Origin of the sequence: Ruegeria lacuscaerulensis, assembly GCF_013031245.1 — a bacterium.
In the GTDB taxonomy this organism is placed as follows: Bacteria; Pseudomonadota; Alphaproteobacteria; order Rhodobacterales; family Rhodobacteraceae; genus Ruegeria; species Ruegeria lacuscaerulensis_C.
Window position 1 is genome coordinate 1 of sequence record NZ_WPZL01000022.1, and the last position, 56,329, is coordinate 56,329.

The 56,329-nt window shown below is 54.9% G+C and carries 59 protein-coding genes and 2 pseudogenes (1 of these 61 cut by a window edge); 34 read left to right on the plus strand and 27 right to left on the minus strand.

Annotated elements, in window-relative coordinates:
• Window positions 1-177 precede the first annotated feature (177 nt).
• Together GOX66_RS19085 and GOX66_RS19090 are read left to right on the plus strand one after the other, a co-directional pair.
• A complete protein-coding gene (locus GOX66_RS19085; protein ID WP_170764622.1) occupies window positions 178-549 on the plus strand; it encodes a hypothetical protein in 372 nt (123 codons plus the stop codon).
• A 1-nt stretch (window position 550) separates the two neighbouring features.
• On the plus strand, window positions 551-1,657 hold the full coding sequence (locus tag GOX66_RS19090; RefSeq protein ID WP_170764624.1) for an alpha/beta fold hydrolase: 1,107 nt from the start codon (window positions 551-553) through the stop codon (window positions 1,655-1,657).
• 133 nt (window positions 1,658-1,790) lie between these two features.
• On the opposite strand, the gene GOX66_RS19095 is transcribed toward GOX66_RS19090, so the two are convergent.
• The 7 genes from GOX66_RS19095 to GOX66_RS19125 all read right to left on the minus strand — a co-directional run bounded on the left by GOX66_RS19095 (window position 1,791) and on the right by GOX66_RS19125 (window position 8,779).
• A complete protein-coding gene (locus GOX66_RS19095; RefSeq protein ID WP_170764626.1) occupies window positions 1,791-2,042 on the minus strand; it encodes an aldehyde dehydrogenase in 252 nt (83 codons plus the stop codon).
• 15 nt (window positions 2,043-2,057) lie between these two features.
• Window positions 2,058-3,260 carry a mandelate racemase/muconate lactonizing enzyme family protein gene (locus GOX66_RS19100; RefSeq protein ID WP_170764628.1) on the minus strand — a complete coding sequence of 401 codons (1,203 nt, stop codon included), beginning with the start codon at window positions 3,258-3,260 and terminating at the stop codon, window positions 2,058-2,060.
• 15 nt (window positions 3,261-3,275) lie between these two features.
• The gene (locus GOX66_RS19105; RefSeq protein WP_170764629.1) at window positions 3,276-4,766 is read right to left on the minus strand and encodes an aldehyde dehydrogenase; all 1,491 of its coding nucleotides are present in this window, start codon (window positions 4,764-4,766) and stop codon (window positions 3,276-3,278) included.
• A 33-nt stretch (window positions 4,767-4,799) separates the two neighbouring features.
• Complete coding sequence (locus GOX66_RS19110) at window positions 4,800-6,113, minus strand: TRAP transporter large permease (RefSeq protein WP_170764632.1); 1,314 nt, start codon at window positions 6,111-6,113, stop codon at window positions 4,800-4,802.
• Window positions 6,113-6,697 carry a TRAP transporter small permease subunit gene (locus GOX66_RS19115; RefSeq protein ID WP_170764634.1) on the minus strand — a complete coding sequence of 195 codons (585 nt, stop codon included), beginning with the start codon at window positions 6,695-6,697 and terminating at the stop codon, window positions 6,113-6,115. Before GOX66_RS19115 ends, GOX66_RS19110 begins: the two co-directional genes overlap by 1 nt.
• A 76-nt stretch (window positions 6,698-6,773) precedes the next feature.
• Window positions 6,774-7,790: a TRAP transporter substrate-binding protein DctP gene (gene dctP, locus GOX66_RS19120; RefSeq protein WP_170764636.1), complete on the minus strand. Its 1,017-nt coding sequence runs from the start codon at window positions 7,788-7,790 to the stop codon at window positions 6,774-6,776.
• Between the two features lie 35 nt (window positions 7,791-7,825).
• The gene (locus GOX66_RS19125) at window positions 7,826-8,779 is read right to left on the minus strand and encodes a dihydrodipicolinate synthase family protein (RefSeq protein WP_214652688.1); all 954 of its coding nucleotides are present in this window, start codon (window positions 8,777-8,779) and stop codon (window positions 7,826-7,828) included.
• 219 nt (window positions 8,780-8,998) lie between these two features.
• Here GOX66_RS19125 and GOX66_RS19130 point away from each other — a divergent pair, with 219 nt between their 5' ends.
• Window positions 8,999-10,024 carry a GlxA family transcriptional regulator gene (locus tag GOX66_RS19130; RefSeq protein WP_170764638.1) on the plus strand — a complete coding sequence of 342 codons (1,026 nt, stop codon included), beginning with the start codon at window positions 8,999-9,001 and terminating at the stop codon, window positions 10,022-10,024.
• Between the two features lie 197 nt (window positions 10,025-10,221).
• Here the strand turns inward: GOX66_RS19130 and GOX66_RS19135 are convergent, their stop codons facing one another.
• Together GOX66_RS19135 and GOX66_RS19140 are read right to left on the minus strand one after the other, a co-directional pair.
• Window positions 10,222-11,382: a mandelate racemase/muconate lactonizing enzyme family protein gene (locus GOX66_RS19135; RefSeq protein ID WP_170764680.1), complete on the minus strand. Its 1,161-nt coding sequence runs from the start codon at window positions 11,380-11,382 to the stop codon at window positions 10,222-10,224.
• On the minus strand, window positions 11,379-12,107 hold the full coding sequence (locus GOX66_RS19140; RefSeq protein ID WP_170764639.1) for a GntR family transcriptional regulator: 729 nt from the start codon (window positions 12,105-12,107) through the stop codon (window positions 11,379-11,381). Before GOX66_RS19140 ends, GOX66_RS19135 begins: the two co-directional genes overlap by 4 nt.
• Before the next feature lie 139 nt (window positions 12,108-12,246).
• On the opposite strand from GOX66_RS19140, the gene GOX66_RS26210 reads away from it, so the two are divergent.
• From GOX66_RS26210 to GOX66_RS19185, 9 genes are all read left to right on the plus strand, one after another.
• Window positions 12,247-13,842, plus strand: coding sequence for a GMC family oxidoreductase N-terminal domain-containing protein (locus tag GOX66_RS26210; protein WP_170764641.1), 1,596 nt, complete (start codon window positions 12,247-12,249; stop codon window positions 13,840-13,842).
• 29 nt (window positions 13,843-13,871) lie between these two features.
• Window positions 13,872-14,927, plus strand: a complete 1,056-nt coding sequence (locus GOX66_RS19150) for a TRAP transporter substrate-binding protein (protein WP_170764643.1) — start codon at window positions 13,872-13,874, stop codon at window positions 14,925-14,927.
• A 59-nt stretch (window positions 14,928-14,986) separates the two neighbouring features.
• On the plus strand, window positions 14,987-15,460 hold the full coding sequence (locus tag GOX66_RS19155) for a TRAP transporter small permease (protein ID WP_170764645.1): 474 nt from the start codon (window positions 14,987-14,989) through the stop codon (window positions 15,458-15,460).
• Entirely contained in the window at window positions 15,453-16,748 is a 1,296-nt protein-coding gene (locus GOX66_RS19160) for a TRAP transporter large permease (RefSeq protein WP_170432618.1), read from the plus strand. Before GOX66_RS19155 ends, GOX66_RS19160 begins: the two co-directional genes overlap by 8 nt.
• 4 nt (window positions 16,749-16,752) lie before the next feature.
• Entirely contained in the window at window positions 16,753-18,138 is a 1,386-nt protein-coding gene (locus GOX66_RS19165; protein ID WP_170764647.1) for an aldehyde dehydrogenase family protein, read from the plus strand.
• Window positions 18,135-18,407 (plus strand): UxaA family hydrolase, encoded by a 273-nt coding sequence (locus tag GOX66_RS19170; protein ID WP_170764648.1) that lies wholly within the window; start codon window positions 18,135-18,137, stop codon window positions 18,405-18,407. The genes GOX66_RS19165 and GOX66_RS19170 overlap by 4 nt, the downstream gene beginning before the upstream one ends.
• Entirely contained in the window at window positions 18,388-19,560 is a 1,173-nt protein-coding gene (locus GOX66_RS19175; RefSeq protein ID WP_170764649.1) for a UxaA family hydrolase, read from the plus strand. The genes GOX66_RS19170 and GOX66_RS19175 overlap by 20 nt, the downstream gene beginning before the upstream one ends.
• 175 nt (window positions 19,561-19,735) lie before the next feature.
• The gene (locus tag GOX66_RS26340) at window positions 19,736-19,861 is read left to right on the plus strand and encodes an ATP-binding cassette domain-containing protein (RefSeq protein WP_170764650.1); all 126 of its coding nucleotides are present in this window, start codon (window positions 19,736-19,738) and stop codon (window positions 19,859-19,861) included.
• A gap of 264 nt (window positions 19,862-20,125) precedes the next feature.
• On the plus strand, window positions 20,126-20,803 hold the full coding sequence (locus GOX66_RS19185; RefSeq protein WP_170764651.1) for a DUF2270 domain-containing protein: 678 nt from the start codon (window positions 20,126-20,128) through the stop codon (window positions 20,801-20,803).
• Between the two features lie 90 nt (window positions 20,804-20,893).
• Here the strand turns inward: GOX66_RS19185 and GOX66_RS19190 are convergent, their stop codons facing one another.
• The 7 genes and pseudogenes from GOX66_RS19190 to GOX66_RS19220 form a co-directional block, all read right to left on the minus strand.
• Entirely contained in the window at window positions 20,894-21,604 is a 711-nt protein-coding gene (locus GOX66_RS19190; protein ID WP_170764652.1) for an IS6 family transposase, read from the minus strand.
• Between the two features lie 48 nt (window positions 21,605-21,652).
• Window positions 21,653-22,140 (minus strand): annotated as a pseudogene (locus tag GOX66_RS19195) (transposase); the annotation flags it as partial.
• Window positions 22,141-22,299: 159 nt separating this feature from the next.
• Window positions 22,300-23,580: an MFS transporter gene (locus GOX66_RS19200; protein ID WP_170764653.1), complete on the minus strand. Its 1,281-nt coding sequence runs from the start codon at window positions 23,578-23,580 to the stop codon at window positions 22,300-22,302.
• A 7-nt stretch (window positions 23,581-23,587) separates the two neighbouring features.
• Complete coding sequence (locus tag GOX66_RS19205) at window positions 23,588-23,974, minus strand: ectoine synthase (RefSeq protein WP_170428352.1); 387 nt, start codon at window positions 23,972-23,974, stop codon at window positions 23,588-23,590.
• Window positions 23,964-24,323: pseudogene (locus tag GOX66_RS26345) on the minus strand (DDE-type integrase/transposase/recombinase); the annotation flags it as partial. The pseudogene GOX66_RS26345 and the gene GOX66_RS19205, both read right to left, overlap by 11 nt.
• A 68-nt stretch (window positions 24,324-24,391) precedes the next feature.
• Window positions 24,392-24,619 carry a hypothetical protein gene (locus GOX66_RS19215; protein WP_170764655.1) on the minus strand — a complete coding sequence of 76 codons (228 nt, stop codon included), beginning with the start codon at window positions 24,617-24,619 and terminating at the stop codon, window positions 24,392-24,394.
• A gap of 32 nt (window positions 24,620-24,651) precedes the next feature.
• Window positions 24,652-26,010 carry an ISKra4 family transposase gene (locus GOX66_RS19220; protein WP_170764657.1) on the minus strand — a complete coding sequence of 453 codons (1,359 nt, stop codon included), beginning with the start codon at window positions 26,008-26,010 and terminating at the stop codon, window positions 24,652-24,654.
• A gap of 88 nt (window positions 26,011-26,098) precedes the next feature.
• Between GOX66_RS19220 and GOX66_RS19225 the strand changes: the two genes are divergently transcribed.
• From GOX66_RS19225 to GOX66_RS19260, 8 genes are all read left to right on the plus strand, one after another.
• The gene (locus tag GOX66_RS19225) at window positions 26,099-26,770 is read left to right on the plus strand and encodes an NAD(P)-dependent oxidoreductase (RefSeq protein ID WP_170764659.1); all 672 of its coding nucleotides are present in this window, start codon (window positions 26,099-26,101) and stop codon (window positions 26,768-26,770) included.
• The gene (locus tag GOX66_RS19230) at window positions 26,760-27,494 is read left to right on the plus strand and encodes a cytochrome b561 domain-containing protein (RefSeq protein WP_170764661.1); all 735 of its coding nucleotides are present in this window, start codon (window positions 26,760-26,762) and stop codon (window positions 27,492-27,494) included. Before GOX66_RS19225 ends, GOX66_RS19230 begins: the two co-directional genes overlap by 11 nt.
• Window positions 27,491-27,802, plus strand: a complete 312-nt coding sequence (locus tag GOX66_RS19235; protein WP_336509505.1) for a tyrosine-type recombinase/integrase — start codon at window positions 27,491-27,493, stop codon at window positions 27,800-27,802. The genes GOX66_RS19230 and GOX66_RS19235 overlap by 4 nt, the downstream gene beginning before the upstream one ends.
• A gap of 535 nt (window positions 27,803-28,337) precedes the next feature.
• On the plus strand, window positions 28,338-29,642 hold the full coding sequence (locus tag GOX66_RS19240) for an ABC transporter substrate-binding protein (protein ID WP_170432436.1): 1,305 nt from the start codon (window positions 28,338-28,340) through the stop codon (window positions 29,640-29,642).
• A 78-nt stretch (window positions 29,643-29,720) separates the two neighbouring features.
• A complete protein-coding gene (locus GOX66_RS19245) occupies window positions 29,721-30,626 on the plus strand; it encodes an ABC transporter permease subunit (protein WP_170432433.1) in 906 nt (301 codons plus the stop codon).
• On the plus strand, window positions 30,623-31,444 hold the full coding sequence (locus GOX66_RS19250; protein ID WP_170764662.1) for a carbohydrate ABC transporter permease: 822 nt from the start codon (window positions 30,623-30,625) through the stop codon (window positions 31,442-31,444). The genes GOX66_RS19245 and GOX66_RS19250 overlap by 4 nt, the downstream gene beginning before the upstream one ends.
• A gap of 4 nt (window positions 31,445-31,448) precedes the next feature.
• Complete coding sequence (locus tag GOX66_RS19255; protein WP_170432429.1) at window positions 31,449-32,504, plus strand: ABC transporter ATP-binding protein; 1,056 nt, start codon at window positions 31,449-31,451, stop codon at window positions 32,502-32,504.
• Complete coding sequence (locus GOX66_RS19260) at window positions 32,501-32,665, plus strand: hypothetical protein (protein ID WP_170432428.1); 165 nt, start codon at window positions 32,501-32,503, stop codon at window positions 32,663-32,665. Before GOX66_RS19255 ends, GOX66_RS19260 begins: the two co-directional genes overlap by 4 nt.
• A gap of 168 nt (window positions 32,666-32,833) precedes the next feature.
• On the opposite strand, the gene GOX66_RS19265 is transcribed toward GOX66_RS19260, so the two are convergent.
• Complete coding sequence (locus GOX66_RS19265) at window positions 32,834-33,625, minus strand: helix-turn-helix transcriptional regulator (protein WP_170432426.1); 792 nt, start codon at window positions 33,623-33,625, stop codon at window positions 32,834-32,836.
• Window positions 33,626-33,916: 291 nt separating this feature from the next.
• On the opposite strand from GOX66_RS19265, the gene GOX66_RS19270 reads away from it, so the two are divergent.
• The 3 genes from GOX66_RS19270 (at window position 33,917) to GOX66_RS19280 (ending at window position 37,475) form a co-directional block, all read left to right on the plus strand.
• Entirely contained in the window at window positions 33,917-34,699 is a 783-nt protein-coding gene (locus GOX66_RS19270; RefSeq protein WP_237212684.1) for an SDR family NAD(P)-dependent oxidoreductase, read from the plus strand.
• Between the two features lie 93 nt (window positions 34,700-34,792).
• Window positions 34,793-37,057 carry a propanediol/glycerol family dehydratase large subunit gene (locus tag GOX66_RS19275; RefSeq protein ID WP_170432423.1) on the plus strand — a complete coding sequence of 755 codons (2,265 nt, stop codon included), beginning with the start codon at window positions 34,793-34,795 and terminating at the stop codon, window positions 37,055-37,057.
• A 4-nt stretch (window positions 37,058-37,061) separates the two neighbouring features.
• Complete coding sequence (locus GOX66_RS19280; protein WP_170432421.1) at window positions 37,062-37,475, plus strand: diol dehydratase small subunit; 414 nt, start codon at window positions 37,062-37,064, stop codon at window positions 37,473-37,475.
• Between the two features lie 286 nt (window positions 37,476-37,761).
• Here GOX66_RS19280 and GOX66_RS19285 read toward each other — a convergent pair whose 3' ends face one another.
• The 8 genes from GOX66_RS19285 to GOX66_RS19320 form a co-directional block, all read right to left on the minus strand.
• Window positions 37,762-38,484 (minus strand): NAD(P)-binding domain-containing protein, encoded by a 723-nt coding sequence (locus GOX66_RS19285; RefSeq protein ID WP_170432419.1) that lies wholly within the window; start codon window positions 38,482-38,484, stop codon window positions 37,762-37,764.
• Between the two features lie 123 nt (window positions 38,485-38,607).
• Complete coding sequence (locus tag GOX66_RS19290; protein WP_170764663.1) at window positions 38,608-39,663, minus strand: threonine aldolase family protein; 1,056 nt, start codon at window positions 39,661-39,663, stop codon at window positions 38,608-38,610.
• Window position 39,664: 1 nt separating this feature from the next.
• The gene (locus GOX66_RS19295; protein ID WP_170432415.1) at window positions 39,665-40,273 is read right to left on the minus strand and encodes an aminomethyltransferase family protein; all 609 of its coding nucleotides are present in this window, start codon (window positions 40,271-40,273) and stop codon (window positions 39,665-39,667) included.
• Between the two features lie 2 nt (window positions 40,274-40,275).
• Window positions 40,276-43,143, minus strand: coding sequence for an FAD-dependent oxidoreductase (locus GOX66_RS19300; RefSeq protein ID WP_170432414.1), 2,868 nt, complete (start codon window positions 43,141-43,143; stop codon window positions 40,276-40,278).
• Complete coding sequence (locus GOX66_RS19305) at window positions 43,140-43,409, minus strand: sarcosine oxidase subunit delta (protein ID WP_237212687.1); 270 nt, start codon at window positions 43,407-43,409, stop codon at window positions 43,140-43,142. The genes GOX66_RS19300 and GOX66_RS19305 overlap by 4 nt, the downstream gene beginning before the upstream one ends.
• A gap of 21 nt (window positions 43,410-43,430) precedes the next feature.
• Entirely contained in the window at window positions 43,431-44,669 is a 1,239-nt protein-coding gene (locus GOX66_RS19310; protein WP_170764664.1) for an FAD-dependent oxidoreductase, read from the minus strand.
• A 105-nt stretch (window positions 44,670-44,774) separates the two neighbouring features.
• Entirely contained in the window at window positions 44,775-45,581 is an 807-nt protein-coding gene (locus GOX66_RS19315) for a phytanoyl-CoA dioxygenase family protein (protein ID WP_170764665.1), read from the minus strand.
• A gap of 23 nt (window positions 45,582-45,604) precedes the next feature.
• Window positions 45,605-46,762: a M24 family metallopeptidase gene (locus tag GOX66_RS19320; protein ID WP_170432403.1), complete on the minus strand. Its 1,158-nt coding sequence runs from the start codon at window positions 46,760-46,762 to the stop codon at window positions 45,605-45,607.
• A 198-nt stretch (window positions 46,763-46,960) separates the two neighbouring features.
• Here GOX66_RS19320 and GOX66_RS19325 point away from each other — a divergent pair, with 198 nt between their 5' ends.
• From GOX66_RS19325 to GOX66_RS19370, 10 genes are all read left to right on the plus strand, one after another.
• Window positions 46,961-47,806, plus strand: coding sequence for a transporter substrate-binding domain-containing protein (locus GOX66_RS19325; RefSeq protein WP_170432400.1), 846 nt, complete (start codon window positions 46,961-46,963; stop codon window positions 47,804-47,806).
• Between the two features lie 65 nt (window positions 47,807-47,871).
• Window positions 47,872-48,537 (plus strand): ectoine/hydroxyectoine ABC transporter permease subunit EhuC, encoded by a 666-nt coding sequence (gene ehuC / locus GOX66_RS19330; RefSeq protein ID WP_170432397.1) that lies wholly within the window; start codon window positions 47,872-47,874, stop codon window positions 48,535-48,537.
• 3 nt (window positions 48,538-48,540) lie between these two features.
• Window positions 48,541-49,209, plus strand: coding sequence for an ectoine/hydroxyectoine ABC transporter permease subunit EhuD (gene ehuD / locus GOX66_RS19335; RefSeq protein WP_170432395.1), 669 nt, complete (start codon window positions 48,541-48,543; stop codon window positions 49,207-49,209).
• Window positions 49,209-50,024, plus strand: a complete 816-nt coding sequence (gene ehuA, locus GOX66_RS19340) for an ectoine/hydroxyectoine ABC transporter ATP-binding protein EhuA (RefSeq protein WP_272871531.1) — start codon at window positions 49,209-49,211, stop codon at window positions 50,022-50,024. Before ehuD ends, ehuA begins: the two co-directional genes overlap by 1 nt.
• Before the next feature lie 60 nt (window positions 50,025-50,084).
• Window positions 50,085-50,888, plus strand: coding sequence for an aspartate dehydrogenase (locus GOX66_RS19345; RefSeq protein WP_170432392.1), 804 nt, complete (start codon window positions 50,085-50,087; stop codon window positions 50,886-50,888).
• 4 nt (window positions 50,889-50,892) lie between these two features.
• Complete coding sequence (locus GOX66_RS19350; RefSeq protein WP_336509504.1) at window positions 50,893-51,858, plus strand: threonine ammonia-lyase; 966 nt, start codon at window positions 50,893-50,895, stop codon at window positions 51,856-51,858.
• Window positions 51,859-51,893: 35 nt separating this feature from the next.
• Window positions 51,894-52,556 carry a GntR family transcriptional regulator gene (locus tag GOX66_RS19355; protein ID WP_170432389.1) on the plus strand — a complete coding sequence of 221 codons (663 nt, stop codon included), beginning with the start codon at window positions 51,894-51,896 and terminating at the stop codon, window positions 52,554-52,556.
• A 158-nt stretch (window positions 52,557-52,714) separates the two neighbouring features.
• A complete protein-coding gene (locus GOX66_RS19360; RefSeq protein ID WP_170432386.1) occupies window positions 52,715-53,488 on the plus strand; it encodes a type 1 glutamine amidotransferase in 774 nt (257 codons plus the stop codon).
• A 182-nt stretch (window positions 53,489-53,670) separates the two neighbouring features.
• Window positions 53,671-54,351 (plus strand): IS6 family transposase, encoded by a 681-nt coding sequence (locus GOX66_RS19365; protein WP_170432380.1) that lies wholly within the window; start codon window positions 53,671-53,673, stop codon window positions 54,349-54,351.
• Between the two features lie 106 nt (window positions 54,352-54,457).
• A complete protein-coding gene (locus GOX66_RS19370; protein WP_170764666.1) occupies window positions 54,458-55,231 on the plus strand; it encodes an SDR family NAD(P)-dependent oxidoreductase in 774 nt (257 codons plus the stop codon).
• A gap of 102 nt (window positions 55,232-55,333) precedes the next feature.
• Here the strand turns inward: GOX66_RS19370 and GOX66_RS26350 are convergent, their stop codons facing one another.
• Together GOX66_RS26350 and GOX66_RS19380 are read right to left on the minus strand one after the other, a co-directional pair.
• Window positions 55,334-55,741, minus strand: a complete 408-nt coding sequence (locus GOX66_RS26350) for a GFA family protein (RefSeq protein ID WP_170764668.1) — start codon at window positions 55,739-55,741, stop codon at window positions 55,334-55,336.
• Window positions 55,695-55,943, minus strand: a complete 249-nt coding sequence (locus GOX66_RS19380) for a hypothetical protein (RefSeq protein WP_170432354.1) — start codon at window positions 55,941-55,943, stop codon at window positions 55,695-55,697. The genes GOX66_RS26350 and GOX66_RS19380 overlap by 47 nt, the downstream gene beginning before the upstream one ends.
• A 316-nt stretch (window positions 55,944-56,259) precedes the next feature.
• On the opposite strand from GOX66_RS19380, the gene GOX66_RS19385 reads away from it, so the two are divergent.
• On the plus strand, window positions 56,260-56,329 hold the 5' end (the start) of the coding sequence (locus GOX66_RS19385; RefSeq protein ID WP_214652691.1) for a sugar ABC transporter substrate-binding protein. Its footprint extends 1,007 nt past the window's final position; the window shows 70 of its 1,077 coding nt (coding positions 1-70); its start codon is at window positions 56,260-56,262; its stop codon lies off the right edge, out of view.

Consider the following 56,329-nt stretch of genomic DNA (forward strand, 5'->3'; position numbering starts at 1 on the left):
GATATTGCGCGCCTTTGAAGGAAATCATGAACTGACTTTCGACTGATTTTACCGAAAGTCATTCACCCGCAGCATCTGACCTCGTCAACAGCCAAAAGTTTGCAACAGATCCATTGTGTTTTGACCTTACGAAGGTGGTCGACCATAAAACGAGAAAATCCTTTGGAGGCCACAAGAATGGCATATATTTATTGCAGCAAGATCGTCCCAGACACGCAGGAAGATGTGAACCTCGCTTTCCGTGAAAACGGCATTCCCGCAGAGCTCTTCGTGGGCGATGGTGGTATCCACTATGTCGCGCCGGTTCTGAGCTGGGCGAAATGGTCGGTGTTCCCCCAATCGGATAAAGCAGATCAACCAATTGCAGACGGTTGGGATAATGCCATTCAGGGCGGAACTGCCTTCATGGCAAAAAATAGATGGCTTAAGGAAGACGTTGTTCCTGCACGATGGCAGAGATTTGACGCAACAATGCGATGCAGCAAGATGGAAGCCTGTCAAAGAGAGCAAGACATTCCGAAGCTGTCTGCACTCTTGGCGAGGTCGTAGAATGAAACGCCTCTGGAAAGTCACCAAGTACACACTCCTGACGATTGCAGCGCTCATTCTGTTAGTCTTAGGGGGCGCATGGCTCGCAAGCCCCGGCGAAACACCCGCATTTGTCAGCGAGACAGGCGATGCGCTTCCGCGATCCATCGCCGAGATTCGACGTGTGGAAATTGGCGAACTGGAACAGTTCGTCGTTATTCGTGGCCGCGACCGCGCCAACCCAGCTTTGTTGGTTCTGCATGGTGGGCCAGGTACATCAGAAACCGCAATGTTTCGGCACTTCAATGCGGAGCTGGAAGATCATTTCACGGTGATCCATTGGGACCAGCGTGGGGCAGGAAACTCGTATTCTAACACCCTAGCACCTGAATTGATGACAATTGATCGCATGGTTTCAGATACCCATGAATTGACCCAATACATCAAAGCAGAGTTGGCACAGGACAAGATATATCTGCTCGGTCATTCTTGGGGTTCATTTCTGGGTGCGATCACAACATCACGCTACCCTGAAGACTACATCGCCTATATCGGTACCGGTCAAATATCCAATCAGTTTGAAAGCGAAAACCTCGCCTATAGCTTCGTCTTGAACGCGGCACGACAGGCGGGTGACGAAGACGCGATCACTGCTCTTGAAGAGCTAGGACCACTTGAGTTAACCGGGAACTCCAGCAGCGAGATCATGGAATGGGTCTACGCGCAGCGACCTCACATAGCTCAATACGAACAAGTCGAAAACGCCATGAGCCCAATGGTGATGATGTTTCAACCATTGTTTGTTGCGGATGAGTTCACACTTAGTGAGAAATTTGGCTTCTTTTCCGGAACATTCTTCTCACTCGAAAACTTGTTTCCGCAGGTGTTGGCATCCGACTTGAACGAGGAAGCTCAGCGCTTCGATATTCCTGTCTTCTTCTTGCAAGGAGCGGGTGATCTGACGACTTCCGAACCCTTGGCGCGGGCATACTTTGATCGGATCGAGGCACCAGAAAAACAGTACGTCCTGTTTGAGAAGTCAGGCCACAACCCACCTTTTGAAGAGCCTGAGCTGTTCAATCAAACCATGATCGAGACGATACTGAGATCAGATGGAAGGTCGAATTAGGCAGTCTTGATACCAACAATGCGACCGTGTTGCACGAATCCTGGATGAGGCGAATTTGCCCACACCCCATCATTTCAGAAGACGCGTTCATACTCCGCTCGACCGAGTGACCTGCTCCCTGAGGCTCCCTCATTCATAACGAGAGTCTGCGGGTCTGTGCCAATCGGTCGATTTCTTCTGCAATGCGGCGCAGAAAGGTTGCACGGGTTGCGCTGGCTGACTGGCCAAAGGACCAGAACGCATCCTCTGCCGCCTCGCAGGCCGCGTTTACCAGTTCTACATTGCCCATTGCGAATGTGTCGGTATCTCCCGAAACCGGTTCATTGGTGAAAGTCTTGTCTCCGGCGATCCAAGCTCCAGAGATCAGGTGTTTTCCCTTCAACATCTCGTCACTCCAACTTCAGTCTCGAGCCCAATAGCTGTCGGGTGGCGGACCGAAATCGATCAGGGCACAGGAATAGACAGCCGTTTCGTCAAAGGAATAGCGCGCCTCCATCTCAGGAGTCAGGGTCAGGCCAAGACCCGGCGCGGTCGGCCGGACCAGGTTGCCATCCACGATGCGCCCCTGATCGGCCATCATCTCGCGCCCAAGCGGGAAATCGAGCATCGGGAATTCCACCAGTTTGCCGCCTGCTGCAAAGGCGGCGTGATAGCTGGCCATGATCGCCGCCGCCCCGCCCCAGGCGTGCACCACGACGGGAGTGCCCTTGGCATTTGCTGCGTCGAACACATTCATAACGCCGGATATGCCGCCCATGACCGAAGCGTCGGGCTGGACGAAGTCGTAGATCTCGTTATTGATGCGTTCGATCATCTCTTTTGGCGTCGTGATTATTTCGCCGCCGCAAACCGGAACATCCGTGCGGGCGCGCAATGCTTTGAACCCTTCCGGCGCATCGGGGCCGATCGCCTCTTCGACGAAAATCATGCGCCGGTCGGTCAGGGCGTGAACTGCTTCGATGAAGCCCACCACATCGTCAACCTTTTGCGGTGGATCGGCCAGGTTCTGGCACATATCGACGCCCACCTCGATGCCGCGCCGTCCGGCCTCTTCCAAAACCCAAACGGTGCGCAGGATATCCGTCTTGATCGAGCGCATCTTGTATTTTATGATCCCGAGGCTGTCGAGCAGATCCAATTCACGTAGGAACTGTTCCTTTGCATCACAACAACCGCCCGAACCGTAGATCGGAATATGATCTGCCTTGGCGCCGCCCAAAAGGTCATAGACCGGCTGATCCAATGACTTCCCCTTGGCATCCTGTAAGGCGATTTCAAATGCCGCAATCACATGCCGCGCAGCCCCTTGCAGCGACCAGTAGTCACAAAGCGAACGCAGATCACGCACCCGCGCCGAGATATCGAACCCCTCCTTGCCCATCACCTGCGGCGTGCAGAGATCGACGATGGATTTGAAAACCAGCGGTGCGAATACCGCCAGATACCCTTCGCCCAGCCCGGTGACGCCATTATCGAGCGTCACTTCGACCATGCCGATGGTCCGTTTGGGGCCGTTTGGAAAGCACTCCTTGATTTCCGGATCATCCGCATCGGCATAGGGCGAACTGAGAAGCAGGCAACGAATATTGGTAATTTTGGGCATTGTTCAGCGGCGTCCTTAGCTCATTCCATTCTGGATCCAGATGGTCTTGGTTTGCTGGTATTGTTCCATGGCTTCGGTGCCGTTGTCGCGCGACAGCGAACCGGATTGTTTGTAACCACCAAACGGCGTCTTAATGTCGCCTTCGGAGAAACCATTGACCGAAACCGTGCCACAGGGCAGCCGCCGCGCCAAATGAAGTGCGCGGTCGATGTCACGGGTGAACACCGTCGCGTGCAGCCCATAGATCGAATCAGAGGCCAATTTCAGGGCCTCCTCCATTCCATTGACGAGTAGGACGCCAAGGACCGGTCCGAAAATCTCCTCGCGGGCGATTGTCATGTCATGGGTCACACCCGCAAACACAGTTGGTTCAACAAAGAACCCTGCACCGTTGCGACCACCACCGGTTAGCATTTGCGCGCCTTCGGAAATACCGCGCTCGATATAGCCTGTGACGCGGGCCATGTGCTCTTGCGTGACCATTGCGCCGATATCGCTGTCGGGATCCAGTGGATTGCCAACTTTATAGGCTTTGGCGCGGGTCAGAACCCGGTCCAGAAAATCGTCGGCGATCTTGGCATCCACCAGTTGCCGCATGTTGGCCGAACAGTTCTGTCCACCGTTCCAGAAGGCTGAGGTGGCGGCATGTTCAATCAGATCATCGTTCAGGTCTGCATCGTCAAGCACAATGAAAGGGCTTTTGCCGCCCATTTCCAGGCCAACGGCTTTCAGGTTGCTTTCACCTGCATAGCGCAGGAAATAGCCGCCGACTTCGGTCGATCCGGTGAAGGACACGATGTCGATGTCATGGTGCCGCCCGATGGCTTGGCCGGTTGTCTCGCCAAGGCCGGGCAATACGCTCAGGACCCCGTCAGGCACACCCGCCTCTTGCGCGAGTTCGGCAAGGCGAAGCGCAGTCAGCGACGTTTGCTCGGCTGGTTTGACGATGCAGGAACACCCCGCCGCCAAGGCTGGCGCCAGTTTCCAGGCGGCCATCAGAAGCGGGAAATTCCAGGGCAGGACCAGCCCCACAACGCCTGCCGGTTCTTTGACAACCAAAGCCAAGGCATCTTCACCGGTCGGCGCAACTTTGCCAAAGCTCTTGTCAGCCAGTTCGGCGTACCATTGGAAGAAGTTCGCCACCTCGCCGCCAATCTCATCTAGGCAATCGGTGATCATCTTGCCCGCATCTAGGCTTTCCATCACCGCCAGTTCATCAGCGTTTTCGCGCACCAGACGGCTGAGTTTCAGAAGCACCTCTTTGCGATGCTCGGGCGCCGCGCGCGACCAGCCGCCGTCGTCAAATGCGCGACGCGCGGCTTGAACCGCACTATCGACATCCTCGGCGGTACAGTGGGCAATCTTGCACAATGTTTCACCCGTGGCCGGATTGATCGAGGCAAAGGTTTCACCGTTTGACGCATCTGTCAGTTTACCACCGATGAAAGCTTTCGTGGGAAGAAGGAGGCCATCTGAAATCTGTTGATAGGTCGCCAGGTCGGACATGATGAGTATGACCTTACATTGAGGCGCTGAGGGTCACTGAAATGGCCAAAGCGCGATTTGCGGAAAGAGAAGCATCAGGATCAGCACGCAGATCTGGATGCACACGAAGGGGATGAAGGCCTTGTAGATATCGAACAGGCTGATCTCGGGCGGGGCCACGCTTTTCAAGAAAAACGCCGATGGCCCCAAGGGCGGAGACATGAACGCCACCTGCATGTTGATCGAAAAGAGAATGCCGAACCAGATCGGATCATAGCCAAGCGCCACCACGATGGGCACAAAGATCGGTAGGGTCAGAAAGGCGATGCCGATCCAGTCCATGAAAGTTCCCAGCAGGAACAGACTGCCCATCATGATCAGGATAATGACGATGGGGGTGGCATCCATGCCGGTGAAGACCTCCTCCATGTAGCGGCCCCCGCCCATCAGGTTGTAAATGCCGACGATGGCGATAGCCCCCATACCGGCCCAGATAATGATGCCGCAGGTATTGAACGCCTGGTCAATGCTTCGGTTCACGATGTCAAAGTTCAGTCGACCCTTGATCAGAAGCATGAAGAAAGCTCCTGCCACCCCCATCGAGGCTGCCTCGGTGATTGTGGCAATGCCCGCGAATATCGTGCCAAGCACCATGGTGATCAGCACCAAAGGCAGGATGACCAGATTGATCGCCTCTTTGATGCTGGTTTGGCGGCGTTCTTCTTCCGGCAGTGGCGGGCCGTCGCCCGGGCGAAGATAGCACCGGATGCCGATATAGAAGATGTAGCAAAGCATCAGTATGGTGCCGGGTGTGATCGTGGCAATGAAGAGATCACTGATCGAGGTGCGCGTGACCATACCGTAGATAATCAGCACGATTGATGGCGGGATCATCGTGCCCAATGCACCGCCCGCACAAACCGAGCCGATGGCGATCCCCTTGGCATATCCAAGCTTGAGCATCTGAGGCAGCGCCAGCATGCCCAACAGCACGGTTTCGCCACCGATGATCCCCGACATCGCCGCCATGAAGAACGCTACAATCACCGTCTGGATCGCCACCCCGCCGCGCAGGCGCCCGGCAAAGATTCGCATACCCTGGAACATGTCTGCCGACAGGCCCGAGCGGTCGAGCAACGAGGCCATGAGCACGAACATTGGAATCGCGATCAGGCTGTATTCGGTCACGATCCCGTACATCCGGGCACTGACCAGCGTCAGCGCGTCCGGGCCAAACCAGCCAAGGGTAAAGACAATGGCGACCGCCGAGGTGGCAAAGCCAAGCGGCACGCCGGTTAGAAGAATGGCGAAGGCCAGGCCGAAAATCAGCCAGGTGCCCGCCTCGATTCCAATCGCTTCAAGACCCATCAGAGCTCACCCCGCTCGCCATTGTCGTGCTTCACACGATGAATGAACTGCGCGACCGACTGGATCAGCAAAAGAACGGTGGCGATAAACATGACGACCTTGGTCAACCCCGGATAGGGCGGATTCCAATAGGTGCCGGAGCGTTCCAGATAGAATGGCAAGCCGGGCCGCGCATGGGTGGCCGTCCAGGCTGTAAGGGCCGAAACATATACCAGTCCAAGACAGATCAGGATCATCAGAAAACTGTTTGTCAGGCGCAATGCCCGACGTCCGTCGCGTGGCAGCAAATATTGCAGCAGGTTGATCGTCACATGCTGATTGCGGGCCATGGCCCGGGCCCCGCCAATCAGAAAAACGATCGCAATCAGGAAAGTCGAGGTCTCGTGCACCCATTTCGTAGGCGCGTTGAACCCATAGCGGCTGACCACTTCGTAAACTGAAATCACCGCCACGATCAGCACCAGCCAGCCGGTCGGCTTTATCAGCCTGTCGATGACCCTGTCCGTCTGTGTGTCGATCCGCCCCTGATCAAAAGGATCGTGGGAGGGTGTCACGGGCGTTGGCTGTTGTTGGGTGTCGCTCATGATGTTCTTTGACCTCGGAATATGAAGCCCGCGCGGAGGGAGTGACCACGCAGGCTTTTGGGATGTTTGTACGAACCTACATCAGCCCGTTCGCCGTCAAATAACCGGTGATCGAGTCAAAGACCTTTTGCGAGGCAGGAGACCGGGTCGCGAAGTCCGCCCAAACCTCCTGAGCGATGCCGCGGAACTTGGCACGCTCTTCCAGCGACCAGTTCACGATCGTGATCTCGGGGTCGGCCTCGGCCACGGCGACAGCCGCGCGGTCAGCCTTGTCGATCTCAGCGCGCAGCGAATAGGCCAAGGCCTTGTAGGATGTCGCCAGGATGACTTGGTCGGCGGGGGTCATCTTGTCCCAGATCTTCTGGTTGACCGTCAGGGCCTGCAAGGTGGTCGAGTGGAAACCGGGATAAACCGGATAGCGCGCCACATCGTGGAAGCCTTCGGCGTGGTTCGTGGCAAAGCCTGCCACATCCGAGGCGTCGATCACGCCTTTGTCGATCGCAACAAAGACTTCCGACAGCGACATGCTGACCGGCGCAGCACCGGCAGCGGCAAAGACCGCGCTGACCATGCCTTCGGGCGCGCGCAGCTTCAGCCCTTTGAGGTCATCCACACCGTTCAGCTGGCGGTTTGACACGAAGGCTTCGACACCTGGGCAGCCAACGCCAACAACATGTTGGTTGTAGGGCGCGACCAGTTCTTGCATCAGTTCAAGCCCGCCACCGGCATAGATGTAGTCCAAGGCCTGAATGGGGTCGCTCCAGGCGCCCACTGTGTTGCCAATCAAGCCAAAGGCGGGATCGTTACCCGACCAATAGCCCGGCGCCGCGATCTGGCCTTCCAGTACGCCAGCCTGAACCGATTCCAGCATCGTGTCGTAGCGCACGACCGCGTCCTCCGGGACAACGGTGATATCGAGGCGTCCGTCGGTCATCACGCCAACATCTGCGGCCCAGGCTTCGAGGATTGGCAGATCAGGATCGCCCGGCAGCGACGAAGACTGGATTGTCATTTTGATGGGGTCAGCCATGGCCATCCCAGTGGCAAGGGTTGCCACCGCGATTCCCGTTGTCAGTTTTGAGATTATGTTCATTTTTTCCTCCGTTGGATTTCTCGTTCTGTTTTTCTTCACTCAACCAGCCGTGGCACGCCGATCTGGCGCATCATGGCTATGGTATCGGCTCGATAGAACCCGCGTATGTCGCGGGTGGGCGGGCGGCAGCGGCTGGACGGCAGACCAATCAGCTCCATGCAAAGCTTGTCGAGGTAGCCGTCACCACTGGTGTAGTTCCGCTCAATTTCGACCCATAGCTTGTAGAAGGGCATGCCTTCCTGAACCAGCATACGGGTGATTTCCGCATAGTTGCCTACGTGAACCTCATTGATCAGCTTGATGCCCCACTCGGGCCAAAAATTGCAGTGGTGGACTTCGAAGGCCTTGGCGCCCATTGATGGCGTCGCGCTCATTCCGAAGAACAGGTTGTTGTCGATAATCGTGAACCGATCTGAGAAATGCGAACACACATCCTCGAATTCCATCGCATCGGTACGAGGTGCCGCCCACTTCAAACCAACGATGTTTGGGATGTCAGCCAGCCGTTCGACCATAGCGAACGAAAGATTCTGACTGGTCCAGAAGGTGTTGTAGATGATGATGCCCAACTCGGGTTCAGCGGTGGCTGCGGCACGAATGTAGGCCTCGAAATCGGCCTCGGTATGGGCAAAATAGAACGGGCAGGACACTTGAATGAAATCCGCGCCGATCCGCTTGGCCGCTTTTGTCAGCTTGACCAGTTCCAGGGTGCTTGTCGTCTGCGCCCCCATGGCAATAGGAACGGCACCTTTTGCTTCATCGACAACAATTTCGGCGACCTGGACGCGCTCTTCAAATGACATGGTCGAAAAATCACCAGCCGCGCCGCCAGCCAGCAAAGTGGCATAGTCGCTGGTCAGTCCGGAATCGATCAAGAACCGTACATATGCGCGCAAGGCCGTCTCATTGACCGCCAATTCCGCGTTGTCCTCAAACGGGGTGGGAATGGTAACATAGCACCCTTCCAGCTTCTTCTTCAAATGATCCAACTCTTTTCCTCTCTTTCGGACACAGCTCCGCCGTTGCAGAAAACTAGGCCTTCCGCTGGGCCAATGCTGGCCAGTCCCGAGAATTTTTTTGGAAAGCCGAACTTCCGGTCAGCTTCTGTCTGACGTCAGTGTTTATCGGATTTGGAAAGATAAATTGACAATTTTTGCCGTCGAATTAACATTAACTGCCAGATATTGCCGAATTTCCGAGGAACCCGCTTGCAACCAAGCCCCGAGCCGACCCGTTTTGTATTGGTCCTTCAACCGGAATTTCCGATCTCTGCCGTGATTCTCGCCAGCGAAGCGCTTCGGATTGTAAATCAAAATTCGGGTCTGGGGCTGTTTGCCTGGCAGCTTGTCAGCGAAGACGGTCAAGACGTCCGTGCAAGCAATGGGATGTGGTTGCAGGTGGATAGCAACTTTGACAATGCAGCGTCGGCAAATGTTGTGCTTTTGTTCGAAGGCAACTTGCCCACCCAACACATTTCGCGGGGACTGTTGGGCTATCTGCGCGGGGCAGCCAGGTTTGGAGCGGTCGTCGGTGGCATCGACACTGGAACTTATGCTTTGGCACACGCTGGATTGGCCGCGACAGAAGCAACACCCGAAGTGGTCCTGCATTGGGAAGCGGTTCCAGCATTCAGCGAAAACTTCCCCTCGGCTCAGCCGCAAAACCGGATCAACCAGTCAGATGGAAATGTCGTGTTTTCAGCCGGCGGTACGGCAACGCTGGACTTGATGCTGGATCTGATCGCCCGCTACGCTGGCGAAGCTATGGCCAACGAAGTGGCAAACGCCATGATCCACACGCGGCGAGAGGCCAATGCCCGGCAACGCCAAGAACGTAAGAGCGAGTTCAATAGCGATAGTTTGGCGACCGAGATCGTGCGGATTATGGAAGAGAACATGGACTTCCCTCTTTCGCTCGAGGAGCTGGCAGCAAAGCTAAACACCTCGAAGCGCACAATCGCGCGCGTCAGTGAAAACACATTCCAGATCTCGCCCATGCGGCTTTATCTTCAGATCAGGCTTCAGGCCGCGCGAAACTATCTCTTTTACGAAGAACACACGATCAACGACATCGCGACCGCTTGCGGATTTTCCTACCCTGCCGCGTTCTCGCGCGCGTTTCGATCTCAGTTTGACATCTCGCCTTCCGAATTCAGACGCAGTTTTCGCGACCGACAACGTCTGGCTGTCCAGCCCGAGATACACAGGCTGATTGCTAAACGGAATTCGGATTGAGAATAGGAAGCCAGTGGTTTCATCCGATTTCAAAGTCTGCAATCTCGTCCTTTTTGGCTGTTTGTACAAAGCGCAGCATCCGCCGCGCTATGCGCGAACGACTGTTTCGCCAATAAACCACTTACAGGGCGATTTGGCATTGAGCCGCGCTCGACTCTCTGTCGACCGATGTGGTTTGTGATAGGCGCGTGGTGGTTTCACAGATGCATTGGCGACAAGACTTCTGCCTTGTGCGTTTCATATTTGGTCAGTTCTTCCGGCACAGAGACGATACCGATGCCGGGCTCAGAATTACAACGCCACCCATGATCCAAGATGCAAGTTTTGATCGACCCAAACGCGTCCCTAAGTGGGTTTGGGTTAGCGTCGATCTCAAGTAGTCCATCTCCGCCAACCGCAGCCAATAGATTGGCTGACGCTTGCAGCCCGATCCCACCGCCCAAAAAATGCGGGCAATAGCGCAGGCCTGCAGCTTGCACATTCTGCCCAACACGCAGGCATCCTGTAATGCCACCCCATTTGATAATATCTGGTTGAAATATGCGCAAGTGGGCCCTTTGCACCGCGCTATCAAACTCATCGAATCCAACGAGGTTTTCCCCTCCAGCCAAAGGATAGGGGCTGGCGCGAGACAAGGCGGCCCAAGCAGTAGGATCAGCATCCGCGCGGATCGGTTCTTCCAGCCACTCCAATGGGAGGCCACGCGTGGAAGTGATAAACGAGAGTGCAGCGTCTTCTGTCCAACCCTGGTTTGCGTCTGCTGCGATGGTATCGGCTGCGGCTTTGGTGTCAAAGGCCTGTTCCAGCAGAGCCAAGTCGTCTTCCATATTGAAGCCCACTTTCACCTTAAAAGCAGAGAAGCCAAATTCTCGGGACTTCGGGATAAGCGCTTCAGCATCCGTAATATGTATCCCGCTCGCATAAGCGGGTACGACGTCGGGGGACTCAGCGTTCATGTAATGTCGAAGTGTCTGCCCGTTTCTGCGTGCGAAAAGGTCCCACAGTGCTATGTCGAGCCCGGCAATGACTTGCCTAAAAGGACCCCATTCTCCACTTTGCAACGCCACGATCTCCGTCCGAGATGTCAGTAATTCAAACATTTGTTCCGGATGAGAAAAAGCATGTTCAAAGGCGAACGGCGCAACATCTCGAACCAATAAGTTGACCCGATGCTCTGCGGCCGCGGCGGGCCAGTTGGCGAAGATCTCTCCCCAACCGAAACAGCCATCCCGATCCTCAATGCGCACAAACACTGCAGGCCGGTCTTTCATGATGCCAAAGGAAGTTAGAACCGGGTCGGCGATGGGGCTGCGAAAGGCGAACCCCTGTATACGTGCAATGCGAAGGCGATCGTTCAAGCCATCAGGTCCATATCCAGTCGAACGTAATCGCCGCGGTAAACCACGTCGGCCAAGTAAAAGATTTCTCCTTTGTCGTCGCACATTATCCTGCGCACTTCTGCCATCGGTTCTCCAACCTTCAGGTCAAGAAGGCCTGCGGTTTCCAGATCACATTTGCTGACAATCAGACTTTGCCGGGCTGTCTCAATATGCAGATTGGGATCATCAAACAGAACAGGCAGGGCCAGTTCAGTACGAAGCAACGCCTCGTGCCGGTCAAATACTGCCTTGGCAATATATAGCGCAATGACGCAGTATTGCTGCCCATCACGCGAATGGATGCGTCTCAGCTTATGATACTTTGGTGCCGCTTTGCCGAATGTCACCCCATCGGGCAAGTCTGCTTCTGTATCGTCAAGGCTAACCAGATCGGGAACATCACCGCGATAAAGGTCAACAAGTTCAGCGAGGCTGGTCACCACGCTAAGCGGTCGGGTGGGCAGCTGATGAGGCAATACCATCGTTCCCCGACCGCGCCTGGGTTCGACCAGCCCTTCTGATTCAAGTATTTTGACAGCATCGCGGACTGTGATTCGCGCGACCTCGAATTCTTGCACCAATTTGTCGATCGTGGGCAGAAAATCCCCTGTCGCCCAACGACCACTCAGGATTCGCTGCCGCATAACATCGGCGACCTGCAGGTAGAGCGGGGTGCCATCCCGGCGGAGTTTAGGTTTCTTCATGACCTCGAAGGTAGCGCGTTTTCATGTGGTTAACCATCAAAAAGTGTTAAGGTTCTACTTTTAGAATTTTTGCATTGAAAAAATTGGAGAAACTAATTAGTCCTATAAATGGGACTTTAGAAATTAAGGGGAGGGCAACGTGTCAGGGTACGACTACATCATCGTCGGTGCAGGCACGGCAGGAGCGACGCTTGCCGCGCGTCTGACTGAAGATGCTGCCTGCCGTGTTTTGGTCTTGGAGAGTGGTGGATCGGATCGGAATTTTTGGCTGAAACTACCGGTCGGCTACTACAAGTCTATCTACAACTCGACCTTCTCTCATCTTTATCGGTCGGAGCCTGATGACGGCATCAATGGGCGGCAAATGGATTGCCCTCGTGGGCGAGTTATTGGTGGATCCAGTTCCATCAATGGGCTGATCTACATCCGCGGCCAGCATGAAGATTTTGAAGACTGGGAAGCGATGGGAGCCCGCGGATGGGGTTATGAAGACGTTCTGCCGCACTTTCGCAAATTGGAAACCTATTCAGGGCCACCTTCGCAATATCGAGGGGCACATGGGCCGCTTCAGATCAGCGATTTACGTAACAAGAATTCGGCATGTGACGCCTGGATAAGAGCCGCGCACGAAATGGGTCTACCCAGCAACCCGGATTTCAACGGCGCATCTACCCATGGTATTGGATCCTATCAGTTAACACTCCGCGGTCGGTGGCGCGATAGCGCGGCGACTGCGTTTCTCAAGCCGGCGATGGGCCGCCCCAATCTGACGGTCAAGCTACACGCCGCTGTTACGGGCGTGACATTTACCGGGCAGCGCGCGCAGGGCGTAACCTATCGTCAGGATGGTCAAGAGCACACAGCCTGTGCCGATTGCGAAGTGATTCTTTGCGGCGGGTCGGTTCAAACCCCGCAGATATTGCAACTATCGGGTATCGGACCAGCCGACCTGTTGGGTCAACATGGGATCACGGTGCGCCATGATGCGCCGGAGGTCGGTGAGAACCTGCAAGACCACATACAGATGCGCACCATCGTAGAGTTGAAAGATCGTGGGCTTTCGCTGAACGACCATATGCGCAACCCTTTTAGCCTTGCCAAGATGGGGCTCGACTGGCTTGTCAGCGGATCAGGGCCGCTTTCCGTGGGAGCTGGGCAGGTTGGAGGGGCTGCCTGCACCAAATATGCAGAAGGCGGGCGCCCTGATCTTCAACTGTTCGTCATGCCGCTGTCGGTAGACAAACCAGGAAAGCCGCTGCACCCGTATTCCGGGTTCACGACGTCGTTTTGGCAATGCCACCCCGAAAGCCGCGGCAGCATTCGGATATCTTCGGCTGATCCGGCCCGCGATCCGACCATCCGCATGAACTATTTCGAGGCGCAACGAGACCGCGACGTGACGCTTGAGGGATTGAAAATGGTGCGCGACATTTATCAGCAACCTGCGTTCCGCAACATGTGGAGCCGCGAGGTCATTCCGGGCGACGCCCTTGGCTCTGATGACGCCATGATGAATGCAATCCGCGCGAATGCCACGACCGTTTACCACCTTGTCGGCACCTGCCGGATGGGAAGCGACGACACCGCTGTCGTTGATCCCGATCTGCGCGTTCAAGGCGTAGAGGGGCTCCGTGTCGTGGATGCCTCAATCATGCCGAAGATTACATCCGCCAATACAAATGCCCCAACTTACATGATCGCGGAGAAGGCCTCTGCAATAATCCGCAGCAACTGATAAAGCAATCAACCAGGAGGAGAAACGACATGAAACCTTGGACAAGAGCGGCTTGGCTCACCGGAGCGTTGGTCTTTGGGCCGGTGCTTGCATCGGCACAGGACACCAATCCGATGGATTGGCGATCGGTGCCGGAAATGGACGATCAGATCACCATGAAAATCGGCCACTCGGTCAACATGGAATGGTCATCCCATACTGCGACGCTGAAACGCTTTGCTGAGCTTGTGGCGATTTACACGCACAATGAAATTCGCCCCGAAATCTTCCCTGGTGCCCAGCTTGGCGGTGAACGCGAGATGGTCCAGCAGGCACGGCAGGGCGCATTGCAAGTCACTTTGCCCGCCACCAACAACATCGCGGCACTTGCACCGTCGCTAAACGTGTTCATCCTGCCCTATCTGGCCACGTCCACCGAACAGGTGAACTACCTTCAGGATGAGCTCACCCCCTACCTTGTACCGCGTGTCATCGAAGAGGCGGGCGTGCGCATTGTCGGTTGGGAAAACTCAGGCTGGCGTGCATTCTTCTACAAGTCTGATGAACCTATCGAAGAACCTGGTGATCTGGCAGGGCTGAAAATGCGCGTACCACCGAACCCGATCATGATTGCATCTTATGAAGCCTGGGGCGGCAACCCGACGCCAATCGCGTGGGCTGAACTTTATTCAGCGTTGCAACAGGGTGTCGTCGAAGGCGGTGACAACCCGGTCACTGATGTGATGGGTATGAAGTTTGATGAAGTCATTAATCGGATGACTACATTCCACTATACCATCCTAACTCATCCAATCGTCGTATCAGAGCGTTGGTTCCAGGGCCTGTCCGAAGAACATCAAGCCGCTGTGTTGCGTGCCGGCAAAGAGGCCACAGATTACATTCGTTGGTGGCAGCCGCTGGACGAAGCAAACTGGTGGGAAATGGCGCGTGAAGCAGGCGTAGAGATCACAGCGATCGAAGACGAGTCCGAGTGGCTTGAAAAAGCCCGCGCAATCTGGCCGGACTACTACGATGCGATCGGCCCCGACGGCGAAGTAGTCGTCAACAAAGCTCTAGAAATTCTAGCCCAGTACCCGGGTGAGTAATCCAACCCATGTTGCCTGCAGTCTCTGATTGCGGGCAACCACAGCCTTGGAGCAGGTGTATGGAAAACGTTTTGCGAAAATCTCTTTTGCTGCTGGCGTCGGCGTTGTTGGCATTTATGGTAGCCTCGCTCTTTTTGCAGGTGATCGCCCGAGAATTTAACTGGGCCGTCGATTGGACCGAGGAAACAGGCCGTTTCAGTTTCATCACGATGGTGTTCATCGCCGCTGCCTATGGCACACTTACCCGGTCGCACCTAAGTGTGTCGGTGTTTTCGGACTGGATATCGAGCAAGGTAGGAAACCGGCCTATCGCCTTTTTCCACACTATCATGGTGCTGGGCTTCGCCGCTGTCATGGTCGTATTTTCCGCGCTCAACTTCACCGACGGGCTTCGCTATCCCAATATCTCTCCTGCGCTTGAGTTCAACCAGAACATCCTGTTCGCCGTGATGTGTGCGGGGTTCGTAATGATCTTCCTGTTGCACCTGCGCGATCTTTTTACTCTTCTACGCGGAGGATCTTTCGATGAATGAAGTCATCCTGGTTCTCACGATCCTCTTTCCCCTCCTGCTGATTTTGGGGCTGCCGATCTATGTCAGCCTCGGCATCACAGGCCTGACGATCAGCTATCTGACCGATGCTCCACTCGTATTTGCTACACAAAACGTATTGAACGGGTTGGACCAGTTCCCGCTGCTGGCCATCCCGGCCTTTATTCTGGCGGGCAATATTATGGAAAAGGGAGGCATTACCGAAGACATCATTGGCATTTTCCGGCACGCTTTCGGTCATATCGCAGGCAGCCTTGGCCTTGTGACGATCTTTTCCTGCATGTTCTTTGCCGCGATTTCGGGGTCCGGTCCCGGCACGGTCGCCGCCATTGGAGCCATCATGATCCCTGCGATGATCAAATATGGCTACCCCCCCGCATATGCTGCTTCGGTTTCGGCGACCGGCGGTACATTGGGCGTGATGATACCCCCCAGTAATCCACTGATCATTTACGGGATTATCGCTAACGTCTCTATTGCCGACCTTTTTGCTGCTGGCATGATTCCGGGTCTCCTCACCGCATTTCTTCTGGCTGGTGTTGCCTACTTCATCGCACGACGCGCGGGCGCGGTGATGACTGTCGATGCCGATGCGCCGCGCCAGAGTATCTGGAAACTGTTATGGAAGGCCAAATTCGCACTGTTCCTGCCCTTCATGATCCTCGGAGGTATCTATTCGGGGATATTCACCCCGGTCGAGGCTTCGGTATGTGCGGTTGTCTATGCCCTTGTCGTGAGCCTTGTTGTCTACCGCCAACTCACTCTTGCCAGCCTGCTGGTCGCCTTTGAAGGGGCGGTCAAACTGGGTGGTGCGCTGATGATCATTGTTGCCTGTTCGACCCTTTTCGCGACTGTGATTACGCTTGAGCAAATTCCGCAGGATGTGGTCAGAACTTTCAGCGGCATCACCGATAGTGCGATCATCATTCTTCTGATCATCTGTGCCTTGCTGATTATCATCGGAACTTTCATGGAAACGATCAGTGCGATCATCATTTTGGCCCCGATCCTTGTGCCGCTGGTAAAAAGCTACGGCGTCGATCCAGTTCATTTTGGCATTATCCTGATTGTGACAATCGAGATCGCCTTCCTGACACCACCGCTGGGGGTTAACCTGTTTGTCGCCAGTCAAATCGCGAATATCAAATTCGAAAGAGTGGCAATTGCAATCCTGCCGTTCGTATTCACCCTGATGATCGCAATGCTCATCGTGATCTTTATCCCGCAACTCAGCCTCTGGCTGCCTGAAACCCTACGAAGCCTGAGGTAACTCAATGTCCATAGAAATCCGCAATCCGGCAAATCCAAGCGAGGTCGTTGGCTCATTTGAGACGATCACGCCGGATGAAGTGCCAGCGATGATCGCATCCGCCCACAAAGCACAGCGTGAGTGGGCGAAGGTTACCCAGCAGGAACGTGGTCGGTTGGTCGAGGCTTTTCTGGACGCGTTAGAGGCGCGCGCCGATGACATCGCGACGTCAATCACCCGTGAAATGGGGAAAATCATCGCGGAATCCCACGGCGAGGTCGCCAAGGCCCTTGGCGAAGGGCGCGCCACGACACGGCGCGCATCTTCGCCAATCGGGGAAGTTTTGCCCTCCCAAAAACCCGGTACCGTGACATATTCGACCCGCCGCCCACGCGGGGTGATCGTTGGGATTAACCCGTGGAACTTTCCCTTCAGCACGCCCATACGAAAGACGGTCCCGGCGCTCCTCTATGGCAATGCCATGGTCCTGAAGCCGTCGGTCAGCACTCCGGGTGCAGCTTTCATCATGCAGGAAGTTGCTGACGCAATTTTGCCGAAAGGCTTGTTCCAGGTAGCCTATGGGTCAGGCGCGCTTGGGGCTGCTCTAACCTCGGCTCAGGGAGTCAACGCGATCAGCTTTACCGGATCAGTCGGAATTGGCCGCATCGTGGCTCAGGCCGCGGCGGCAAACCTTGCCGAGATCAGCCTCGAACTGGGCGGAAAAAACCCTGTCATCCTGAACGATGCCAGCGATTTGGAAGTCGCTCTGGACCAAATCTATGCAGCAGCCTTTTCGGTCTGCGGGCAGCGTTGTACCGCCATCAGCCGCGTGATCGTGCGCCGCGAACTGGAAGCACAAGTTGTCGATGGTCTGGCGCAGCGGGCAAAGGCTGCCCAGGTTGGCGACGGGCTTGACACCACATCCACGATCGGACCTTTGATGGGCGAAAAGGCTCGCGCTGATGTGGCGGGTTTTGTGAGCCGCGCCGTTGCCGACGGGGCAGTCGTTGCCGCCGGGGGAGAGATGATTGACCAGGACGGCGGCTATTTTTATGCCCCTACGGTCCTATGCAACGTCACACCGGACATGGAAGTGGCCCGCGATGAAGTCTTCGGTCCGGTGCTTGCGGTCATTCCCTATGACACGCCGGATGAGGCGTTGGCCATTTGCAACGATGTTGAATTTGGCCTCTCCGCCTGCCTCTATTCAGAACAGACACCGCTGGTTGAACGGTTTGTTTCTGAAGCCGAAAGCGGGATGCTCCACGTCAACTGTGGCAGCTTTCCCGAAGACCACGCGCCATTCGTGGGCGTCAAAAACTCTTCGCTTGGGGTTGGCGGTTCGAATGGCCCGTCGACGCTGCATTTCTATACGCAGGAACATACGGTCTTCCGCAAGGGGCAGGCATGACCAAGGCAATACCTTCGGCTGATCCCAAGACGCGCTTGTCCGTAACGGCGCATACGCAGGACAATGTGGCCACATTGTTGGACGGCAAGGTGGACTGCGCCACAATCTCCGGGGGGCTGGCCATCACAAAAGGTGTGCCCTTCGGACATAAGGTGGCGTTGCGCAGCATTTCTGTGGGTGAAACTATCGTGAAATATGGGGTGGTGATCGGTCACGCCTATAAGGCCATTGGTGCGGGGGAACACGTGCATGTCCACAATATCAGATGAACCAGTTGGTGCCGGCTGGCGGCGCACAGATGGCCGGATCGGGCTACGAAATCACGTGATTGCCTTTTCCACGGTCGCGTTGACCGACAGGATCACCGATCTTGCCGCGGCCCATGTCCCGGGCACTCTGCCCATCTGCCCGTCCTTCCAACGAGGTCTGCGCGGACCGGATGCCCAGCTTCAGGCAGACATGATACGCGCTGTGATTGCGCATCCGAACGTGGGGGCCGCCCTGGTCGTCACACATGACCGCGCGGCTGCGGCTGACCTGAAGGCTGCCAGCAAAGGCTTCGGCAAACCGATAATTGTCGTCCCGCTGATGGCACATAGCGGAATGCAAGCAGCACTTGATATCATGGTATCTGATTTGCGATTGCTCGTGGCACAGGTTTCCGACAGCCAAAAAATCGCGATGCACCTGTCTGATCTGACTGTGGCGCTGGAATGCGGTGGTTCCGACGCAACGTCGGCGCTTTGTGCCAACCCGACGATTGGTCGCTTTGTAGATCGCCTGATTGCCGCCGGGGGCACAGCAATCGTGTCCGAGACAGCAGAGTTTCTGGGCGGTGAGCAGGTTGTCCGTTCGCAAAGTCGAACGCCAGAGGTTGCAGCAGACATACTGGGGTATTTGCGCGCCGAAGAAGAGATGATGAAAGCCGACGGCATAGATTATCGCGGTGTGAACCCGACGCAGGAAAACATCGAAGCAGGACTGAGCACCCTGACAGAAAAGACGATGGGTGCGATCTGTAAAATTGGTAAGTCGAAGTTTGCAGGAACTTTGGGATTTGGTGAACAACCAGTTGGTCGAGGGTTATTCTTTATGCACACTCCGTTTTTCAGCCCGACATCGCTGACAGGTATGGTTCTGGGCGGAGCACAAATCAACCTTTTCGCCGTAGGCGTCTACAATCCGTCCGGCCTTCCCCTCGCGCCAACCATAAAAATCTGCGGTAATCCAATAACCTGTGCGGAGTGGTCGGACTCAATTGATATGGATGTGTCGGGAACTGTTTCTGGTAACTCTACGTGCGAAGATCCTGCAAATGGCATACCCGATCTGATCGGCCAGATCTCTGAAGGCAAATTGACTTGCGCGGAAAGATGGAAGGAAGGTCAAATCATCGTTCCGATGTCGCGTTTGCCTCTTTAGATCAGTTGATGCGATTGTGTCGCGAAATTCATGAGAAGCCTGAAAAATCCACCTGCTAGACAAAATTACTCCTCAACTTCAGCGAACTGGCAAAATCCAGAGGCCCAAGGCAAAACGAATTGCCGTTTACGGATCATGTTCACGGCCTCGATGCCGTCCAGCGTCGCCGACGCGGATGCGACAGAGCCATCTAAGTTTTCTATCCGGAGGACGACTTCAGCGCGTCGCCATCGCCAGGGCCATGCCAATGCGTCCGGAAGTTCTGCTGTTTGATGTACTTACATCCGCACTTGGTCCGTAAATGGTTTGCGAGGTGCTGAACGTGCTTCGGGGCACTACTGAGTTCGTAGATTCCACAATCATTCAGTACACACAGCAAATGGGATTTGCTAAAAAAGTTTCTAATCGGGTTTGTTACTTTGATTGCGGAAAAAATGCTGGAGCAGGGTGCGCCATCTATTGGAACGCTCAAATCAACCGTGTTTTTTGCGGGCAACACAAGGCGCACCTGAACGGCTGATTGCGAAAATGAACGCGGTTTAAACACTCTCGAAACAGGCGACCTATGACCGAAACCAAACAACACACACATAATGACTTGACGGCAGCTGAAATCGGCGCTCTCGCACATTTGTATCGAGGTGAGATCTATCGCAGTACAATTTGGCGAACCAGACTGGACACCACAACCAATTGGTCCGTTGTCTCGCTAGGCGTCGCCTTGTCAATTTCCTTCGCTTCGCCAGAAGCCTCACCGCTTCCCTTGTTGATTATCGGTATTCTGATTTGGCTGTTTATGATTCTCGAAGCGCGGAGGTATCGCTACTTCAATGTTTGGCGCGCCCGGGCACGATGGATGGAAAGATGTTTTTATGCTCCCATGCTTCACCATGAGGACTATCAGAATAACTGCAATTGGCAGAACATATTGGCCAATGACTACCTAAAACCAGAATACCATGTCAGCTACGTTACGGCCATGGGCCGGAGGGTCCGCCGTAACTACTTGTGGATTCTGATCATTCAAACCATTGCCTATTTAGGTAAATTGATAATCCACCCAACTTCTGCCTCTTCGGTCGAAATATTTATTGAAAGGGCCAGTGTAGGTCCAATTCCAGGAGAAATAATTTTGTTCGGAGGTCTGCTGTACGTATCTTGCTTTGTCATGTTGTCTCATTATGTAAGCCGTAAGGACGCGGTCAATGCAAAGCTCAGGAGTGCAGGCGACGCGTTAGGCTGAAAGAGGAAATATGCAGGTGTGAGCGATAACTGAACCGCGGGCCTTGCCAACTTGTTTGCACGCGGCTGACGACGGTCTGGCCTGCGTCTGTCAGGCGGTCATTTCGAGAGCGTAACCATCCCAGAGGCCGAAAGCATCGGTTCTGGCGTGACGGTATGAGACGATGGAGAGTTGATAGCGGCGGGGTCGAAAGACGGTGTTGATCTGGTCGTGAGCGGCAAGAAACCTTTGGGCCTGTCTTAGAGATTTGAAACGGCCCATCAGCTTCTCACGCTTTCGAGTGGGTCTGTGTGATCCTTCGATCCGGTTGTTCAACCCTTTGTGTGCTCGGTGATCCGCGCCCGGTGCAAGATCGCGGATCGGCTTGAAATAGCTTCGCAACTTATCCGTGATCACAACACGGGGTTCGCCGAATTGTGAAATCAACCGCTTCAGAAAGCGCCCGGCTGCCTTAGCACTCCGCCGTGGTTGGACGAGGATATCAAGAGTATCTCCGTTCGCATCCACGGCCCGCCAGAGCCAGCATTTCCGACCGTTGATCGGGATGACCACTTCGTCCAAATGCCATTTGTCGGCGGCGGCTGGCCGGTCTCGCCTGATGCAATTCGCGAAATGGCCGCCAAAGCGGTTGACCCATTGCCGGATCGTTTCCCGACTGACCGTTACACCGCGTTCCGCGAGCAGATCTTCAACATCGGCAGTGCTGAGCGCAAATCGGTGGTAGACCCAGACGGCATAGGCGATGATCTCACGCGGAAAACGAAAGCCCTTCAGGCGAGGCATCTTGGACGGCATCTTCATGCGTGAGGCCTAACCAGTTCAGTACGCGCAAACAAGTTGGCAATGCCCTTTCAACTCCTCTGTCATTCTCGGTCGCCCGTAGCTGCCCAGGCTGAACCGGGACTGCTCCTTGATATGGGCCAGAACAACCATGTCGGTTCGCTGCCTTGGGCTGGCAGGTCGGCTGCGAAAGGCCCGAAGGCCGCGTGAACTGACATCCAGAACGTCACACATGCGCTGCGCACAAAATGCGTCACGGTGTTCTTCGATGAACCTGAACCTCATGGCTTTTGGCCCGCGAAGAACTGAGTTGCCTTTTTTAGGATCTCCCTCTCCTCCCTGAGGATGCGGTTCTCCCGTCGAAGCCGCTCATTCTCACGGGAAAGGTCCAGGTCCTGGTTGGACATAACGTCGGTGTCGCGATGTGCTATGATCCATTTGTTCAGCGTTGAAAGCCCGACACCCAAATCTGAGGCAACCTGCTTGCGTGTCAGCCCGCTCGTCAGCGCGATCCGCACCGCATCAGCCCGGAATTCGTCCGTCCGTTTCAGTCCCATAGTTCATCTCCTTTGCTGCAATAAATGCTATCAAAGGAGCGGCATCAAACCGCGACAGGTCCAGTTATTGTTACTTGTCGGATTGCATAGCGAAATACAAATAGCTGAGATGTGCGCCTCGTGAAGCGTAGGTAAAGCGTTTTGCGTTATTCGATCTTTTTATCCGTTTCTTGAACGGGATACGGCTCCAGGAGAAATGGCGGCGGAAATTGCACAGCATAGAAGCCCGAGCCCCCCGAAAGCGGTATTTATGCTGACGCCGTGGTCAAGGAGCACGCCCACCACACCAGGCCCGACAGCGGTACCGCAGATCATCACCATTACTACAACGGACCGAATTGCGCCCAGGTGCCGCCGACCGTAGACCTCCGGCCAGACGGACCCGAAGAGAGTTAGCGAAAACCCGTTGGCTATGCCCATCAGGGCCATGAACACGGGTACACTCCATGCGGCCTCGACCCAACCTAAAATCATGCAGGCCACGGCCAGTGGTATCAAGTAAAGCGGTAAGAACGTCGTAGAGCGGTACCTATCGACCAACCAGCCAGCGACGAACGTCGTCGGGATCGTGAGGGCTGCCATTATGCCAAAAAACGATGTGAAGTAAGCTAAGTCCCAGTCACGAAACTGTACCAACGTAGTCTGGTAGAAGAAGATCGTATTAGCTATCAGTGACATCGGCACGATCCCAGCGAGAACGGCGTAAAAGAATGGGTCGGCGAGTGCTTCGCGTCGCGTGTAGTCTCTCACATGATCATTTGATACCGGTCTATTTTCCGTCATGCCTGGAGTTACATCGGGATCACGTTCGACCCAGAACAAAGCAACCACAAAAGGTGTGATAGCAATCAGGACGGCGGAGACTGTAACCCAAGCCAACTGCCATCCGATAGCAGCGCCAATCGCCACAAAACCGAAGGGTACGACCATTTGGCCGATGGTTTGCCCAGCCGAAGTGATAGCTACCGCGCGGCCTCGACTGGCTTCGAACCACCGACCGACAAGCGTGAAAGCCACGTGTGTCATAAGACCATGAGCCGCAAATCGTAGTAGGAACAGAGCCAAGAAGAACGCCCAAGGACCTGTATCGAGCTGGTAGAGGAAGGCCGCTACACCAAGAATGGGTAGGGATGCCGCGATCATCAATCGGGCTGAAAAACGATCTGCGAGGCCACCGAAGACCAAAACCAAACCGCCGCTCACGAAAGTTGCGACGGTATTGATCAGACCCAAGTCGCCATCAGTGAACCCATGGATCGATTTGATTTCCTCGAAATTCAACGAAACGACATAACTCTGTCCAAACGCCGAGAAGAAGAAGACTAAGAATAAGCCAACGAGCCAACGAGTATTTCGTTGAATGAATTTAAGCCAAAAAGGGGCGGGAGTACCTCCCACCACCCTTGCTTTTCGGAGATTATCAGTACGTGGAATAGCCATCTTCCGACTACTGGTGCCGCTCCGTGCCTTCGAGTGCGGGGGAGAAAATGCTGATGAGGATCAGGTCGCTATCAGGATCGGCAATAAGCGTATGAGCTTCGTGGTTATCCAGAACATAGACGGTTCCAGCCTCAATTCGATGGTTCACGAGATCAGCCTTGTTCTCATCGCTCGCGACATTCTCTGCACTAACTAGACCTCTGCCGGATATACAGTAGCAAGCCTCTACGTGGTTTCGATACTGCAACTTTGAGCTCGTTCCGGCACGAACAACCGTGTGACACATGCCGAACCCGACATCGTCCCGCGTCGTCAGAAGCCTGTGGCTCGTTCCGCTTCCCCATTCAATGCACAAGCCGGCTTTTTCGGTCTCTTTTAGGGTTCTAGTGAACATCTTGATATTCCTGTTTCAAGTTTTTCAGATGATGCTGGCCAATACCGGAATAGGCTTCGCGGGCTCGAACATCGGCGTGAGCGCACATGACCTGCAAGTCTCGCCACAAGTTCTGGGCCCGATCCTCGTTGTCGATGATCGACATTCCACCCAGCGTCTGGAGCCGCCCGGCCGTATGCCGGCAGGTCTCGGCAATCCATGCTGATCTAGCCCGTAGAACTCGGCGCGGCATTGCCAACTTGTTTGCACGGGCCTGATGGCGGTCTGACAGCATGAAATCAAGGGTCTTGCCATGTTTGTCTACGGCGCGATAGAGATAAACCCATGCGCCCTTCACTTTGATATACGTTCTTTAATTTAGCAGCATGAGCCTGAGGAGCGTCAATGCATACCATCGGCAACCCCCGATCCGCCAGCTCAGTATACAGTGACAACGGAGCGAATGGCTCCAAGGTGTTCGGTGCCGAAAGCTTCTGCCCAAATCGCGCCATAGAGGTTGAGCGAATAGCCGTTTGATATACCCGCGAGCACCATGAACGGCACGATGACCCATGATGCCGATCCGATCGCGAGGATCAGACAGCCAACAACTACAGGGGACAGGTAGTTGGGCAGTAGAGCTACAGCCGAAAAACGGTCAACCATCCATCCCGCAGGGAGTGGAAAGAATGTGGGGATCAAGCCGCTCGGAGTAGACCTTCGCCAAGCCTTCCATCCAAAACTGCGGCCCTTACCGTTGCCACCCGATGCGCGCCTTGCGGGGACCAACGCATCCGGCGCTTCTTGCCCATCCGGGCGTTCGCGACATCATTGACCAGTCCTTCTGCTCGTGATGTCGAGATTGCCTTCTCGTTACGACGCCGACGACCATAATCGACGAGTGCAGCACGATTGTATTCCAGGTAGGTGCGCAGCTCCATTGCTCGTGCAACCGCTGAAAAGGCCGCTTCATTCGTTCGGCCAATTGTTTCGCGGCGCACGCGTATACCAAATCTGAGCAGGGTTTCAATCGCATCAAGTGCCCGATCCGCTTGCCCGTGCCATATGCGCCATCGAAGGCTTTGTGCCAATGGCTCAAGTCCTGGAACCTCGACCCCTTCCAGTAAAGAAAGCAGAGTTTGAAATGTTGTTTCCACATGCCTGATGCGGATCGAAATATGCCACCAGTCCAGGACGTGACTGACATCCGCACCTGTGGCGTCCCTCACCAATCGGGGCAATGCGGGGTCACCATCAGACAGAACCGTTACGGTTGTGCCATCACGCCATCCGGCCGCTTCCAGATTTCGTCGCAGATATTCGCGCGCATTGTTCGAACCAATCACGCTCAATCCAAATCGGCGTTTTTCGCATCCTTTGCTCTCGATGGAACCAACAATGACTTCAAAGTTCCGGCGCTGGTATTCCGGTCTCGACCTCACATATGCGCTATCCAGAAACACTGTAATATCAGGCGGCTTTGGGCGTCGGTCGGTCTCGGAAGCCGCTGTACTTTCGTCGTCTGCAAGGTCGTCAGCGAGGGTCGCGAGTCGATTGCGGATCGTAACATGGTTCTGCTTGCCGCATGGTGTCAATTCATTCAGAAGCCGTGCAGCTTCTCGAAAGCTATGACGCGCTCCCAATTCCGCCTGCAATCGCCGAAGCTCTGGTGTGGCATTACCCGGCAAGAGACGTGTCAGAGGAGAATGCGCGACTTTCAACGTTGGAAATCCCGGGAGTCCACACATGCATATCCGAACACGCGGCGCTTCGACGATGACCCGACCGAAAAGCGTGTCAATGCGGCGGCGGCGGCGGTCATGAACCGGTAGATAGGTGCCACAAAAACGGCAGACACGCGCGATTTCGCCGATCTCTTCAACCTGATCCTGCAGCAGCGCGCGCTGGATCTCATTAAGTATTGATTTCGCCTCGACCAGACACAGTCCAAGGTCTTCCTCGGACGCATCAACCGACCGGCGTTCCAGGGTGCAAATCTCGTGTGATCGCTTCTCGCCCCAACCAAACTCAGTCTCTAAACTGATCTTGAATTTCATCACTATGCCTCCTGCAAAAACAACGAGACATTAGATCAGAATCTGCAGGTATCCCCACATTCTTTCCACTCCCGTTGCCGAGCATGTTATGGCAATGATGATGGCCCTTACCAAGAAGATCATTCCGGGTGACCGGGCCGTGCGCGATGGCAATTGGGGCTACCGCAACATGGTCCAGACGAGCGAGCTTTCCGGCAAGACACTGCTATTGCTGGGGATGGGTCGGATCGGGCGCGAGGTGGCGCAGAGGTGCGCGGCCTTTGGGACGACCGTACAGGTCTTTGATCCATTTGTTGATGCAGACACAATTCGTGATGCGGGCTATCAGCCGGTCGAGGACTGGCGGGCGGCGTTGGACTCGGTGGATTTTCTTAGCCTCCACTTGCCTTTGACACCTGAATCCTTGGGTCTGATCGGAGCCGAAGAGCTTGCCGCGATGAAGCCCACGGCGATTGTGATGAACGCCGCGCGTGGTGGGTTGATCGACGAAGACGCGCTTTGCGATGCACTCCAAGGACGAATGGCAGCGGGTGGTGCAGGGTTGGATTGCCTCGCATCAGAACCACCCAATACCGATCATACGCTTTTTTCTCTGCCAAATGTGGTTTTCAGCCCGCACTCTGCTGCGCTTAGCGCGGAATCGACACGCTCAATGGGCGTTGTGTCTGCTCAGAATGTTCTTGCGGGCTTGAAAGGGCAACTAAATCCGACATTGATTTTCAACCGCTGCCAATTGGATGAGACCGGGCATGGAGTATGAGATTCCAAAGGAGGGTTATCTTCCATTCCTCTCTGAACCGATCACTATTCATTGGGGCAACCACGCAATTCTGATGTTCGTTCTCTGGTTCATACTTGTGCCGGCAATGATTCTTTTGCTGCGTTTCGGCAAAGTGCGACCCACGACCTACGGTATGAAGGGGGGGATACCGAAATTTTCCCGGCCAGAGTTTCCCTGGACGATGCACAAGATCGTGCTGTACACGATGATCATTTTGGCGATCGGGGGAGTTTGTTTTGCGATGCTGCTTTCCGGAGGTTTTTCCGGCACAATGCATTCGTATTTCGGTTTGGCCACTCTGATACTTGGGCTCTTGCAAGGGGTTTCGGCTTGGTTCAGGGGTACTCATGGGGGACAAAGGGGCTCGGAGGCTGATCAGGAAGATCGCTCCTCATGGGGCGGTGACCATTTTGACATGACACCCCGACGGTGGTGGTTTGAAGCCTATCACAAAACGGCGGGATATTTTGTACTGTTCTGCGCGGGCGGAGCTGTTGCAACAGGGCTTGCCCAATACTGGATGCCGGGCATTGCAATCGCGTTTGTTGTGGTGGTTCTGTTCGGGTTGATTTGCGCCATTGTTCTGCAGGGCAGTGGACGCAATCACGATACCTACACATCCGTATACGGCTACCACCCGGAACACCCATTTAACAAACGTCGCTTTCAATCCATGATTCGTTCCAGGCGGGACGAACCATAAATTCGGGAATTCAGGGTAGCGCGTACCGCCGTTTCATGTTTCCCAGCAGGTTTCATGACCGCCCGCATATCTCGACGCGCCAATATGGCCGGCTTGTGAGGGATTGGGTTGCCGCGATTGGGCTGGAACGCAGCGGATATGGCACCCATTCGCGGCGCCGGACCAAAGCAGCAGAAATCTACTGCAAAATCGGAAACCTCAGAGCGGTTCAACTTCTGCTCGGACACACAAAGGTAGACAGCATTGTCAGATACCTTGGCGTCGAACTTGAAGATGCGCTGAGCATCGCCGAGCAAATCGACATTTGAACTATGTTGGCGGGCGGCACTTGCCGTTCGCCAATCCTGAGCGGACCTACATTTGCACTGCAGCGGTGGGTCGGATCGAGCCTAACCTGTCAGTTTGGTTTTTTCGCTGCGCGTACTCACAGCATGAAATTTGCTGCATCTGTGCAAATTTGAACGCTGCGTGGCAGTGGGAAAATCATCATCGACTTTCAGTTGATGATGAGCGTCATGAGCCGGTAACCAATTTACACGTATAACAAATGAAGTACCTCATATGCGATATATGCAGTAAAACAAAAATTTAATAATATTTCTTTAGTTAATATGGTATCGCATCAATCTGTGTTTGCGGGAAGCAGAGGAGAATTACGGGCTAGAGGATTGAGCAGGGAAGGCATCGGGCACAACACTCACAAAACGCCTCGAAACGGGAGGCAACACACCATTTAACCAAAGGGAGAAAATCATGATTGGTAGAAGTTTAGTGGGTCGATTTGTTCGATCAAGCGCCTCCTTGGCAGTCTGCGGGCTGCTGGCGCTTCAGGGAACGGAGGCCATGGCCTGGTCGCTAGAAGAGGCCGCCGCGCCATATGAGGGAACTACGATTCGGACTGTGGGCGAAGCGCTTCCACCGCTGGAGGCTATGGCCAAGCTGAAAAGTGAATTCGAGAGCCGGACCGGCATCACCGTCGAGATCGAGATGTATGAGCATTCCGAGGCGGTCAACAAGGTCATGCTGGACCTGAACTCGCGCCGCGGACGCTACGATTTCATTCTGCAGCCGCACCGCGAACTAGGCCGTTTTGTCGCCAATGGCCATCTCGAGCCGGTCGAAAGATTCATGAATGACCCAAGCCTGCGCGATCCTTCTTTTATGCCAGAGGAACAGCTTTATCAGGGCTTGTGGCATGAAATCTCTTGGTATGAAGGTCAGGTCTATGGGTTCCCGTTCACTGCACTTAACATGTACATGTGGTACCGAGATGATCTGCTCAATGATCCGAATGAGAGAGCCGGGTTCAAAGAAAAATACGGCTATGAGCTGAAGCCGGCGACCACCTGGCAGGAATACACCGATATCGCCGAGTGGTTTCATCGACCGGATGAAGGCTTTTACGGTACGGCCCTGCAAGGCAAGCGCCACGAAGCGCTGTGGTACGAATGGCTGAACTTCCTCTACAGCTTCGGTGGCGACATGCTGGAAACGAATTCCGGAAGTGAGTGCGGCCCGGTTGTCGTCAACAGCCCTGAAGCGATTGCATCACTTGAATACTACAAGAGCCTGTTGGCCTATTCGCCCGCGGATTCCCTCAACTACACCTGGGATGAGGTCATGGCGTTGATGCAGCAGGGCAAGGTGTATCAGATGATCATGTGGAATGACGCGACTTATGCCGTCGCCGAAGATCACGAGGCCAGCACCGTTGCAGGAAAGATGGGGTTTGACATTGTTCCGCCACAAGCGAATGGAGAGCCTGTGGGCCAGGTTGAAGGTTGGACCTACCTTATCCCGGCGGGTTCGAAGAACCAGGAAGCCGCCTATCTGTTCATCCAGTGGATGATGGAGGAAACCCAGCAGCTCAATCAGCATCTGAACGGTGGCGCAACGGCCCGACCAGACGTCTACGCACACCCTGATGTGCAGGCCATCAGCTACTCTCAGGCGTCGATGGACACCAACGCGGCAGCGCGGCCAAAGCCGACGATCCCGGAATCGCCGCAGATCACCGATATTCTGGTGCGTGAGCTGAGCAGTTACCTGTCTGACGCGAAGAATGCCAAAGAGGCCCTGGATGATGCGGCAGTGGAAATGTCCGAGCTTCTCGGGGACTGCGCACCGCTCAAGTATCCGGTGGAATAGTGTGTTCATAGAACTGCGAACTGTTGAAACCTAGTAGAGGCTGGAACCGAAATGCGAACAAACAGGATAATTGAGAGGGTGCTGGATCACGGAGTAGCACCTCTGTTGCTGGTTCCCTCCGTTATCCTGCTCTTCGTCATTCTTCTGGGACCGTTCCTCTACATGGTCTGGACCGGCTTTACGGATCTCCACTATGCGCTGCCAAACCGGGATGGCGCATTTGTAGGGTTCGCAAATTTCCGGAGACTGATGCAGGACGACCCCATTTTCTGGCATAGTTTCTGGTTGACCATGAAGTTTGTCTTTGGGGTCGTCTTGGTCGAATTCATGTTTGGTCTGGGCTTGGCGTTGCTGCTTTTCCACTACATCAAGCAGCATCGCTTCATCCTGACTCTGCTGCTCGTCCCCATGATGCTGGCACCGATTGCAGTCGGACTGATCTGGAAGCTTTTGCTTTCGGGCGATTTCGGGATGTTCACTTACTATTTGCGGTACTTCGGCCTTGCCGATCAGCAAACGTCCATTCTGGGCAATCCGTCACTGGTCATGCCGGCAATCATGCTGATCGATGTCTGGCAATGGACACCGTTTGTAACCTTGGTCATCCTTGCTGGTCTGCTCAGCTTGCCAAAGGAACCATTTGAAGCCGCCATAATGGATGGTGCACGGCCTTTGCAGATTTTCAGAGATGTCACGCTTCCTCTTCTGCGCCCAATCATCGCGCTTGTCCTTTTACTACGCGGAATTGATGCGTTCAAAGAGTTCGATAAGGTATTCATCCTGACCGGCGGAGGTCCCGGCATCTCTACGGAAATGCTGTCGATTTACACCTATCGAATCAACTTCAGGGACTGGGATCTTGGCTATGGGGCGGTGTGTGCCTTCATGGTGTATCTCGTCGTCCTGATCATGTGCTCGGTTTTCTACAAGGCCGTGTACTGGAATGAAGGCCGCTCGAAAACGGTCGGAAAGGCAGCATCATGATAAGCCGAGGCTGGAAAATGGCGATGGTGGCAACGCTGATCGCTATTCTGATCTTGTTCCTGACGCCCTATCTCTGGATTGTCATGACATCCTTCAAAACACGTCTTGATATATTGTCAGACGCACCCCTTTGGTTCTTCACACCGACCTCGGAGAACTACCCAACGATTTTCATCGACAAGAATTACCTGCCACTGGTCTGGAACTCCATGATTGTGGCTTCGTTCAGCACAATATTGTCGCTGGCGTTTGGCACACCGGCCGCCTACGTGTTTGCCCGGTATGATTTTCCCGGAAAAGAAGACCTGTTCTTCTTCTTTCTGACCACACGCATGGCCCCCCCGATTTCCATCGTCGTGCCGATGTTCCTGTTGTTTTCGGTGCTGGGGCTAACGGACAAGCCGATTGCCGTCATTCTTGCGCATACGACCTTCAATGTCTCTTTAGTGGTCTGGATGATGCGCGGTTTTTTCGCCGATATTCCCAGAGAGATCGACGAAGCTGCGATGATGGATGGCCACACGCGTGGTGGTACATTCCTGAGGGTCTTGCTCCCCCTGGCGGCGCCCGGACTCGCGGCAACCGCAGTTCTGTGCTTCATCCTCAGCTGGAATGAATTCCTCTATGCGTTCATTCTGGTCGCCTTTGAAGGGCGGACACTGACGGTTGGCATCCCCGGTCTGGTTACGCCACATGGTACGCTTTGGGGGCAGGTAGCCGCAGTTGCAGTCGTTGCAACTCTGCCGATCATCTTCTTCACATTCCTGGTGCAAAAACACCTCGTTCGAGGCCTCACCTTCGGCGCAGTAAAAGGATAAGACTATGGCTGTTTCCTATAACCAGATCAGCAAGGTTTTCGGTGATGGCACCGTTGCGCTGGACAATCTCAATTTGGAATTCGAGAAGGGTGAGTTCATCGTTCTGCTGGGCCCATCGGGCAGCGGTAAAACAACGGCATGCCGAATCCTCGCCGGTCTCGAAGAAGCAACGGGCGGTTCCGTGACCGTAGACGACCTTGAGGTTACGAGTTTGCCGCCGCGAGAACGAAACATGGGAATGGTGTTTCAGAACTATGCTCTTTATGGGCACAAAACAGTTTACGAAAACATTGCTTACCCGCTTCGCATACGAAAAATCGACAACGGCAACATCGACAGTCGCGTCCGTGCGATTGCGAAAGTTCTGCAAATTGAAAGCTATCTGGACAGACGGCCAAGCCAGCTTTCAGGCGGGCAGGCACAGCGCGTTGCAGTTGCCCGTGCACTCGTCTGGAATCCGGAAATTTGCCTGATGGATGAACCGCTGAGCAATCTGGATGCGCTGCTTCGACTAGAAACCAGAACAGAGTTGAAACGCCTGCATGGCGATCTGGGCCAGACCTTTGTCTTCGTGACCCACGACCAAGAAGAGGCAATGACTCTTGGCACCCGAATAGCGGTTCTGAACGGTGGGAAGCTGGCACAGTTCGACACGCCGCGACGCGTATACCATGAACCGGCGACACGGTTCGTCGCGGAATTTATCGGGCGACCTGCGATGAACGTTCTGGACGGCGAAGTTGCGGGTGGCGTGTTCAGGTCGGGAACGTTCGAATTACCGGTCACGGGACAACCGAACGGGCCGGTAGCCCTTGGCGTCCGACCTGAACAGATATTGCTTCAGGAAGCACCTACAGATCAAACTGTCAGCTTTGATCTAGACGTTTTGGAACTGGTCGAACCCGACGCTTTGATGTTCGTCAAGAAAGACAACACCTCTCTGGTTGTACGCGTCATGCATGACACTACCGGTCTTGATCGCAGCTCCCAAATTCATCTGGAGTTTCCGGAACATACTCGCCATTTCTTCGAAATCAGTGACGGGCGGCGTAGGTCATGAGCTCTATAGTCCATATTGTCCCGATCGTTGTCGCTGCTTTTTTCTGGTGTTTGCTCAACGCACTCAACCGTCGTAAGGGCTGGTTTCGGATCGGTGAGATCATCTTCTGGGATGTCATCATCCTGATTCTTGTCTTCCTGATCTGGCTGATCTGGTTTTAGCTGAACTTTGATGAAATGACCGTTCTTCTGTTACGCAAACTCGAAGCGGATATGAAACACAATCAAGAAATATCTCCCTGAACTGGCGGTTGGTGGTTTTACCGCCGCCGTTTTTTCTGATGTTCTATTGCCAACCGTCACGCAGTGACCGCCTTTGGAATTGCTTGATCAGGGAGAGTTTTCCAGCAGAGTGTCAATAAACTCGGAAAACAGTTCGCCCTGAGATCGGATTCGCAGTTTGGAATAGATATTTCGACGATGTATGCGCACGGTGCCGGGTGAGATTTCCAAAATTCGTCCAACGGCAGCAGCGGAATGACCTTTAAGCGTGAATTCGGCCACTTCCTTTTCCCGGGGCGTGAGCAGTCCAAGGCCGAATTGCTGAAATGCAAGTTCCAGGCTTCCCTCGCCACTATCAGCCTTCTTATCTGCACCCGGAGCGCCAAACTTTTGCGCCAGATCAGACCAATGCTGTTCACACGCGGCCAGAACGATGGGAGCGTATCTGTTCAGGTCACGACATTCTTTGACGGTGAATGCCTTTTGGGCACGCATCAGTGACACAACCACAACTGCAGCGTCGGGCAAGTTCACAAAAAATGCGATCTCCTCCGCGAGGTCGGTCTGCACGTAGTAGTTGCGAAAATATTCACCCTGATAAAACCGGTCCGGAGCCAGGTCACGCAGGCGGTAAAGTCCCGACTCGTTGGGATTGGTCGTGGCAAGGAAAAAGGGATCCAGAAGGTATGGCCCTTCCTGGTAGTCTTCGACAAAGATCTTTCTCTTTTTGCGTGGGAAATCATCGTAGAGATCAAGCGGCCGTGCCGATCCGTGATAACCGAATACTACGGTGTAGTCGAAAGGGACGATCTCCTGAAGCGCAGCTGACAAACTGGCTCCGAACGCAGTTTTTCCGATATCACCGATCAACTGCCCTGTGGGATCAAAGTCAAATTTCATAGACGGTGCTCCACTTCATCGTGCCACGTATTGCATTGTGCATACCCATTTTGAGATATATACATCAATGCGCTATTTTTATACAATTTTTTAATTATCAGCGGTATCTCATGGTTGAGCTTAATGCCAGCTCCGGTTGCTGATGAGGGAAGGCAGTAAGATCATACAAGTGAGGAGAGCGCCGCCCCGATTGTTGATTGAAAGTTTGTCAATGACCCAAATTGCGGCGGTGGCCGTTCCTCTGAGGGTTGGAAGGATGCTGGAAACGTGAACGGAATTGCAACGCAAACTATGTCAAAATCTCCCGCGGACATGGTCTCGCTGAACGGTCGAATTGCCCTGGTAACTGGTGCGGGCTCAGGGATTGGGCGGGCCGGGGCGCTCGCAATGGCGCGGTGTGGCGCACATGTTGTCGTGTCAGATCGTGATGGAGATTTGGCCGCGGCTGTTCAGAACGAGATCGTGGCCAAAGGCTTCCATGGCTCGTCACGCCAGCTGGATGTCGGCGAGGACGCGGCGTTGGAAGCAGCGGTTCTTGAAACGGCGGAAGAACATGGCCGCCTTGATATTCTTCATTCCCATGCAGGAATTCAAGTCGAAGGGTCGCTCGAAGAGGTTGCCCCGGAGGGGATGGATGCGAGCTGGGCAATAAATGTACGGGCCCATTTCATTGCTGCCCGAGCCGCAATTCAACCTATGAAACGACAGGGCGGCGGCAGCATTATTATCACAGCATCCAATTCTGGCATCCAATATGATCGAGGCATGATTGCTTATGCGACGACAAAGCACGCGGTTGTTGCGATGACGCGACAGATGGCGGCTGACTATGCCAATCTCAACATCCGTTTCAACTCTCTTTGCCCGGGCTTTGTGGACACACCGTTCAATGCCGGCTTCGAGGTTCAGATGGGAGGGCGAGGTGCGTTGGAACAGTATGTTAAGGACAACATTCCAATGGGTCGGTGGGCGACATGTAGTGAAATCTCAGATGCTATTGTATTTCTTGCCTCCGATATGTCTTCGTTCATGACGGGTCATGCGCTGGTCGTAGATGGCGGGGAATGCATCTAGTTCTGAAATCAAACGCGTAACAGTAGCGCAATTCGCCAGAATACATCGGCCGCGCTGCTCAATCGGAGCGGCATTGCAACAAGGAGATAAGCCATGGCCAACACCTCTGACACCAATCGCTGGCGGCGCTTTTCCGATTGGGACGATAGAATGCTCCGCCTTGATCTCTTCGCAGAAGAAGAGCCCGAGGCTGGGTTTTCGGTTTTCAAAAGCCCTTATGATCCCACGCCTGCCGTTACGATCAAAGGCGGACGTGTTGTCAGTCTGGATGGCAAGTCTGAAAAGGACTTCGACATTCTGGACGAATTTATCGCACGCCATCATTTGGATCCGGACCTGGTTGAAGAGGCCATGGCCATTGATGATGGTGAAATTGCTAGGATGCTGGTGGATATCAATGTTCCCAGAGAAAAGCTGGAGCGGCTGGCGCGCGGCATGACACCGGCAAAACTTGCCAACGTTGTCGCGCATCTTTCGTCGCTTGAGGTCGCGTTTGCATATTCAAAAATGCGACAGCGTAAGACCCCAGGCAATCAGGCGCATGTCACTAATGCCAAGGACGATCCGCTGCAATTGGCCGCGGACGCGGCAACTGCTGCGGAATTGGGTTTTGACGAACTCGAGACAACGATGCGCGTTTCTTCGAATTCTTGGGCCAACGCGCTTGCTTGTACGGTCGGAGCCGCCGTCGGTCGCGGAGACGCCCTGTTTCAGTGCTCTATTGAAGAGGCGGAAGAATTGCAGATCGGAATGGCCGGCCTGGCAACCTATGCAGAGACCATTTCTGTATACGGAACAGAAAATGCTTTTATTGATGGTGACGACACGCCTTGGTCCAAAGCGTTCCTCACGGCGGCTTACGCGTCGCGCGGAATTAAGGCGCGATGCACGTCGGGGGCGGGTGCCGAGCTTCTTATGGGGTTTCACGAAAAGAAGTCTGTACTCTATCTCGAAGCCCGGTGCCTTTGCGTGCAGCGCGCAATGGGCATTCAGGGCACGCAAAATGGCGGCGTGGATGGCGCGGCTTTGACCGCATCGATGCCGGGCGGGGTCAGAGAACTTATGGCCGAGAACCTGATCGCTGTTTGGCTTGGTTTGGAATGTGCATCTGGCAACGATGCCCGCACCAGTGAATCTGAAATACGTGTTGGCGCCAAGATCACGCCACTTCTGCTGGCAGGTTCCGACCTGATCACCAGTGGGCAGGGATCGATCAATAAATACGACAACACATTTAATGCCTCTTTATTCAACGGTGAAGAGATCGAGGAATACCTGACGCTGCAACGAGACTTCGAAGTCGATGGCGGATTGACACCACTTGACGAAGAGCGCGCACTTGGAGTGCGAATTCGCGCTGTAGAGGCTTTGACTGCGGTGTTCGAAGAGCTCGGTCTGGCCGATGTTACAACATCAATGATTCAATCTGTGGTCTTTGCCTCGGGCTCAGATGACACGGAAAGTTTCACTGCCGGTGAGGTCACTCCGATTAGCGAAGCCATCAAGAGCCGGAAAATCACTGCCGTGGACGTTGTTCGCGCCCTGGCCAAACGTGGCTTCCGCGAGGAGGCCGAGAACCTCCTTTTCATGCTGAAGCAGCGCGTGACCGGCGACTACCTGCAAACCTCTGCGATCTTCCGCGGTGGCAAGATCATCAGCGCACTGAATGACCCCAACGATTATAGCGGCCCGGCAAGCGGCTATCGTATGGACGAAAAACGCTGGGCAGATGTAAAATCCGTCCGGGGAACCCTGACGAAGGAAAGCGTTCTTGCAACGGAAGCTCTGGGAAAGGAGAAATTCCCGGATTGGCTTTTTGACGCGGGAACCGCGGAGCCCGGTGAGGACCGACATGAGGTTGTCATTGGCGTCAGTCCGGCTTTCGGGACAGAGATGCACAGAACGTCTGCGGGCCATGGCCTGCCCGATGTTGTCAACGCTATTGTATCGGGCATTGAAGACGCTGGCGGCAATGCAAGGCTGGTGCGGATCATGCATACGGCCGATACATCTTTTGTTGGTTTATCGGCGGCTAAGCTGTCTGGTTCAGGGATTGGCATTGGCATTCAATCGAAAGGCACCGCCGTCCTGCACCGTTCCGATCGCTTGCCGCATTTGAACCTTGAGTTGTTTTCGAACGCGCCGTTGGTTCTGCTCGATCATTACAAGCTACTTGGCAGGAATGCGGCCCGCCACACCTTCGGAGAGGCACCGGAGCCGGTTGTTGTCCCCTTCCGGGGCGAGGCACTCTCGGCCCGTTTCCATGCGCGTGTTGCTATCCTCTTCGCATTGGAAACTGAGATGACCGACCCCAAGGCAAAACCCATTCAACTCACGTTATCGCCCAAAGGAGCGTAGTGCCATGTCGGTTAAAGACCTTTACCCACTTGCCGAGAACGCGCCTGATCGGGTCAAAACACCAACCGGCAAACTTCTGTCAGACATCACGCTGGATGCAGTTCTGGCTGGGGAGGTGACAGCGGCTGACCTCGCAATCACTCCTGAAGCTCTGCATTTGCAGGCAGAAATAGCACTTGCCGGGGGCCGCCGCACCCTTGCCGAGAATTTTCACCGTGCGGCCGAACTCGTTGCGATCCCTCAAGACGTTATCATGGAAACCTATGAAATGCTGCGTCCGGGACGGGCCGATTTGGAAATGCTTCACGCGCAGGCCGATGTTCTCCGGTCCATCTATAAGGCAGAGCTTTTGGCGAAGTTCATTGAAGAAGCCGCAACGGTTTATGAACGTCGTGGAATTTTCGAAAAAAGATACTGATTTGAGTACGTGTCGATAGCGGTTCGGCTATGAGACGACCCAGCGAATTCAGAGACCGGCTTGGCTAACTTGGCAATATAGCTAATCCGTGCATTGCGGTACGCGCAATTTTAGCGAATTTCAAAAAGTGCTTCGGCGGCATTGTGCTGCATGCGCACGCAGCGCGCCGCTCCGCGGCACTGCCGAAAAACTAACGAATGGAGGCCGCTCATTGGCGTTCGGGCCACTTTGGTTTCGCCAGCCACTGTCGTCTGTTCTGCCCTTATGGATCATGCTCTACAGCTGCTCATAACTTGGAAAGCCCCTGTTTAAGCTGCTCCGTGAAGCCCGAAGTTTCCATATAATTCCGCAGGCGCTGGTTATATCCTCCGGGTGTGTTCAGTGCCCGGATCAGGTGCTGGCAATCCGGAGTGGCTTGCAGGCTAGAGCCGACCAGAGCACGTAAAAACGCTTCGCCCTGCGCAGCATCTTTAACATTTTCTCCCAGCCATTCTCCGGCTTTCTGCACCATGACGGTTGCCGGTGAAAGCACAGCCTGAGCGGCGAGATAGGCGGCAAGTTCACTTTGATCCGCTAGTTGGAAGATAGAATTGCGAGCCCCAAAAAGCGCATTGGCGATTGCAGCATCGCCCAGTATCAAGATCGGAGATCCGCCTGTGGCGATTCCAGGAAAAGGGATCATATTTGCGACAGCAGTCGCCGGCGCAACCATTTCTCGCAAATCTGAGAGCGTCGGGCCGGACATGAGTGATATGATCTTTTGGTCTGGCCTGAATGTCAGGGAAGAGAGAACGGGCCTTGCTTGTTCAGCCACCAGACCCAGGAACACGATGTCACTCGCATCAAGGACCTCTTGATTGTCAGCAACAGTCACATTTTCATAATTTCCAGCGAGCCGGGAGGAGTGCGCCTCTCCGCGGTGTGAAACGGTGATTTGGTGGCCGTCCTCAGCAATCCCATCGACAACGGCGGCGGCTATGGTACCTGTTCCAACAATTCCGATTCTCATGGTAGAACTCACTCTCCTCCAGTTTGTTGCATTGACAAAATTCTAAAAGTCTACGCTCAAAGCATTTGTTATCTCCCGGCATCAAATCTGCAGCGGTGCGTGAAAAAGCCTCGGATAAGCGCCCTAATTGCAGTTTTTCGAAAAATTACGACAGGTATGTTCAAAAATTTCCAAGTGGGATTCCTCATCCGCATAGGACATCACCATGCGCACTCCATTGCCTTGCCCGTCACAAACCCAGGGACGCAGGGACAATCCTACCTTTACTAGCGCTGCCTCTAGCGCAAGCGGCAACTGAACAAAGACTTCGTTGATATGCACCGGATGGACAACTTCGACCCCTGGGCAGGCGTGCAAGGCAGCGAGGATACGTGTGGCATTGCCATTGGCGCGGGCCGCATTTGTCCGCCACAGATCATCCTCCAAATGGGCAAGGAGCTGGGCGGACATGTAGCGCATCTTCGACGAAAGGTGCCCTGCTCGTTTATGCATGAAGCGCAGCGCCGCGCCGATGGCCGGATCAAATGTGATCACGGCTTCAGCGTTCATCGTGCCATTTTTGGTGGTGCCGTAGGTCAGCAGATCAACACCCGCCTTCCAAGTCATTTCCGCAGGGGAACAGCCCAGGTGGACGAGCGCATTGGAAAACCGCGCCCCATCCAGATGGGTCTTCATGCCCGTACCGTGAGCGATGGCATTCAGTTCAGCTAATTCCTCCAACCCATAGGTGACACCGCATTCGGTGGCCTGGGTCAGACAAAGCGCGCTGGCCTGCATATGATGGGCGTTGCCAATGCCATGATCGGAAAGCGCCTGACGCAAGGCCTGTGGCGTGATCTTATTGTGCGCCCCGCTCAGTAAAGTCATGCGCCCACCACCAGAATAAAACTCCGGCGCGCCACATTCGGTGGTGACCACATGAGCCAGGCGGTGGCAAAAGATAGTGCCATAGGGTGGCGTGATCGCGCCCAGAGCCAAACCGTTGCCTGCTGTACCCGTGGGCACGGGAAAGACAAAGGCTTCACGCTCGAAGAACTCGGAAAATGCCGGGTTCAAACGCTCGGTCCACTGATCCGCGCCATAAGCTGTCTCAACGCCAGTGTTGCAGGCGATCAAAGCCTGCATCACCTCGTCACAAACCGGTGCACCATTGTCCGAGTTAAACTGGTAGCTTGGCATCTCAGACAAATCCTCCGCCAAATTCCGCCGCCGCATCTTGTAGGACATCCCACAGGTAATGGCCGGAAGCAAAATCGCTCAGCATATAAAGCCCGAACTCGCCGTTGCGATCCTGGCGCAGCAGGATGGCACCGAGCCGCGCAACTACGGTTTGCGCCACGTCCCCTTCCGCAAAGACGTCAGGCCGCAGATCCACACCACAAATCTTGGCCATCATCGACGGTACATCTGCGCCGGTGATCCACAGCCAACTATGGCTGTCTTCCCGAGGCAGCGGAAAGCCGATGCCCTGAGTGCCAGTGGACCGCGCCGTATCCCAGGCCTTCGTCAGATTTGCGCAGAAGGTGGAACGACCCTCTGGATCAGGCAGTGCCAGGTATTCCTGCCCGCCTAGCCAGGCGATGACTGTGCCATCGTCTTGAAAGGCGGCTTGGTTGGGGGCGTCTGGCACGGTGTCAACTTGAGATGCCAGCCAGTCGCGGGTGCCTCGGCCTTTGAAGCCGGTGCGCGGCAAGGCGGAAAGGTCGGTAATCTTCACACCGCCGCTGACTGTCGGGCGAGTGTCGCGCAAACGATGAGCAAAGGGGCTTTGTGCGATTGGATTGTCCATGATCACATCTCCTGCCGCTTGTTGTCGGGGTCGTAGAAATGGGGGGAGCAAACGGTTGCCTGATGCAGGCTTCCGTCACTGGCACGCAAGGTGATCTTCGCACCGGTCTCGCTGTCAGAGCGGGCCGCATAGGCCAGACCAATGACCTTGCCCACCGAAGGCGACTGACAGATCGACGTCACAAAGCCCGCGATCTCACCATTTTTGATCACCAGATTGCTTTCTTCCAATCCAGCCGTAGGCATCTCATCCAGGGAGAAGCCGACCAATTTACGATCCCTAAGCGTCTTGTTGCGCAATTCCAGACTGCGTTTGCCGACGAAGAATGGTTTCTTATTGGCCACCGCCCAGATCATGTCCAGCTCTTCCGGCGTGGTCATACCGTCGGTGTCCTGGCCAACAATCACATGGCCCTTTTCCAGTCGCATGACGCGCTGTGCTTCCAGCCCGAAGGGGCGAATGCCAAACTCGGCACCCGCTTCAGCAATAGCATCCCAAAGCGCCCCGCCATAACGCGCGGGCACATGGATTTCGTAGCCCAACTCACCAATGAAACCGACCCGGAAAGCCCGAGCGGGAATGCCTGCCACATGCCCCTCGCGATAAGCGAGATACGGGAAATCCTCAGCGCCAGTGGCGATATCATCTGTCAGCTTGTTAAGCACCGTACGGGCATTTGGTCCGGCAAGGTTCACGCCGGCATAGGCTGCGGTCACATTGGCAATATCCACGTCCAACCGCCATTGGGCGTTCCACCACAGCATATTACGGTAGATATTGTCGACGCCGGTGGTGGTTGCGGTGATGTAGAAGTAATCCTCGGCAATGCGGCAAGCCACACCGTCGTCAATCACTGTACCCGCCTCATTGGTCATCAGCAGGTAACGTGTTTTGCCGATGGGCAGTTTGGCATAGGCAAATGTGTACATCCGATTGAGGAATTCTGCCGCATCAGGACCGCGCACATCCAACCCACCAAGCGTTGAAACATCGATCATACCGACGTTGGTGCGCGCATTACTGACTTCGAGCGCAATGGTCTTCTTAGCATTGCCCCGCCCATAATAAGCCGGACGTTGCCAATTCCCTGCCAGCAACCATTCTGCTCCGGCTGACTCATGCCGGGAATGCATCGGCGTGCGGCGCATCGGCGTGAACTTACGTCCCGCCAGCGTGGCAATCTTTTCCGTTGTAAAAGGTGGTCGCGCGGTGGTGACCCCCACTTCCGCAACAGTGCGGTCGGAGTGTTTGGCGACCAGGCGTGCGGTCGGCAGCGCCGCGTGCCGACCTTGGCTAGGCCCCATGCCAACGGTGGAGAAGCGTTTAACCAATTCCAGTTCGCGGTAGCCCTCGGCAACCGCATTCTTGATGTCCTTGATTTGCAGATCTTCGTCGAAATCCACAAAATCCTTGCCTTTAGGATGTGGGAAAATCGGCCAGGGGTAATTGGGCGAAGTGGCGCATTTGTCTGGCGCTTCCGGGGCATCAGCCTCCGACAGCCGGGCCGCAGCCCGCGCACCCATGGCCGTGCCATGAGCTACACAGCGCTCCAGCGCGTATCGGCCATCCATTGATCCAGCGAGACCAACGTCGGCGTTGTGCCCAGTGATCGAGAACATGGCCGTTTTATCGTCATACCCAACTTTGCCGCCAGCTTGCACAGCGAGCTGATAGGTTGGTGTGTAGCCCACCGACATGCAGACCAGATCGCACGGTAGCATCCGCTGCTTACCAGTCGCTGCACCCGCGTCGTCCAATTCGGCAATGGAGACGCCCCGCACATGCTTGTGGCCTGGCCCGGGCAAGGCCTCATAGATGCAGCAGCCATCGTGGATGGTAAGCCCCACTGTCTGAACCTGTGCCCGCAATGGCCCTTCCGCCTCCTTGCGCAGTTCGCAGACAGTGACGGAAACACCTGCATCCACCAAGTCAAGAGCCACACCATAGGCGTCATCGTTGCCCGCCAGAACAACTGCCGTCTGCCCCGGTGTGACACCGTAAGATTTTATCAAACGCTGCGCAGCGGAACCCTGCATAATCCCAGGCAGATCGTTGTTGCGGAATTGCGCGGGTTGTTCGATCAGTCCTGTGGCAAGCACCAACTGACGCGCCCGGATTTTGTGCAATCGGTTACCTTGGATCACCGCCAGCCAATTGTCGGCAAACCAGCCATTACAGACGGCGTCAGTCCAAGTCTCGATGTTTTCCATCGCCTCGACATGATCGATCAGGTCTTGCAAATTCATGCCGCGTGCATAGGTCGCCGCGCCGCCCAGCTGTGGATTTTCATCAACCAGCAGAACAGACCCACCCAACTTGGCCGCCTCTAGCGCCGCAGCCAGACCAGAAGGACCGGCACCCACCACAACCACATCATACCAGCCATAAGCTTTGTCGTGATAACCGTCTTCGGGCGCATTGATATCCAAAGTGCCCAGACCCGCCTTGGCACGGATCAGCGGTTCCCAGATTTTCTCCCAGATGCCTTTAGGCTTATAAAAAGTGCGATAATAGAACCCCACAGGCATGAAACGCCCCATACGGTTCATGAAGAAGTCGCGATCTTTCTCCAAGGAACCGTTGACGTTTTGAGCCTTGATCTCTAGCCCTTCAGAAATCGGGTGACGGTCGGCAAAAACGCTGACCTCATTGCCGATCTGCACCAATGTATTGGCGTCCTGACCGGCCATGGTCAGCACCCCGCGCGGGCGATGGTATTTGAAGCTGCGCGACAGAACCCATTGCCCATTGGCCGCCAGGGCCGAGGCAATGGTGTCGCCCTGAACACCGGAGTAGCGTTTTCCCTCAAAGAAAAAAGTGATCGGTTTCGTGCTGTCGATCAGCGCGCCGGTTCGAGTGATTTGAGTCATGATCGGAGTTCCTCGGATGGGCGAAGGTCCTCGGATGGATAGGTTCGAAGGATTTCGTCTGTCACGGTGTTACGTTCGGCAATGAACCAGTAGTTAGTCGGCGTATGGCACCACCATTCGCGCACTACGCCAGCGGCGTTATTGGCGAGCCAGACGTACTCGGCCCAATCCTTGTCGGAAGTCTTGTCCGGGTCGGGATGGTTGTGGAATTCGCCGTAACAAATGAATTCGGAAATGTTGCGGGGTCCGTTCAACGGACAGTGCATGATTTTCAATTGCGTTGTCCCTTAGTGGCTGGCCGCTGTGGCACCCATTTCATTAACCAGGTCAAAAGTGTCGAAACGATCAAGGCGGAAGGGTTGGATCATTTCCGGCACCCGGTCTTCAGCCATTGCCTGTGCCAGATAGAAACCGCTGGCGGGGGTCGACTTGAATCCCCATGTGCCCCAGCCCGCATCCAGCCAGTAGTTGTCCAATGGCGAACGTCCCATGACCGGGCTGTAATCCGGCGTCATGTCGGTGATACCCGCCCATTGACGCAGAATTTTCAGATCCCCAATGAAGGGAAACATCTCCAGCGCGGAGGCCGCCAGACTTTCCTTCATGTCCAGCGTTGAGCGAGTGTTGTAGAGCTCATAAGGATCAGAACCCCCGCCAATCACCAGCTCGCCACGGGCGGATTGCGAAATATAGCAATGCAGCGCAGTGGAGGAGACCATAGGGTTTAGGAAGGGTTTCACCGGGTGGGTCACCATGGCCTGCAGCGGGAAGCTGCGGATCGGCAAGCGTAGCCCGGCCATGGCAGCCACAACCGAGGAATGCCCGGCCACACATTGCACCACAGCCCCAGCCGAGACATTGCCACGATTGGTCTGCACTTCTGTGACCTTATTCCTGTCCACTGTCAGACCAGTCACCTGAGTTTTCTGGTGCAATTCCACACCGCGGTCACAAGCACGGATGGCATATCCCCAAGCAACCGCGTCGTGCCGCGCGGTGGCAGCATCCGGGTGCCACAAACCTTTGAGGATTGGGCGACCTTCAATATCCAGGTTTAGACTGGGCACCAGCTCTTTGATCTGCTGACGATCCAGGATTTCGTTGCGTTCACCCAGAAATGTGCCACTGTCCGCCCGTAGGCGCAGCGCCCGCGAAACGCCATCGGAATGAGACAGGGTCAGCTGACCCCGGCGGGAGTACATCAGGTTGTAGTCCAGCTCGTTGGCCAGGCTTTCATAGAGCCGCATAGAAGCGGCATAGAACTTGATTGACTGCGAGGTGATGTAGTTGGAGCGGATCACCGTGGTATTGCGCGCTGTGTTGCCGCCGCCCAGGTAGCCTTTTTCTAGAATGGCAATATTTGTTATGCCGTGTTTCGTCGCCAGATGATAGGCAAGCGACACTCCGTGACCGCCGCCACCTATGATCACGACGTCGTAGTGATTTTTCAGATCAGGGGTTCGGGGAATCTCCTCACGCACCGGATAGCGTCGAGAGAGACCGTATTTGAGTAGCGCCAGGACCATGAGGAGAGACCTTCTAGAGCTGGAGTTGTGCCGTTTCGTTGGCTACTAGCTCAGTGGCATATTCAACCATCGAAACCTTTGCGACTGATGTTCGTTCAAATACAGCTACCGGCTCCACACAAGCGGCAGCAGTTCGCCTACAATGGGTTCACCTTCCTTCATTCCATGAGCCTGCCAGTATTCTGTCTGCGCGTCGGTCCAACTGCCTCGTTTTTCAAACGCTGCATTCCCGTGGGCGAAGCGCATTGTCAGACGGTTGACGGTACGTTCAGGCGGTACAGGGTTGGGGGCGCCATGCAATGTATGGGAATCGAAGATCAGGCAATCACCGGGGTCCAGATCAAATTCCAGCACGTCATAATCATCCAGATTTTCAGTGAAGTCCGGTGTGGGCTCATAGGGTTCCTGTAGTGCTGCCTTTTGTCCGGTGCCGGCAAAGCTGAGAGGCATGAATTTGCGCCCCCATTTGTGCGAACCCTTGAGGAAGACCACGCCCTCACCCTGACGAACGGGTTCAAGTCCCATCCACAGTACACACCATTCGCCGCTGACATCGAAATAGGGGTTGTCATGGTGCCAGGGCGCTCTGTTGACCGCGCCGGCCTCGCGCACCAGCCAATTGTCAGTCACGAGTGCAACGGAACTGGCCTCCATCGCTTCGCCTGCAAGTTCCGCCGCTGGAGAATTGAAAATGAAATTCTTCATGTGGGCATTTTCGCGCCAGATCCACATGTCTGTGCAGTAGGTGCCCGGATTGGTGTCTTTGGAATAGTCCAGATACATCGGCCCCGGATTGGCGCGACCAAATTCAATCGAACTTCGCACTTCGTCCAACCATTCCTGCGAAAATGCGTTTTTGATCTGAACCACGCCATCGTTTCGATAAGCGGTCATGTGTTCTTGCGTCAGCATTGTGTGCCTTTCGGTGCGTGTCATCACTTTATGACAAGGCTTTCAGGTGTTGTGGCGGTCAGCACTTCGGCACCATCTTCGGTGAGAATGACCGTGTTCGAGATGAAGTAGTCGACGACGTCGGTGTCTGTGAACCAGCTGTGGGCGTGGAACACCATGCCGACCTCCAGCGTGCGTTCTGACCCGGGGAAGAGGCTGGTTACCATGGACCCACCTGTCCAACTGGGTGAGAATCCGATGCCCACCATATAACCGCAATGATGCCGTTCGTAGTCTGCCAAGCCGCCGCTTGCGGCTACCTCGCGCCAGGCGGCGTATGCCTCCCCGGCCTTGCCGCCTACTTTCAATGCACTGCAGATTGCCTTCATGCCGTCCATGGCCAGCTCTGCCGACTTCTCAGCCCCCTCCGGCGCGCTGCCCACAAAGACCAACCGGCCCATAGGCGCGTGATATTTGCGATAGGATGCGGCATTTTCCAGAAACACCGCGTCACCAGTTCGGAAGGTTTCGCCACGCCAGGTCGTATGCTCTTCGCCCGAGCGTGTGGCTGGACGAATGAACGGGCCAAAGCCGGTCGGCTCACTACCTGCCAGAGTCGAGGCGCGCATGTACTCCGCGGCAATCTCATAATCTGTCGCGCCGTCGCGGATCAGGTCAATGCAAGCGCTCATGCCGACATCTGCGGCCTTGGCGGCCTTGCGTGTGTATTCGATTTCCAGCGGGGATTTTGCCTGTCGCAGGTTGTCGACCAGACCGGATCCGTCCGCCCATTCGACGCCCTCCGCCTTTGCCAATATCCCTTCGGCATGATGCAGGTGCAAGAACAGGCTGCGCCTTTCGAGCGCGACGCGACCACCGGACAGGCCTAGGTCCTTCATCGCCTGTACCACGTAGTCAGAAAGCTCTTCGTGATCCTGATGACCATAGAACCGGGCGTTTCTCACCTGATTGTCAAACGTGATCTTTTCCATGGCCCGGCAGATCAGCGCCATCTCGCCATCTCGGTTCACAACGAGAACATGGGCAGCAAAGAACCCCCAGTGGTCCAAACCGGTCAGATAATAGATGTTTTCGGGCACCGAGATAACGATCCCGTCCAGATTCTGCTCGGACAGGACGGTTTTTACACGGTTGAGTCGGTGGTCCAGCTCCTCTTTTGGGAACGGGGCGTGTTCGATCATTCGGTGTCTCCTAACTGAGATTGATTCCACTGCGTCGACTGTTAAGGTATACCAATGATAAGTCAAGAGGCTGGCGCTGTTCATGATAGGCCCCAAAATATTGGGACATTTTTGCGAAATTGCAGATTTATGTTGAGAAACTTCCCAAAAAGGTATACCAATACGCCGTAGTTCAGGGAATCAATCAGGGAGAGACCAATGAGCCAAATACTAAGAACCACTATTATCGCCGCGACAACCATTGTGGGTGTCGCGACATCGGCGCTGGCGGGTCCACTCATGGATCGTATCGAAAGTGGTGAGACCATTCGGATTGGTTTCTCCAATGAAGTGCCGTGGTCTTACCCCGGCGACAACGACGCACCACTTGGATTTGCAAACGTACACACGCTGGGTGTCCTGAAGGCAATGGGCTACGACAACATCGAGCCCGTCGTGACAGATTGGGGTGGATTGATCCCGGGCCTCAAAGCCAATCGCTTTGATATCATCACGGGTGGCATGTACATTCTTGAAGCGCGTTGTGAGAGCATTGATTTCTCCGAGCCGATGGGGATTTTTGGCGATGCCTTTGTGGTTCCCGCTGGCAACCCGAAGAACATCACCTCTTATGCTGACATCAAAGATCAGGGGGCCACGATGGTCACTGGCGCCGGTTACAACACGGTTGATGCCGCCAAACGCGAAGGCGTGGCAGCCGAGCAGATCCTCGAAGTGCCCGGGCCAACTGAGGTGCTAGCCGCAATGCGTGTTGGTCGTGCTGACGCAGGTGCTATGACGTTCTTCACGGCGCAAAACCTGGCGGCCCAATCCGATGGCGAGCTTGAGGTCACCGATCCTAACGCGTTGCCCGAATGGACCCAGAACTGGGTTGGTATCGGTTTCCGCCCGGAAGACAGCGACTTTCTTGAGGCCTTCAATGCCGCGCAGGCAGAGTACTTGGGTTCAGAAGAGATGTTGGCCGCCGTTGCGCCATACGAATACACTGAATTTCAGGTTCCGGATCCAAGCGTGAAAACCGAATGGATTTGCCAGAACCGTTGACGGCATTGCTTTAGCAGGCGGGTCAGGTTCGGCCCGCCTTTTACGTCCGCCATCCGGGATACGTCATGTCATATTGGGAATTTCTCGCCGAAAACGCGCCGCGTTTTCTGGACGGAACGCTGGTCACAATCGCGCAGTTTTTTCTGTCGGCAGCGCTTGCCATTGTGCTCGCTCTGACCGCAGGGTTGATGAAACTGTCACGGAATATTGCGGTGCGCTGGACGGCCGGCGTTTACATTGAAATCTTCCGGGGCACGTCTCTTTTAGTGCAGCTTTATTGGATTTTCTTTGTCCTGCCTCTCTTCGGATTGACGCTGGACAAGTTCTTTGCCGGTTTCATTGCGGTCGGGCTGAACCTCGGGGCCTATGGTGCCGAACTCGTGCGTGGCGGCATTCAGTCGGTGCCCAAAGGGCAGTGGGAAGCGGCTTATGCGATCTCGATGTCTCCGGCCAAACGGATGTATCGGATCATCCTGCCACAGGCGTTTTTGAACATGCTGCCGCCTTGGGGCAACCTGATGATCGAACTGCTGAAGGCGACCGCGCTGGTGTCGTTGATTTCGGTTACTGACCTGATGTTCGAAGCCAAGCAAATAAACGGCTCCACCTTCCTGTCAGCGCAGGCTTTCGGGACAGCACTGATAATTTACTACATTCTTGCGCGGCTGATCGTGACGCCGTTCATGCGGTGGCTCGAACGCTTCATGGCACGCAAATTGGGGAGGGCGTAAGCTATGTTTGACTGGCGTTGGGATTTTACCTTTGAAATTCTTCCCCGGCTTTTACAGGCCACGCTGAACACGCTGGCCGCTGCCGGAATCGGCTATGGGATCGCAGTGGTACTGGGGCTGGTTTTTGCACTGGCGCAACGCACACCGTCGCGCATCGTCACAATGGTGGTGCGGGAATGTGTCGAATTCATCCGATCGACGCCGCTGGTGCTGCAGATTTTCTTTGTGTTCTTTGTCGGCCCGCAATTCGGGATACGCCTCAGTCCATGGGTGGCAGGGATGATCGCCATCGGGCTGCATTATTCGGCCTACCTGTCTGAGGTTTATCGCGGCGGCCTCGAGTCGGTGCCGAAAGGACAGTGGGAGGCTTGCACCGCACTGAACCTGAGCACGACCAAGACCTATTTTCGCGTTATCATCCCCCAAGCCCTGCCGCCCTCAATGGCTGGGATGGGCAATTACCTGGTTGGGATATTCAAGGACACACCGATGCTGTCGGTTATCGGCGTGGCCGAGCTGATGCAGGCGGCGAATGCCATTGGTGGGTCAACTTACAGGTATTTGGAACCCTATACCATGGTCGGGATCATCTTCCTGGCGATTTCACTGCCCGCAGCCGGGTTGATCAAACTCTTTGAGGCCTGGGTGCGCAAGAAACTGGGAATGAACTGATGGAAGATATGTCGCAATACCCACTGGAACTGACCGGGCCCGACGTGCCGATGGTACGGTTCATGAACGTAACCAAAAGCTATGGCGCCCTGACCGTACTGGACAGTCTGCATCTGGACGTGTCGGAGGGTGAGATGGTCACCGTGATCGGCCCGTCCGGCTCGGGCAAAACCACCGTGTTGCGCATGCTGATGACTTTGGAAACCATCAATGGCGGCGTCATCTATGTTGATGGCAAACCGCTTACCCATATGGAAAAGAACGGGGTTCTGGTGCCGGCGGACGCGAAATACCTGCGCCGGGCCCGGTCCTCAATCGGCATGTGTTTCCAGCATTTCAACCTGTTTCCACATATGACCGCCCTACAGAACTGCATGGAAGGGCCTGTGCAGGTGCTGGGTTTGCCAAAGGCTGAGGCCCGAGAACGGTCCGAAGAGTTGTTGTCGATGGTCGGCATGATCGACAAAAAGGACCAGCATCCTTCGCGCCTGTCGGGCGGTCAGCAGCAACGTGTCGCCATCGCCCGGGCGTTGGCCATGCGCCCCAAGGTGATGCTGTTTGATGAAGTCACCTCGGCGCTTGACCCCGAGGTAATCGGTGAAGTGACCGGCGTCATCCGCAAACTGGTGGCCGAGCACAACCTCACCATGTTGATGGTGACACACCAGATGGGCTTTGCGCGCGACATTTCAGATCGCGTTTGTTTCTTCTACCAAGGGAAGATCGAAGAACAGGGTCCTCCGGAGGATCTGTTCGGCAATCCCAAACGCGAACGCACACAGCAATTCCTGTCAGCAGTAAAAGCGGCGGATTGAGCCTTGCACCTGACGTCATGATACGGTTCCCGAGGAACCACCACCAAAGAAAGACCTGTTATGAGAATTGGAGTTGCCGGTATCGGAGCTGTCGGTGCGGCGGTTGCACGCGCATTGGACAACGGTGAAGTTCCAGGATGTGCGCTGGGTGGTCTGGCGGCGCGAACCAGCGAAAAGGCGGCTGCCCTGAATGATACTCTGAAACATCCGGCGCATGTAGTGGATTTCGGAACGTTGGCCTTGACCTGTGATTGTGTGATCGAAGCTCTCCCCCCCGCATTGTTCGGCGATCTGGCTGACCCGGTTTTGCGGGCAGGCAAGCAACTGGTTGTGCTTTCGGCCAGCCAGTTGCTTGCCCGGGACGACCTAATCTCTCTTGCGGCGAAAAACGGTAGCCGCATTATGGTCGCGTCAGGTGCGATGCTGGGTCTGGACGCGTTGAATGCAGTGAATGTCGGCCAGATTCATTCGGTCACAATAGTGACCCGCAAACCGGTCGAAAGCCTTATCAGGGCACCTTTTGTCGCGCGGTTGGGCATGGATCTAACCGCGCTTCAAGGGCCAAAACAAGTGATCGCAGGCAGTGTCACCGAAGTGGCACGCGAATTCCCCGCCAACGTGAATGTCGCGGCAGCGATCAGCATGGCCGGGCTTGGTCCAGACAAGACCCGCATGGAGGTCTGGGCTGATCCATCCCTGACGCGAAACACACATTCGGTAGAGGTAACTTCCGACAGCTCGGATTTCACAATGTCTATTCAGAACCGGCCGAGCGCTGAAAACCCGGCTACCGGCATCATCACCGCCCGAAGCGTGATCGCGCTTCTACGCCGCTTTCATTCAACTTTGCAGGTGGGGACGTGACGCAGTGTTGACCATTGAAATGATCACTCAGGCTGCCGAGCGGTTACAGGATGTCGTGATCCGAACCCCGTTGTTGGAATCTCCACTGCTCAACAACGCGCTTGGGTTCCGGTTGCTGATCAAATCGGATTGCCTGCAAAAGACCGGCTCGTTCAAAATACGTGGTGCTTACAACAAGATTGCGTCGCTTGGCGAAGGCCAGCGCAAGGCAGGGGTCGTGGCATATTCATCCGGCAACCACGCACAAGGCGTTGCGGCTGCCGCAAACGCGATGGGGGTTTCGGCTAAGATAGTGATGCCAGCAGATGCGCCCCGCATAAAGCTTGACAACACCGCCCAGTGGGGGGCCGAGGTTATCACCTATGACCGACAGACGGGTGACCGGGCCAAAATAGCCCAGGACATCGCCGAAAAAACCGGCGCAACGCTGGTGCCGCCCTATGACGATTACGACCTGATGGCCGGGCAAGGTACAACTGGGCTGGAAATAGCTGAGCAATTGGACGCGCTTGGCGTAAGGGCGGATAGAGTCATTTGCCCCGCCGGAGGTGGCGGGCTAATCGCCGGGCTGTCTACTGCCATGCTCGCGCGCCATGAGGACACTGAAATCTGGGCGGCTGAACCCCGGAATTTTGATGATACCAAGCGCTCTCTAGAAGCGGGAACTGCCCTGTCGATTGAGCCGGGTCACAGCTCGATTTGCGACTCGATCGTGACCGCGCGACCCGGACAGCTAACCTTTCCAATCAACCTGAAGACCCTGTCGGGTGGCTATTCCGTCAACGAGCTAGATGTTGTTGCCGCAATGCGGACTTTGTTCACAGAGCTCAAGGTTGTTGCCGAACCCGGCGGCGCAGTTTCAGTGGCCGCAGCCGTGTCAAACAAACGCGCCTTGCAAGGGCAGACCGTCGTTGCTCTGGTGACGGGCGGCAACGTTGATATGGACAGTTTTCTCACGTGGATGGCATAAGTTGGCGAATACCCGTTATCGATAGTGAGCAACGCATGACGAAGAACGATATCTATCTCGAGATGCGCCGGCGTATCTGCCTTCTTGACTATCAGCCGGGAACGCGCCTGAACGAGCGGGAATTGGCAACGGAATTTGGCGTCAGCCGCACGCCGATGCGGGCCGTGCTGCAAAAGCTTGAACACATCGGTCTGATCTCCAGCCAGCACGGGCATGGCACCATCGTTACCTCAATCGATCTGAAATCCATGCGCGATGTCTATATCGTGCGCATGAGGCTCATGGATGCGCTGGGTGATTCCGCTCCGTCCCCTCGGAATCCGGCCATACTGGACGAGATGCGCGAGTTGGAAGCGCGGTGCGATGCGATGCTGGATAGTCACGACAAACGCGAATTCGCGCGCGTGCTTCTGCGCTTGCACAAAATCCTGCATGGGTTGACCACCAACGCGGTGCTGGAGGATATCAACGACACATTATTCTATCAGTCCGCGCGCTTTTGGTTCTTGTTGCTGGATCGCGTCGAGATGCGCGTCCAAGTCGAGGATTTGAAGGATGAGATCCGAATATTGCGCCGCAGTCTGGAGATCGGCGATATCAAGTTGACGGCCTCGATCCACAAAACCTATCTCAGAGTGGTCGTGTCGCGTCTGGATGCCATCCAAGAGGAAGGCGGTGTTCTTTTTGAAGCAGAGTGATCCTTCATAGGTATACCTATATCTTCATTGGGGCACATTTTGGTAGATTATCCAGTTAAAATCATTGAATTGGTATACAATTTGAGCTAGATTTCTTCAATCATTGAACATCGGGGCGGCCGCAGCGTCTGCCCGCCCAAGATAGCGAAAGAAATACCATGACCGATACAGCCGGGAACTCTTTGCTGTTCATTTCCATGTTGGGTGAGAATGAGCTTTTCAACCCCGATCACTTTGGAGGCTTGTGTACTTCCGGCCAGGAAAAAGATTGGATCGTGGACTGGTTTGGACCCGTGGCGCTGGAAACGGGTTTTTCACTATCCGGCGTCGACATTTGTCGCGGTGATGCACTGCCTGCGGTGGATGATGTCGATTGTGTCATCCTCGGCGGCACGATGCATGTAGTCACCGAGGACCGCCCCTGGCTGCACGCGCTCTATTCCTGGTTGCGCCGGTATCGCGATGCCGGGAAACCTTTGCTTGGCATTTGTGGTGGACATCAATTGGTGTCTACGCAGTTCGAGGATGGCGTGCTTGATGGCCGTACCGGAGGTACGCTTGCCGGAACCTATGAGATTGAGCTGACAGACCTTGGGCGCCAGCACCCCCTTTTTGAAGGCCTGTCCACATTCCCCCGTTTCAACTTTGCCAACTATCTGCATGTGATTCCGTCAGAAGCGCAGAAAGCAAAGGTACTGGCCCGCATCGGTGAGAGCAACGCCATCTGTATCGACCACGGCAACCATTGGTATACGACACAATTCCATCCGGAATCCCGCCGATCAGTCTGGTCCTGCATGTATGAACAGACCGAGCCAGAGCATGTCGAGAACTATTCGGATGATCAGGATGGTGCGGCCTTGCTTCGAAACTTCATGGCAATTGCTGCAAAAGAGTTGAATAAACAACGTCCAGTCACGTTGAGTCCATAGGACCAATACGGAATCTGAACTCGTTTTCGCTATTGTTCGAAAAATAACGCCGACAAATGCTCAGACTGCTTCAGCGTTCCTTTGCGGATATTGGTATGGATCTGTTGCAAACTTTTAGCTGTTGACGCTCTTCGGTGCTGCGAGTGAATGGCTATCGTTATTTTCAACTCGAGAGTCGGTTCATGATCTCTTTCAAAGGCGCACAATATCCGAAAGACGTGATCCTGTTTGCGGTCTTCTTCTATGTCCGTTTCGGCGTGTCCTATCGCGATCTGGAAGAAATCATGCTCGAGCGAGGCGTCACGGTGGATCACACCACACTGAACCGCTGGGTGACAAGGTATTCTGGCGCAATTGCTGATGCAGCGCGTCGTCGCAAGGGACCATGCGACCGCTCCTGGAGAATGGATGAAACGTACATCAAAGTAAAAGGCACATGGGTTTATCTTTATCGTGCCGTAGACAAACACGGCAAAACTCTTGATTTCATGCTGTTCGAGCGTCGAAACAAGCCGGCCGCCACAAGGTTTTTCGCCCGAATGATGGAGGTCAACGGTCTGCCGCGAAAGATCGTTATCGACAAAAGCGGTGCCAACACCGCTGGCATCAAGGCAATCAACAAGATGCTTGCGGGTTTTGGCTGCCCCATCCCGATCGAGATGGTCAGGCGGAAATATCTGAACAACATCGTAGAACAAGACCATCGTTTCATCAAAAGGCGAACTCGCCCGATGCTCGGTTTCAAGAGCTTTGCCTCAGCTGCAGCAACACTTGCTGGCATCGAGGTGTCGCACATGATCCGAAAGGGCCAATTCGCGCCCGGACTCTGTCCGTTTAAACAATTCGCTGAACTGGCAGCTTAACTTCGTTCTGATCGCCAAGACAATTCGGTAAGCTCAAAACTTTGCAACAAAGCCTGATGGACCCCTAATTGGAACAACTGACCAAATCGAGGGGAGGCAATACAGGATGTATCTTGAAAAGCTATCGATGACTGACCGCGTCGCTGTCGTGACAGGGGCCGGTACCGGCATTGGTTTTGCATGTGCCGAAGCCTTGGCGGAGGCGGGTGCCACCGTAATAATCGCCGACATTGATGAGGCGGGCGCCCGGTCCGCAGCGAACAATCTTGTTGGTTCCGGGTATCAGGCAGACGCGGAGCAATTGGACGTGACAGATTCCACCGCTGTAAACGCCTTGGTGGGACGGATCATCGACCGATACGGCAAGATCGATGTTTTGGTTAATAATGCCGGTATCGGTAAGAGTTTTGAACCCGCAGAAGATATGACTGACGAGGTTTGGCAGGCAACGCTTGACGTAAACCTCAACGGTCTTTTTTGGTGTTGCCGCGCCTTCGGGAAGGAGATGCTAAAAGCAGGCCGCGGCGCGATCGTTAATCTCGGCTCTATGTCGGGCGAAATCTCGAACCGACCTCAAGAGCAAGCACAGTACAACACATCCAAAGCCGCAGTGCACCACCTGACACGTTGTTTGGCCGGCGAATGGGGTGACCGTGGTGTTCGGGTGAACGCCGTGGCACCTACTTACATTGAGACAAAGCTGATTGCTCATGTCCATGATGATCCGGAATTAGCGCAACACTGGATTGGGGGTACACCCATGAAACGTATGGGGCGGGCAGACGAGGTAGCCTCAGTGGTCCAGTTTCTTGCTTCAGACGCTTCGAGCCTAATGACTGGATCAATAGTCCTTGTCGACGGCGGCTACACCTGCTGGTAATTCCGGCGGCCATCAAACTGCGGCGTTCGAAAAACAAGCCTGATCATTTACGGGCGCGTTGAGAGAAGCGACCGTCTTGGCGAATTGAATTTGGACCAGCCTTCACTGTAGAGGACCCTTCAGTTTGAGATCGCGTGACCTGTCCCAATCCCGGCAGTTTTCGACGAAAGCCATATGGGGGTTCTCAAAACCAGAGTGGTCGCCCAAAACACCTACCGCGACGAATAGAAACTCCGGCATCTTCGACGTCGCTTTGTAGATCGGCGAACCACAGTCAGAACAATAACCCAGGCTGACAGTGTTCCCTGCGTCAGACTCCCAGCTGTAGAGCTTCGGCTCGTCGCTAATTACCACATGCTGCCTAAGATACGCAGACTGCGGAAGATGGCCGCCACCGGAAATTTTCTGACAGTCCAGACAGAAACACAAAACCGAAAATTCGGGAGAACCCGAAATACGAACCTCAATTTTTCCACAAAGACACTGACCAGTGCAAATTGCCGCCGCCATTACAAGCCTCCAGATCGTTGTGTTTGGCGCCTTTTTTGATTGAAACCGAAACGGAGCGCAGCTTTCCGATACGGATGACGTCAAGAGCAGCGCCAAAATCACCAACTGTTCGAGGCCGATTAGAGCCTTGATCCAAAGCCGGTTCAAGATAGGCCGAGAAATGAAGAAGTGGCTTGTGTCGTTTGAGATTTTGCCGGCTCATCCTTTGAACTTCCTTGATTTGCTATCATACCAAAGGCTTATCTTCCTCCTAATGAGTGCGATGGACCCGCAGTCGTCGGTCATCGGCCCAACCGGTTCCTCACCGGGCCGTGGCATACCGCGTGGTTCGCGCGGAACTTGATGCCTTGACTGCTTGAGCCGCAAAACCTGGATTTTTGCCACTTCGCGACCTCAAGGTTCATGGGCCGGTTCAGCAGGTTGGATATATACTTGCAAACTGCATTTAATTGCAGTACGCATTAAATAGGAGTTTACCTCTCCGCAATCAACGCGAAAAACTCTCCAGGGAGGAGATCATGACCTACAAGATGCTCAAGCCTTTGCTTGTGACAGCAGCCATGTTGCCGCTCGCGAGCGTGGCAACGG

Coding starts and splice junctions, on each gene's coding strand:
- GOX66_RS19085 (WP_170764622.1), top strand. CDS start 178: ATGGCATATATTTATTGCAGCAAGATCGTCCCAGACACGCAGGAAGAT.
- GOX66_RS19090 (WP_170764624.1), top strand. CDS start 551: ATGAAACGCCTCTGGAAAGTCACCAAGTACACACTCCTGACGATTGCA.
- GOX66_RS19095 (WP_170764626.1), bottom strand. CDS start 2,042: ATGTTGAAGGGAAAACACCTGATCTCTGGAGCTTGGATCGCCGGAGAC.
- GOX66_RS19100 (WP_170764628.1), bottom strand. CDS start 3,260: ATGCCCAAAATTACCAATATTCGTTGCCTGCTTCTCAGTTCGCCCTAT.
- GOX66_RS19105 (WP_170764629.1), bottom strand. CDS start 4,766: ATGTCCGACCTGGCGACCTATCAACAGATTTCAGATGGCCTCCTTCTT.
- GOX66_RS19110 (WP_170764632.1), bottom strand. CDS start 6,113: ATGGGTCTTGAAGCGATTGGAATCGAGGCGGGCACCTGGCTGATTTTC.
- GOX66_RS19115 (WP_170764634.1), bottom strand. CDS start 6,697: ATGAGCGACACCCAACAACAGCCAACGCCCGTGACACCCTCCCACGAT.
- dctP (WP_170764636.1), bottom strand. CDS start 7,790: ATGAACATAATCTCAAAACTGACAACGGGAATCGCGGTGGCAACCCTT.
- GOX66_RS19140 (WP_170764639.1), bottom strand. CDS start 12,107: ATGAAGAAACCTAAACTCCGCCGGGATGGCACCCCGCTCTACCTGCAG.
- GOX66_RS19150 (WP_170764643.1), top strand. CDS start 13,872: ATGAAACCTTGGACAAGAGCGGCTTGGCTCACCGGAGCGTTGGTCTTT.
- GOX66_RS19155 (WP_170764645.1), top strand. CDS start 14,987: ATGGAAAACGTTTTGCGAAAATCTCTTTTGCTGCTGGCGTCGGCGTTG.
- GOX66_RS19160 (WP_170432618.1), top strand. CDS start 15,453: ATGAATGAAGTCATCCTGGTTCTCACGATCCTCTTTCCCCTCCTGCTG.
- GOX66_RS19165 (WP_170764647.1), top strand. CDS start 16,753: ATGTCCATAGAAATCCGCAATCCGGCAAATCCAAGCGAGGTCGTTGGC.
- GOX66_RS19170 (WP_170764648.1), top strand. CDS start 18,135: ATGACCAAGGCAATACCTTCGGCTGATCCCAAGACGCGCTTGTCCGTA.
- GOX66_RS19175 (WP_170764649.1), top strand. CDS start 18,388: ATGTCCACAATATCAGATGAACCAGTTGGTGCCGGCTGGCGGCGCACA.
- GOX66_RS26340 (WP_170764650.1), top strand. CDS start 19,736: ATGCGACAGAGCCATCTAAGTTTTCTATCCGGAGGACGACTTCAGCGC.
- GOX66_RS19185 (WP_170764651.1), top strand. CDS start 20,126: ATGACCGAAACCAAACAACACACACATAATGACTTGACGGCAGCTGAA.
- GOX66_RS19190 (WP_170764652.1), bottom strand. CDS start 21,604: ATGAAGATGCCGTCCAAGATGCCTCGCCTGAAGGGCTTTCGTTTTCCG.
- GOX66_RS19200 (WP_170764653.1), bottom strand. CDS start 23,580: ATGGCTATTCCACGTACTGATAATCTCCGAAAAGCAAGGGTGGTGGGA.
- GOX66_RS19205 (WP_170428352.1), bottom strand. CDS start 23,974: ATGTTCACTAGAACCCTAAAAGAGACCGAAAAAGCCGGCTTGTGCATT.
- GOX66_RS19215 (WP_170764655.1), bottom strand. CDS start 24,619: ATGGTTGACCGTTTTTCGGCTGTAGCTCTACTGCCCAACTACCTGTCC.
- GOX66_RS19220 (WP_170764657.1), bottom strand. CDS start 26,010: ATGAAATTCAAGATCAGTTTAGAGACTGAGTTTGGTTGGGGCGAGAAG.
- GOX66_RS19225 (WP_170764659.1), top strand. CDS start 26,099: ATGGCAATGATGATGGCCCTTACCAAGAAGATCATTCCGGGTGACCGG.
- GOX66_RS19230 (WP_170764661.1), top strand. CDS start 26,760: ATGGAGTATGAGATTCCAAAGGAGGGTTATCTTCCATTCCTCTCTGAA.
- GOX66_RS19240 (WP_170432436.1), top strand. CDS start 28,338: ATGGCCTGGTCGCTAGAAGAGGCCGCCGCGCCATATGAGGGAACTACG.
- GOX66_RS19250 (WP_170764662.1), top strand. CDS start 30,623: ATGATAAGCCGAGGCTGGAAAATGGCGATGGTGGCAACGCTGATCGCT.
- GOX66_RS19255 (WP_170432429.1), top strand. CDS start 31,449: ATGGCTGTTTCCTATAACCAGATCAGCAAGGTTTTCGGTGATGGCACC.
- GOX66_RS19260 (WP_170432428.1), top strand. CDS start 32,501: ATGAGCTCTATAGTCCATATTGTCCCGATCGTTGTCGCTGCTTTTTTC.
- GOX66_RS19265 (WP_170432426.1), bottom strand. CDS start 33,625: ATGAAATTTGACTTTGATCCCACAGGGCAGTTGATCGGTGATATCGGA.
- GOX66_RS19270 (WP_237212684.1), top strand. CDS start 33,917: ATGTCAAAATCTCCCGCGGACATGGTCTCGCTGAACGGTCGAATTGCC.
- GOX66_RS19275 (WP_170432423.1), top strand. CDS start 34,793: ATGGCCAACACCTCTGACACCAATCGCTGGCGGCGCTTTTCCGATTGG.
- GOX66_RS19280 (WP_170432421.1), top strand. CDS start 37,062: ATGTCGGTTAAAGACCTTTACCCACTTGCCGAGAACGCGCCTGATCGG.
- GOX66_RS19285 (WP_170432419.1), bottom strand. CDS start 38,484: ATGAGAATCGGAATTGTTGGAACAGGTACCATAGCCGCCGCCGTTGTC.
- GOX66_RS19290 (WP_170764663.1), bottom strand. CDS start 39,663: ATGCCAAGCTACCAGTTTAACTCGGACAATGGTGCACCGGTTTGTGAC.
- GOX66_RS19295 (WP_170432415.1), bottom strand. CDS start 40,273: ATGGACAATCCAATCGCACAAAGCCCCTTTGCTCATCGTTTGCGCGAC.
- GOX66_RS19300 (WP_170432414.1), bottom strand. CDS start 43,143: ATGACTCAAATCACTCGAACCGGCGCGCTGATCGACAGCACGAAACCG.
- GOX66_RS19305 (WP_237212687.1), bottom strand. CDS start 43,409: ATGCACTGTCCGTTGAACGGACCCCGCAACATTTCCGAATTCATTTGT.
- GOX66_RS19310 (WP_170764664.1), bottom strand. CDS start 44,669: ATGGTCCTGGCGCTACTCAAATACGGTCTCTCTCGACGCTATCCGGTG.
- GOX66_RS19315 (WP_170764665.1), bottom strand. CDS start 45,581: ATGCTGACGCAAGAACACATGACCGCTTATCGAAACGATGGCGTGGTT.
- GOX66_RS19320 (WP_170432403.1), bottom strand. CDS start 46,762: ATGATCGAACACGCCCCGTTCCCAAAAGAGGAGCTGGACCACCGACTC.
- GOX66_RS19325 (WP_170432400.1), top strand. CDS start 46,961: ATGAGCCAAATACTAAGAACCACTATTATCGCCGCGACAACCATTGTG.
- ehuC (WP_170432397.1), top strand. CDS start 47,872: ATGTCATATTGGGAATTTCTCGCCGAAAACGCGCCGCGTTTTCTGGAC.
- ehuD (WP_170432395.1), top strand. CDS start 48,541: ATGTTTGACTGGCGTTGGGATTTTACCTTTGAAATTCTTCCCCGGCTT.
- ehuA (WP_272871531.1), top strand. CDS start 49,209: ATGGAAGATATGTCGCAATACCCACTGGAACTGACCGGGCCCGACGTG.
- GOX66_RS19345 (WP_170432392.1), top strand. CDS start 50,085: ATGAGAATTGGAGTTGCCGGTATCGGAGCTGTCGGTGCGGCGGTTGCA.
- GOX66_RS19355 (WP_170432389.1), top strand. CDS start 51,894: ATGACGAAGAACGATATCTATCTCGAGATGCGCCGGCGTATCTGCCTT.
- GOX66_RS19360 (WP_170432386.1), top strand. CDS start 52,715: ATGACCGATACAGCCGGGAACTCTTTGCTGTTCATTTCCATGTTGGGT.
- GOX66_RS19365 (WP_170432380.1), top strand. CDS start 53,671: ATGATCTCTTTCAAAGGCGCACAATATCCGAAAGACGTGATCCTGTTT.
- GOX66_RS19370 (WP_170764666.1), top strand. CDS start 54,458: ATGTATCTTGAAAAGCTATCGATGACTGACCGCGTCGCTGTCGTGACA.
- GOX66_RS26350 (WP_170764668.1), bottom strand. CDS start 55,741: ATGGCGGCGGCAATTTGCACTGGTCAGTGTCTTTGTGGAAAAATTGAG.
- GOX66_RS19380 (WP_170432354.1), bottom strand. CDS start 55,943: ATGAGCCGGCAAAATCTCAAACGACACAAGCCACTTCTTCATTTCTCG.